Here is a 56936-nt window from a genome sequence, read left to right on the forward strand (position 1 = left end):
GAGGCCGTACCGGGCGGGGACGCGCCCGTCTCCGTCACCGTGGTGCCCGGGGACCCGGCCGAGTCCCTGGTGGTGCGCGCGGAGGGCGCCCGGCTGCTCGTCGTGGGCAGCCGTGGCCGGGGAGCGGTGGCGAGCGCGCTCCTCGGCTCCGTCGCCCTGCACGTCTCCGCGCACGCCCCGTGCCCGGTCGTCGTCGTGCACGCCGGCCTCCCGGCGTCCGTCTCCCGGGTGGTCGTGGGGATCGACGACTCGTCGGTGTCGCGCGCGGCGCTGGCCGAGGCCGTGGGGTACGCGCGCGGGCTCGGCGCCCGCGTCGAGGCGGTCCTCGTCTGCCAGCCCGTGACCTACTGGAGCGACGCCGTGCCGGCGCCGCCGGTCGGCGAGACGCTCGAGGCGGCCCGCGAGCGGGCCGACCGCATGGTGGCCGCCGTCCTCGGCCCGCGACCGCACGCCGACGTCGACGTGGCGGTCGTGACGGGGTCACCGGGGGACGTGCTCGTGCGGACGGCCGAGGGAGCCGGTCTGCTGGTCGTCGGCAGCCGCAGCCGGAGCCGGCTGGCCGGGCTGCTGCTCGGCTCGGTGGCCCTGCACTGCGTGGTGCACGCGTCGTGCCCCGTGATGGTCGTCCGGACCCGGCAGACCGACCGGGCCGCTCCGGGGACGGAGGTCGCGACCCCCGCGCAGGGCTGACCCGCGCTGCTCCTCCCGGGAGGCGGATCACGGCGCGCGCAGGGGGGTGGCGACCACCCGCGGATGTGCTTCGCTGGACGCGCACGGGGGTGAGGAGATCCAGGCCATGACCCTCGACAGCACCACCCCCATCGAGGTCCCCACCGCCGGGCGCTACCGCATCGACCCCCGCCGGTCGACGCTGGCCTACACCGGCAAGCACCTGTTCGGGCTCGGGACCGTGCACGCCACCTTCGAGATCCTCTCCGGCGAGGTCGTCGTCGCCGATCCGGTGGAGGAGACCACCGTCTCCGCGGTGGTCGACGCCGGCAGCTTCAGCTCCGGCAACGCACGCCGGGACCGCGACGTCACCGGGCCCGGGCTGCTCGACAGCGACGCCCACCCGGAGATCCGGTTCACCTGCAGCGGATGCCGGCAGGACGGTGACCGCTGGCTGCTCGGCGGCACGGTGACGGCGCACGGCGCGTCGGTACCGGTCGAGCTGGCGGTCGACCGGTGCGTCCGGGAGGGGAGCGGGATGCGCGTGCACGCCCGCGCCGAGCACCTGGACCGGCACGCCTTCGGGGTCACCGGCAGCCGGGGGATGGTCGGGCGCCACCTCGACCTGGACCTCGACGTGGTGGCCGACCCGGCCTGAACCCCGCCGGGTCAGAGGCCGAGGCGCTTGGCGATCACCTCGTTCATGATCTCGGTGGTGCCGCCGCCGATGCCGAGGATCCGGGCATCGCGGTAGTGGCGCTCGACCTCCGACTCGCGCATGTAGCCCATGCCGCCGAAGACCTGCACCGCCGCGTCGACGACGGAGTCGCAGGCGGCGACCGCGGTGTTCTTGGCCATCGACACCTCGGTCACCACGTCCTCGCCGGCCAGCCAGCGCTGCATCACGGCGCGGGTGTAGGTGCGGGCGACGTCGACCTGCCGGGCCATCTCGGCGAGCCGGTGCCGGATGACCTGGCGCGAGGACAGCGGCCGGCCGAACGTCTGCCGCTGCCGCACCCAGTCCAGGGCCAGGTCGAGGCAGCGGGCCGCCGTCGCGTAGGCCTGCACCGCCAGGCTCAGCCGCTCGGACTGGAACTGCTGCATGATCTGCACGAAGCCGCTGCCCTCGACGCCGACCAGGTTGCCGGCCGGGACGCGGACGTCGACGTAGGAGAGCTCGGCGGTGTCCGAGCAGCGCCAGCCCATCTTGTCCAGCCGACGGCCGACGGTGAACCCGGGCGTGCCCTTGTCGACCACCAGCAGCGAGATCCCGCCGTGGCCCTCGCCGCCGGTGCGGACGGCGGTGGTGACGAAGTCGGCCCGCACGCCGCTGGTGATGTAGGTCTTCGTGCCGTTGACGACGTACTCGTCGCCGTCGCGCACCGCCCGGGTGCGCAGGCCCGCGACGTCGGAGCCGGCGTCGGGCTCGGTGACGCCGAGGGAGCCGATGAGCTCCCCGGCCAGCGTCGGGCGGACGTAGCGGTCGACCAGGGCGGCCGACCCGTCCGCCACGACGTGCGGCAGCGCGATCCCGTGCGTGAACAGGCTCGCCGCCACCCCGGTCGACCCGCCGCCGCGCAGCAGCTCCTCGGTGACGATGGCCGAGTCCACGGCGTCCCCGCCACCGCCGCCGACCTCCTCCGGGAAGGCCACGCCGAGCAGGCCGGCCGCCGCGGCGCGGCGGTGCAGGTCCCGCGGCAGCTCACCGGCCGTCTCCCACGCCTCGACGTGCGGCGCGATCTCGCGGGCGACGAAGTCGCGGGCCAGCCGCCGCAGCGCGACCCGCTCGGGGGTGGTCCACGGGTCGGTGGCGACCTCCAGCGCGGTCACCGCTGCACGGACTCCGCCGAGCCGCCGTACTCCCTGCGCAGGGTCGTCTTCAGCACCTTGCCGGTCGCGTTGCGCGGCAGCTCGGTCACGAACTCGACCCGCGTCGGGCACTTGAAGTGCGCCAGCCGCTCGCGGGCGTACCCCAGCAGCTCGTCCGGGGTCGGCTCCGCGCCGTCCGCGAGCGCGACGACGGCCACCGGCGTCTCGCCCCAGCGCGGGTCGGGCACCCCCACGACGGCGACCTCGCGCACGGCGGGGTGCCGGTAGAGCACCTGCTCGACCTCGATCGGGTACACGTTCTCGCCGCCGCTGATGATCATGTCCTTCTTGCGGTCGACGAGGGTGACGAAGCCCTCGGTGTCCATCCGGCCCAGGTCGCCGGTGTGGAACCAGCCGTTGCGGAACGCCTCGGCCGTCGCCTCGGGCAGCCCCCAGTAGCCGGCGAACACGTTGGGTCCGCGCACCACCAGCTCGCCCACGACGTCGGTGGCCACGTCCCGGTCGTCCTCGTCGACGATCCGCGCCTCGACGTGCATCAGCGCGCGGCCGATCGAACCGGCCTTCTCCTTGACGTGGTCGGCGTCGAGGATCGAGACGGCCGGCGCGGTCTCGGTCATGCCGAAGCCCTCCTGGAAGGGCAGACCCTTGCCCTGGAAGAAGTCGATCACCGGCAGGGGGCACGGCGCCCCGCCGGTGACCGCGAGCTCCAGCGCGGACAGGTCGTGGCGGTCGAAGTCGGGGACCGTCGTCAGCGCGGCCCACATCGCCGGGACGAGGAACTGCACGGTCGCGTGCGCCTCCGCCATCGCCGCGAGGGTCTGCGCCGGGTCGAAGGAGGGGAGGACGACGTTGGTGCCGCCCAGGTAGAGCAGCGGCAGGGTGTGCACGCCCAGCCCGCCGATGTGGAACATCGGCGCGACGGTCACCGTCACGTCGCTCTCCCGGAGCCCGCGGCCGAAGGACAGGACGTTGACGACGTTCCACAGGTGGTTGTCGTGCGTGAGCATCGCGCCCTTGGGGCGGCCGGTGGTGCCCGAGGTGTACATCAGGCACGACAGGTCGCTGCCGGCGACGTCGGTGCCCAGCGCCCGTGGCTCGCCGGCGGACACCAGCGCCTCGAGGTCGGTCTCGCCGTCCTGTGGCTCGCCGCCGGCGACCACCCGGTGCCGCACGCGGATGCCCTCGCCGGACAGCGCCGCCCGGGCGACGGGCGCCAGGGGCGCGGACCAGACGAAGACGTCGGCGCCGGAGTCGGCGAGCAGGAAGGCGACCTCCGGCGGGGCCAGGCGCAGGTTCATCGGCACGAAGACCGCGCCGAGCTTCGCCGTGGCGAACATGGTCTCGAGGAACGCGGGGCTGTTGAGCAGCAGGCCGGCCACCCGGTCGCCCTGCCGCACGCCGAGGTCGCGCAGCGACCGCGCGAGCTGGTCGGTACGGCGGTCGAAGTCGGTGTAGGTGATCCGCCGGTCGCCGGCGACGAGGGCGGTGCGGTCCCCGGAGAGGAACGCCCGCTTGGCCGGCCAGCTGCCGATGCCCCTGTCCATGGATGCCCTCTCCCGTGCGCGACTGTGGTCTGGGTCACGCAGTCTGTCGAGCACCTGACGAGGGCGTCAACTACCCGCCCGGTGTGGCAGGCTGCCCGGGCCCGGAGCGAGCGGAGGTGGGAGATGACCGGCGTGCAGCAGGAGCAGGTCCCGGTCACCGACCGGGGACGGCGCACCCGTGCCGCCCTCCTGCAGGCCGGCCGGGAGCTGTTCGAGGAGCGCGGCTGGGCCGACGTCCGCATCGACGCCGTGGCCGAGCGGGCCGGCGTCTCGCACGGCACCTTCTACACCTGGTTCGACTCCAAGGAGTCGCTGCTGCGGGCGATCGTCGCCGTCGTGGTGGAGGACGTCTTCGCCGCGACCACGGTCGGCCCGCGGCTGCCGCCCGACGCGCCCTACGCCCGGATCGAGGCGGCCAACCGGCTCTACCTCACGGCGGTCACGCGGCACGCCCGCATCCTGCGGGTCCTCGACTCCCTGGCCGACACCCGCGAGGAGTTCCGGCGGCTGCGGCTCGACGTCCGGGAGGCCTTCGTGCGCCGCGGGATGGAGGGCCTGGTGCGGCTGCAGGAGCTGGGGCTGGCCGACGGCGCGCTGCCGCCCCGGGCCACCGCCAGTGCGCTCGGGGCGATGGTCGAGTCCTTCGCGCACCTGTGGCAGGACCCGGGGGAGGACCTCGACGAGGACGCCGCCGTCGACGTCCTCACCCGGCTGTGGGCCGGTGCCATCGGCCTGCCGCGCTCGGCCTGGCCCGACGGCGCGTCCCGGCGCCCGGCCTAGGCCCGTCCTGCGGATCTCGCTCGCCGGGCGGTGACGGGACGCCACGAGGTGGGGGTCGCTGTCGCCGCGATGAACGGGTCCCGCCGCGGTCTCCCGGGCGATGGTCAGCTGACGGGGTCAGCTGACGGGATGGCGGGCCAGGAAGGGCAGGAGGACCTCGAGCAGCGCATCGGGGTGGGTCAGCGCGACGTCGTGCCCGGCGCCTGCGATCACCACGTGGTCGGCCTGCGGCAGCCACGCGCGGATCAGGTCGCCGACCCCGTGGAAGAAGGGGCCGTGGTCGCTTCCGGCGACGTGCAACGCCGGACAGCGCACCCGGGTGGCCGTGGAGGCGTCGAACGGCCAGCCGAGCAGCGCCGGGATGTCGACGTCGAGGAAGGTCCGGCTGTCGCGCAGCACCTGCGCCGAGCTGCCCGGGACGACGCCGTCGAGCCGGCCGCGCCACTCGGGCCCCATCGTGCGCGTGAGGAAGCGGTCGACGGCGGCCTCCGCTCCCCGAGCCTGCCGGTCGCCCAGGAGGTCGGCGTTGGCGGCGCGGAACGCGGCATCCCCGGGGCCGTGCACCGGTGGCGGTTCGACCAGCGTGAGCGTGTGGACCAGGTCGGGGTGGTCGACGGCCATCTGGAGCGCCACCGCAGCGCTGTAGGAGACACCGAGGACGTGCACCCTCTCGACGCCGAGCGCCGCCAGCAGCCGTGCGCAGTCGGCCGCGTCCTGTGCGACGGAACCGGGCGGCGTGGCCGGGCTGCTGCCGGCATAGCCGCGGCGGTGGTAGTGGACGACCCGGAACCGGCCCCGCAGCCGCTCGGCCAGCGGCAGGAGCTCGTCCGCGGTCAGCGCGGTGGGCACGAGGGCCACCGGGTCACCGGAGCCGAGGACCGCCGTCTCCAGGTCCCCACCGTCGATCGCCACGCGCGCCATCGACTCGCTCATGGCGGCGATGGTGGAGGGCCCGCGGGGCTGCCGTCCAGGCATCGGGGACGCGGTGAGAGGCAGATCGGCGAGCCACTGCGTGCCTCCGACTGCGACGAGCGCGACCGGCCCGGGATCGGTTCCGGAGCGCGGATGACGTGTGACACCTCCGCCACGTGCTGCCGGACCGGCTGCCACGGGAGCGAGCCGCTGCGCACATGACCCGCAGGACGGGCCCTAGTCCGCGGCGGCGGCCCAGGAGGGGCGGCGTTTCTCCAGCAGCGCGGCGATGCCCTCGCGCGCCTCGGCCGAGGCGAACCGGTCCGCGGAGACCGCGGCCATGCGGCGGAAGTCCTCCTGCAGGTCGTCGCCGGGCAGCTCGCGCAGCAGCCGTTTGGTGACGGCGAGCGCCTCGGGCGCGCCGCGGCCCAGCGACTCGACGAGGCCGTCGACGGTGGCGTCGAGCTCGCCGTCGGCCACCGCCCGGTCGAGCAGGCCGGCCTGCTGCGCGCGGACGCCGTCGAAGGTCTCGCCGGTGAGGAACAGCTCGCGGGCGGCCCGCGGGTCCATCCGCCGCAGGCAGGCGACGGCGATGACGGCCGGCGCCACCCCGATGCGCACCTCGCTGAAGCCGAACGACGCCCCGGCGAGGCCGACGGTGAGATCGCAGGCGGCGATCAGCCCGAGACCACCGGCCCTCGCGGCGCCGTCGACCCGCGCCACCACCGGCTTCGGGCCCTCGATGAGCAGCGTCAGGACCTCCGGCAGTCCGACCGGGCCGGGTGCGCCGCCGGCGCGCTGCTCCGCGAGGTCGGCGCCGGAGCAGAACACCGGGCCGGTGCCGGTGAGCACCACCGCGCGGACGCCGTCGTCGGCCATCGCCCCGGCGAGTGCCGCGTGCAGCTGCTCGACCAGCGCCCGGGACAGCGCGTTGCGGTTGTGCGGGGAGTCCAGCGTCACCACCGCGGCCGGCCCGCGCCGGGCGACGGTGACGAGGGGATCAGCTCCGGATCTCATCGCGCAGCTCGTGCTTCTGGATCTTGCCGGTGGCGGTCTTCGGCAGACCGGTGCGGACCTCGATCCGCTTGGGCACCTGGAAGCCGGCCAGGTGCGCCCGGCAGTGGGCCAGCAGACGCTCGGTCAGTGCCGCCGGGTCGACCTCCGGATCGGCCGGGACGACGACGCCGGTGACCGCCTCGCCCCAGCGGTCGTCGGGGACGCCGATCACCGCGGCCTCGACGATCTCCGGCGAGGCGAGCAGCACCCGCTCCACCTCGACGGAGGAGACGTTCTCGCCGCCGGTCTTGACCATGTCCTTGACCCGGTCGGTGAACCAGACGACGCCCTCGTCGTCGAGGTGGCCGACGTCGCCGCTGTGGAACCAGCCGTGCGCGAAGGCGGCGGTGGTGGCGGCCGGGTCGTTCCAGTAGCCGCTCATCACGTGCGGGCCGCGGTAGACGATCTCGCCGGTCTCGCCCGGCGGCAGGAGGTTCCCGCCGGTGTCCATCACCCGGGTGTCCACGGTGACCGTGGACGGGCCCCAGGACGCGGCCTTGGTCTCCTGGTGCGAGGGCCACTGGAACACCGTCGCCGGGACGCACTCGGTCTGGCCCGAGCCGAGCAGCACCTGGGCGTGGGGGAACGCCTGGGCGATCGCGGTGATCCGCTCCTGCGGCATGGGCGCCATGGCGTAGATGCACAGCCGCACCGAGGACAGGTCCCGCGTCGCGATGCCCGGCGAGGCCAGCAGCGCCGCGTACATCATCGGCAGCAGCATCACGTGCGTCGCCCGGCGGCGTTCGACGACCTCCAGGAAGCCCTCGGGCTCGAAGCCGCGCGGCAGGACCGCCGTGCCGCCGGTGAGCAGGACCGGCAGCAGCAGGGTGTCCAGCGCCGTGGTGTGGAACAGCGGCAGCACGATGGGCATGACGGAGTGCTCGTCGCCGCGCCGGTGGCCCACCTGCAGCGCGTTGCTGAGGACGCCGACGTGCACGGCCAGGTGGCTGGTCAGCACGCCCTTGGGCCGCGCGGTGGTGCCCGAGGTGTAGAGGCAGTGCAGGGTGTCGCGGTCCTCGACGACCACCCGGACCGGCGTGGGGTCGGCCGCGACGTCGTCCCAGCGGAGCGTGTCCCGGCCGGCGACCTGCGCGGGGACGTCGTCGCCGGTGACGACCACCTGGGTGATCGCGGGCAGCCCCGGCAGGACGGCCTCCAGCAGCGGCAGGAAGGGCGGGTCGGTGACGACGACGCGGGTGCCGGAGTCGGCGAGGATCCACGCGACGTCCTCGGGCGCGAGCATCAGGTTGACCGGCAGCGCCACCAGCCCGGCCTTGGCGCAGCCGAAGAAGCTCGCGGCGAAGCGCCAGGAGTTGCCCAGCAGGAACGCCACCGGCTCCTGGTGGCGCACCCCGGCGTCGAGCAGGCCCCGGCCGAAGGCCTCGGCGGCGGCGTCGAGCCCGGTGTAGCTGACCTCCTCCTCGCCGTCGACGATCGCGGTGCGGCCGGCGAACAGCTGCGTGGAGCGGGTGAGCAGATCGCCCACGGAGAAGCGGGTGGCCAGGTTCAGCTCGAGCGGGTCGATCCCGGACAGGTCAGGACGCATCGCGGTCCCCTTCGCTCTCGGTCTCCTGACTGACGACCGCGAGGACCGCGCCCGTCTCCACCTGCAGGCCGACCTCGGCGTGCAGGGAGGTCACCACCCCGTCGGCCGGGGCCACCACGGGGTGCTCCATCTTCATGGCCTCCAGGACCAGCACCAGCTGCCCGGCGCGGACCTCGTCGCCCTCGGCGACGGCCACCCGCGTCACGGCCCCCGGCATGGTCGCGGTGAGCGACCCGGGCACGACCGAAGCGGTCGGCTCGGGGAAGCGCGGCTGCTCGACCAGCGTGGTGGCGCCGTCGGGACCGTCGACGTGCCAGCGGTCGCCGTCGGCGTGCACGTCGTAGGTGCCGCGCAGCCCCTCGACCTCGACGTCGAGCCGGACCCGCCCCGGCCCGGTGACGGTGGTGCCGAGCACGGTGAGCGGCACCGGGTCACCGTCGACGTCGGCGGTCGGCCCGGAGCGGCCGAGGCGGTAGTGCACCGTTCCGGCGTCGAACGCGGTGGTCTGCGGCACCGTGGGGTTGTTGCGCCAGCCCGAGGGGAGGCCGGCCAGGACCGGCGCGGCCGCCCGCCGCAGCGCGGCCCCGGCGAGCGCGGCGACGACGGCGTGCCGGCGGCGGCCGGCGTCGTCCACCAGCGGCGCGGCGAGGACGTCGAGGCCGTGCCGGTCGAGGAAGCCGGTGTCGGTCTCGCCGGCGAGGAACGCCGGGTGGCGCAGCACGCGCACCAGCAGGTCGCGGTTGGTGGTCAGGCCGTGGAGGCGGGCCCGCTGCAGCGCGCCGGCCAGGGCGAGGGCAGCCGACGCGCGGTCCGGCGCCCAGGCGACGACCTTGGCGAGCATCGGGTCGTAGTGCACGCCGACCTCCCCGCCCGCGGCGACACCGCTGTCGACGCGGATGCCGGGGCCGGACGTCGGCCGGAACTCGGTGTCGGCGGGGATCGCGAAGTCGGCCAGCCGGCCCGACTGCGGCAGCCAGCCGCGCGCCGGGTCCTCCGCGTAGAGGCGCACCTCGATGGCCGCGCCCGACAGCGGAGGCGCGACCGCCGCGGCGGGCAGCGGGCGCCCGGCGGCGACGTCGAACTGCAGCCGGACCAGGTCGAGACCGGTGACGGCCTCGGTGACCGGGTGCTCGACCTGCAGCCGGGTGTTCATCTCGAGGAACCAGAAGTCGCCGGACGGCTCCAGCAGGAACTCCACCGTGCCGGCGCCGACGTAGCCGATCGCCCGCGCGGCGGCCACGGCGGCGGCGTGCAGCCGCTCGCGCAGCTCGGGGCCGACGGCGGGGGAGGGCGCCTCCTCGACGACCTTCTGGTGCCGGCGCTGGATGGAGCACTCCCGCTCGAACAGCGCGACGGTGGTGCCGTGGTGGTCGCCGAAGACCTGCACCTCGACGTGCCGGGGACGCTCGACGAGGCGCTCGAGGAAGACGGTGCCGTCGCCGAACGCCGACGCCGCCTCGCGCGCCGCGCCCGCGACCGCCTCGGTCAGCTCCGACGGCTCGCGGACGGTCCGCATGCCGCGCCCGCCCCCGCCGAAGGACGCCTTCACCAGCAGCGGGTAGCCGACGTCGGTCGCGGCCTTCTCCAGCGTGTCGCCGGACAGTCCGGTGGCGTCCGTGCTCGGGAGGACCGGCACCCCCGCCGTCACCATGAGCTCCTTGGCGGCGAGCTTGCTGCCCATCGCCTCCACGGCCTCCGGGCTCGGCCCGACGAGGACCAGCCCGGCCTCCCCGACGGCGCGGGCGAACGCCGCGTTCTCCGACAGGAAGCCGTAGCCGGGGTGCACGCAGTCCGCGCCGGCCCGCAGCGCCGCGGCCACCACGAGGTCGGCGCGCAGGTAGGTCTCGGCGGGGGTGCTGCCCGGCAGCCGGACCGCCACGTCGGCGTCGGCCACGAAGGGGGCACCGGCGTCGGCGTCGGAGTACACCGCCACCGTGCGCAGGCCCATGGCCCGGGCGGTGGTGAACACCCGGCGGGCGATCTCGCCGCGGTTGGCCACCAGGACGGAAGCCAGCCTGCGCGTCACAGCCGGAACACCCCCCATCCGTCGTGCAGCCCTCGCACCGGGGCGTTGTGGACCGCGGAGAGGGCGAGGCCGAGGACGGTGCGGGTGTCGCGGGGGTCGATGATCCCGTCGTCGTACAGGCGCCCGGAGAGGAACAGCGCCAGCGACTCGGCCTCGATCTGCTGTTCCACCGCGGCCCGCATGGCCGCCGCGGCCTCCTCGTCGTAGTCGCGGCCGCGGGCCCGCGCGCTGGCCCGGCCGACGATGTCGAGCACGCCGGCGAGCTGCGCCGGCCCCATCACCGCGCTCTTGGCGTTGGGCCAGGTGAACAGGAACCGGGGCTCGTAGGCGCGGCCGCACATGCCGTAGTTGCCGGCGCCGTAGGAGGCCCCGATGTTCACGGTGAGGTGCGGGACGGTGCTGTTGGACACCGCGTTGATCATCTGCGAGCCGGCCTTGATGATCCCGTCCTGCTCGTACTCGGTGCCGACCATGTAGCCGGTCGTGTTCTGCAGGAACAGCAGCGGGGTGTCGGTCTGGTTGGCCAGCTGGATGAACTGCGCGGCCTTCTCGGCGTCCTGCCGGAACAGCACGCCGCGGGCGTTGGCCAGCACCCCGACCGGGTAGCCGTGGATGCTCGCCCAGCCGGTGACCAGCGAGGTCCCGTAGAGCGGCTTGTGCTCGTCGAAGCGGCTGCCGTCGACGACGCGGGCCAGCACGTCGCGCGGGTCCAGCGGCCGGCGCAGGTCGGCCGGGGCGAGGTCGAGCAGCTCCTCGGGGTCGTGCAGCGGCGGGTCGGCCGGCCGCGAGGGGCCCGGGCCGTGCTTGCGCCAGTTGAGGTTCCGCACGACCCGGCGGCCCAGCCGGATGGCGTCCACCTCGTCGACGGCGAGGTGGTCGGCGCTGCCGGACACCTTCGCGTGCATCGCGGCCCCGCCGAGGGACTCCTCGTCGGCGTCCTCGCCGGTGGCCATCCTCACCAGCGGCGGGCCGGCGAGGAACACCTTGCTCCGGTTCTCGATCATCACGACGTGGTCGCTCATCCCGGGGACGTAGGCGCCGCCGGCGGTGCTGTTGCCGAAGACCAGCGCGATCGTCGGGATGCCCGCCGCCGACAGCCGGGTCAGGTCGCGGAACCCGCGGCCGCCGGGGATGAAGATCTCCGACTGGGTGGGCAGGTCGGCGCCGCCGGACTCGACCAGGCTGACGAACGGCAGCCGGTTGACCCGCGCGATCTCGTGCGCCCGGGCGGACTTGCGCAGGGTGTAGGGGTTGGACGTGCCGCCCCGGACGGTGGGGTCGTTGGCCGAGACCACCACCTCGACGCCCTCGACGACGCCGATGCCGGTGACCGTGCTGGCGCCGACCGGGAAGTCGGTGCCCCACGCGGCGTAGGGGGAGAGCTCGAGGAACGGGCTGTCGCGGTCGAGCAGCAGCTCGATGCGCTCGCGCGCGGTGAGCTTGCCGCGCTCGCGGTGGCGGGCCAGCGCCCCGTCCCCGCCGCCGGCGTTGGCCACGGCGAGCTGGTCCTCCAGCTCGGCCAGCCGTTCGAGCAGGGCGGCGCGGTTGCCCGCGGCCCGCTCGTCCAGGACCGTCATGCGTCTCCCTCCGGGGGCAGCAGGCGGACCGGGACGTCGACCGCGCGGGAGCGCAGCCACTCGCCCACGGCCTTGGCCTGGGGGTCGAACCGGGTGCCCGCGGCGACGCCCTCGCCGAGCAGCCCGGGCAGCTGGAACAGCAGCGCCCGGAGCCCGGGCAGCAGGTCGCGGGTGACCGGCAGCGCGGCGGCCTCGGGGAGCAGGGCGCGCAGCCGGTCGGGGGTGAGGAAGGCGGCCAGCCAGGCGAAGCCGTCGTCGGTGCGGGCGTAGACGCCGAGGGTGGCCGCGCCGCCCTTGTCGCCGCTGCGCGCGCCGGCGACCCGGCCGAGCGGCACCCGCCGGGTCGGGCCGTCGTCGCTCCAGGCCGGCGGCGCGGCCGGACCGGGGGCGTCCGGGCCGGCCGGAGGGGGAGCGGGGGAGGGGAGCGTCTCGGTGGTGCCGTCGGGGAGGCCGACCACCTGCGGCACGTCCTCCGCCGGCACCCAGGCGGCCGAGTAGACGCCGTAGGCCGAGGGGCTGGGCGGGGCCGACGTGGCGTGGAACCCCGGGATGCTGGCCAGGCCGAGCTCGATGACCGGCACGGTGAACGCCTTGCCGACCCGGCGCCGGTCACGGTCCTTCACCGTGACGTGCAGCAGGGCCGCGGCCTCCTCCTGCACGTCGGCGTCGGGGGAGTCGGTGCGGGCCAGGGTGACGGTGGCCTCCTCGACGCCGGCCAGCGCGGGGGCGAGCTGGCGGCGGAGGAGCGCGGCCTTCCGCTCGACGTCGAGCCCGGTCAGCGGCAGCGTCATCGTGTTGCGGAAGCCGCCGAGCCGGTTGACCGCCACCTTGAGCTGCGCGCCGGGCGGCAGGCCCCGCGCGCCGGAGACCTCCACCCGGTCGGGGCCCGCCGCACGCAGCCGCAGGGTGTCGAACCGGGTGACGACGTCCGGCCCGCCGTAGCGGCTCCCGGTGAGCTCGTAGAGCAGCTGCTCGGTGACCGTCTCCACCGTCACCGCGCCGCCGGTGCCGGGGTGCTTGGTGACGACCGCCGTGCCGTCCGCGGCGATCTCGGCGAGCGGGAAGCCGACGTGGTCCAGTGCGGCCGGGTCGGCGTCGAGCAGCTCGGCGAAGAAGCTGAAGTTGCCGCCGGTGGCCTGTGCGCCGCACTCCAGCACGTGCCCGGCCACCGTGGCGCCGGCCAGCGCGTCGAGGTCGCCGGCGTCCCAGCCGTGGTGCCAGGCGGCGGGCCCGACGACGAGACCGGCGTCGGTCACCCGGCCGGTGACGACGACGTCCGCGCCGGCCTGCAGCGCCCGCACGATGCCCCGGCAGCCGAGGTAGGCGTTGGCGGTGATCGCGTCGTCGACGTCGCGGTCGCCGGGCGGGCGGTCGCCGCCGCGGAGCCGGCCGCGCAGCTCGCCGAGGCGGGGCAGCAGGTCGTCACCGCTCACCGTCGCCACCCGCACCGGCAGCCCGAGCCGCTGCCCGAGCGCGGTGACGGCGTCGGCGAGGCCCTGCGGGTTCAGCCCGCCGGCGTTGCCCACGATCCGGACGCCGCGCTCCAGCGCCGTGCCGAGGCACTCCTCCAGCTGGGACAGGAAGGTGCGCGCCCAGCCGGCCGAGGGGTCCTCCTGCCGCTGCCGGCCGAGGATGAGCATCGTCAGCTCGGCCAGGTAGTCGCCGGTGAGGACGTCGACGTCGCCGCCGTCGAGCATCTCGCGCATCGCGCCGTGCCGGTCGCCGTAGAACCCGGAGACGTTGGCGATCCGCAGCGGCGCGGTCACGGCCGCGCCCCGAGCGGCTGCCGCCCCTCGCCCGGAGGGCCGGCGAACGCCTGCGCGATGCCCGCCCACTCCGCGGCGGCCGGTCCGGTCACCTCGAGGTCCACGTCGTCGCGGTGCCGGCGCTGGGTGACCAGCAGGCAGAAGTCCAGCGCGGGACCGCGGACGACGTCGCCGGCGTCCTCCGGCCCCCACGTCCACCGCTCGCCGCCGGGGCCGGCCAGCTCCACGCGCACCGGGCGCTCGGGCGGGGGCAGGCCGCGGACGGCGTAGGAGAAGGGCCGGGCGCGGACGCCGATCTCGGCGACCGAGCGCAGGCGCGCCGTGGCCGGCCGGTCCTGCCCCAGCGCGTCGACGACGTCCTGTCCGTGCGCCCAGGTCTCCATCAGCCGGGCGGTGACGAACGACGCCGGGCTCATCGGCGGCCCGAACCACGGCACCCGCCTCCCGGGGGTGAGCCCGCGCAGGGCGCCGGCGAGGGCCTCCCGGCCGGCCCGCCAGTCGGCGAGCACCTCGGCCGGCGGCGTGGCCCGGCCCTCGCGGGTCAGCCGCTCCACGTACTCGCCGGCGCCGGCGCCGATGCCCCGCAGGTGCGCGGCGAACCCCGCGGGGTCGGTGACGGCGAGCAGCGCCTCGCGGTCGAAGAACCGCAGGTGGTCGACGGTGTCGCGGACGTCCCAGCCGGCCGCGGGGGTGGGGGTGCGCCAGCCGTCGTCGTCGAGGGGTGCCACGCGGGCGTCGAGGTCGGCGGACTCGGCCGCCAGGTCGTCGACGAGGGCGTCGAGCAGCGCGGGCGCCGGCCGGCTCACGCCTCGAACCCGTCCATCCGGGCGAGCACCTGGAGCATCACCTCGTCGGCGCCGCCGCCGATGGAGGCCAGCCGGCTGTCCCGGAAGAACCGGGAGGTCCAGGTCTCCTCCATGTAACCCATGCCGCCGTGGAACTGCAGGCAGGTGTCGGCCACCTCGCGCAGCAGCCGGCCTGCGGTCAGCTTGGCCACCGTGGCCGCGCGGGTGGTGTCCTCGCCGTCGACGTAGGACTGGGCGCAGACGTGGTTGTGCGACTGCAGCAGGTCGACCTGCGCCGAGAGCTCGGCCAGCCGGAACGCGACGTACTGGTTGGCCGCCAGCGGCCGGCCGAACGCCTGCCGCTGCCGGAGGTACTCGCGGGTGCGCTCCAGCGCGGCGCGGCAGCTGCCCACGGCGCCGTAGGCGGCGAACATCCGCTCGACCACGAACTGCGACATCTGCTGCTGGAAGCCGCGGCCGACCGTGCCGATCGTGTTCGCCAGCGGCACCCGCACGTCCTCGAAGTACAGCTCGGCGGTGTCGGAGGAGCGGTTGCCGAGCTTGTCGAGCTTCCGGGAGACGGCGAACCCGGGGGTGTCGGTGGGCACGATGATCTGGCTCATCCCGCGGTGGCCGCCCTCGTCGGAGGTGCGCGCCAGCAGGCACAGCCAGTCGGCCTGGGTGCCGTTGGTGATGTAGAGCTTGCTGCCGTTGATCACCCAGTCGTCGCCGTCCTGGACCGCCCGCGTGCGCAGCCCGGCGACGTCGGAGCCGGCGCCGGGCTCGGTCACCGCGATCGAGCAGACGGCGGTGCCGCGGATGGCGGGTTCCAGGTAGCGGCGCTTGAGGTCGTCGCTGCCGAAGTCGTGCAGCGACGGCGTCGCCATCATCGTCTGGACGCCGATCGCCATCGGGACGCCCGCGCACCCCGACCGGTGCAGCTCCTCGCACAGGACCACGCTGAACAGGTGGTCGGCGCCCTGGCCGCCGTACGCGGGGTCGTACTCGAGGCCCAGCAGCCCGAGCTCGCCGAGCTTGGGGAACAGCTCGTGCGCCGGGAAGGTGCCGGCCCGCTCCCACTCGTCGACGTGCGGCGCGATCTCCCGCTCGACGACGTCGCGCACGAGTTCCCGGAAGGCGTGGTGCTCGGCGGTGAACTGCATGCGGACTCCTGGCGGGGGTGGCGCGCGGCGGGTCCGCGGCGGGACTTGACGACGGCGTCAGGTCTAGCAGGCCGGTGTGACCTGCACAACGATCGGCCTCTCGGGCGGCTGGCTAGGTTGTGACGCACGGCACATCCCGTCGTCTGGCTGCGGCGGTGCCGTGCACCGGTCCACCACGTCGAAGGGGGAAGTCCGTGAGAGAAGCGAGAAGCCTGCGCTCCGTCGTGCGAGCCGTGCTCGTCGCCGCCGTGTCGTCGGTCCTGTTCGTCGGGCTCGTCGGCACGGCCAGCGCCGCTCCACCGAGTGGTGCTCACGACGGCTCAGACTGCGTCGGCCGCACGATCCCGACGAGCAAGATCTCGATCCAGCTGTGGACGTTCGCCGAGTACATCGGTTCCGGGACCGACGCGGACACCCAGGCCCGCCTCGAGGAGGTCCTCCGCCGCCTGGCCGCGATGGGCTACCGGAACGTCGAGCCGTTCAGCCTGAGCGGCCTGACCGCGGAGCAGTTCCGCGCGCTGCTCGACCAGTACGGCCTCGAGGCCCCGGCCCGGCACGTCGACGTCAGGACGCCCACCGACCCGGCGGACATCGGGCAGGTCCTCGAGGAGAACCGGGTCCTCGGCGTCGAGTACTTCGGCTCGGGGGCGACACCGAACCTCGCGACCGAGGCCGAGTGGATCGCCTACGCCCGGTACCTGGACGCGGTCGGAGAGCAGGCCCGCAAGGCCGGCCAGACGCTGATGGTCCACAACCACGACTGGGAGTTCACCGACGTCTTCGGCGACCGGACCGCCTACGACGTCCTCATGGCGTACACCGAACGGAGGAACGTCGTCTTCCAGCTCGACCTGTACTGGGCGACCTTCGCCGGGGCCGACCCCGTCGAGCTCATCGAGCGGTACGGCAACCGGATCCGGCTCTTCCACGTCAAGGACATGAGGGCGTCGGACCGGAGGATCGAGATCGTCGGGGAGGGGATCATCGACTTCCCGGCCATCTTCGCGGCGGCAGGCGGCGGCATCCGGTACTACGTCGTCGAGCACGACCCGCGGTTCGGCGACCCGACGTTCGACCCGTTCGAGGCCGCCGAGGTGGGCTTCGAGTACCTCACCTGCAGGCGCGACTGACGCCAGGACGGCACCACGCGCTCCACGGAGGGGCGGTCCCGGGCTCCCGGGGCCGCCCCCCCGCGTGACGAGGGCCGCCCGCCACCCGGCCGGCCTGCTCGCTCCCGGACCCGGGTGCCACGATGCGGCCATGAACGGGACGGGCGGCACGGCGTTCGTCCTGGGCGGCGGAGGAGTGCTCGGCGCGGCCGAGGTCGGGATGCTGCAGGCGCTGAGCGAGGCCGGCATCCGCCCCGACCTGGTCGTCGGCACGTCGGTCGGTGCGATCAACGGCGCGCTGGTCGCCGCCGACCCGACACCGGGCGCGGTGGACCGGCTGCGCGGCGTCTGGGAGGAGCTCGCCTCCCGGCGGGTGTTCGCCGGGTCGGTGCTGGGCCGGGTCGGCACCCTGGCGCGGACCCGCACCCACCTGCACCCGCGGGAGCCGCTGCGGGAGCTGCTCGAGGCCGCCCTACCGGTGCGCACCTTCGCCGAGCTGCCGGTGCCGTTCCAGTGCGTGGCGGCCAGCATCGAGCGCGCCGCGGAGCACTGGTTCGCCGACGGCCCGCTGGTCGACGCGGTGCTCGCCTCCTGCGCCGTCCCCGGGCTGCTGCCGCCGGTGGAGATCGGCGGGGAGCACTACCTGGACGGGGGCCTCGTGCACAGCATCCCGGTGGGCCGCGCGGTGGCGCTCGGTGCCGCGACCGTCTACGTCCTGCACGTCGGGCGGGTCGACCGCCCGCTGCGCCCGCCGACCCGGCCGTGGGAGGTGGCCGCGGTCGCCTTCGAGATCGCCCGCCGGCACCGCTTCGCCGCCGACCTGGCCGCGCTGCCGGAGGGGGTCGCGGTGCACGTGCTGCCCGCGGGGGACGCCGCGCCACCCGGGGCGGCCAACCTGCGCTACCGGGACTTCTCCGGGGTCTCCGCGCGCATCGACCGTGCGCACGCGGCGACCCGCGCGCACCTGGACCGGATCGCCGCGTCCCGGGACGGCGGTGCCTGAGGTGCTGCCGTCCCGCCGTGTCCGCCGGGTCACCGGCCCGCTCCTGATCGGCGCGCTGGTGCTCGCCGTCGTCCTGCTGCCCGTGCTGGTCGCCGTCGCGCTGGTCGCCTCGCTGTTCCTGCCCGGGCGGCTGCGCGCGCTGCGGCTGCTCGGTTTCGCCCTCGTCTACCTGGCGCTCGAGGTGGTCGGGCTCGCGGCGGCGGCGGTGCTGTGGGCGGCGAGCGGCCTCGGCCGCCGGCTGCGGTCCCCGGCGTTCCGGGCGGCGCACTACACCGTGCTGCGCCTGCTGCTCGACGTCCTCATGCGGGCGGCGCAGCGGCTGTTCGCGCTGCGGCTGGTCACCGACGGGGAGTCCTGGTCCCCCCTGGACGACGGCGTCCCCGGCTCGACCAACGCGATGGTGGTGCTGTCCCGGCACGCCGGGCCCGGCGACTCGTTCCTGCTGGTGAACACGCTGATGAACCGCGACCACCTGCGCCAGCCGCGGATCGTGCTCAAGGACCTGCTGCAGGTGGACCCGCTGATCGACGTCTACCTCAACCGGCTGCCCAACACCTTCGTCGCCTCCGGCCCCGGCAGCGGGCAGCGCTCCGAGGAGGCGATCGCCGACCTCGCCCGCGACCTCGGCGAGGAGGACGCGCTGCTGATCTTCCCGGAGGGCGCGAACGCGACGCCGCAACGCCGGGTCCGGGCCATCCAGCGGTTGCGCGAGCGGGGACTGGCGGCGGCGGTGCGGCGGGCCGAGGCGATGCGGCACCTGCTGCCACCGCGCCCGGGCGGGGTCGCCGCGGCGCTGCGCGCGGCGCCGCACGCCGACGTCGTCCTCGTCGCGCACACCGGGCTGGAGCACCTGAGCACGGTCCGCGACGTCTGGCGGGGCCTGCCCACGGACAAGACGCTGCACCTGCGCTGGTGGTTCGTGCCGGCCGCCGAGGTGCCGCGGGACGAGGCCGAGCTGACCGACTGGCTCTACCGGTGGTGGGAGACCATCGACGACTGGATCACCACCACGTCGGAGGCGGACGCGCGGCAGGCGGGCTGATCCACACCGTCAGGTCATGTCGACGGCGATCTTGAGCTGGCCGGGCCGGGGGGAGATGGCGGCGCCGAAGGCGGCCTCCACGTCGGCGACGGGGTGGACGTGCGTGACGTAGCAGTCGCGCAGCTCCGGGTGCTCGGCCAGGAAGGCGCCGGCGTCGGTGAGCACCCGGCGCCGCTCCAGGGCGACACCCGAGCGCAGGGTCAGGTTCTTGCGCAGGAACGTCATCATGTCGAACGGGTAGATCGGGTCGTCGGGGACACCGAAGTAGAAGACCTGGCCGCCGTGGGCGACGGCGTCCAGCGCCGGCTGCAGCGTGGAGACCTGGTGGCCCACCGCCTCCACGACCACCGACGGGCGGTCGGCGTCGGCCAGCGCGCCCGCCCACCGCTCGGCGCGGGCGGTGACCGCCTCGTCGACGCCGAAGACGGACGCGACGTCGCTGCGGTCCACCGGGTCCACGCCGGTGACCCGGGTGGCGCCGCGGGCCTTGAGGACGGAGCTGAACAGCAGGCCGATCGGACCCTGGCCGATCACCGCGACCGGCTGCCCCGACACGTCGCCGAGCTGCTCGACGGCGTAGAGCACGCAGGCCAGGGGCTGCAGCATCACCGCGGTGGTGGGCGGCAGGGACGTGTCGTAGGGGGCCAGGCCCTCGCCGTCGGTGACCACGAGCTCGGCGAGGGCGTCGAACATCGACGCCCAGCCCACCACGAGGTCACCGGGGGAGTGCCCGGGGTGCTCGCTGGCGACGACCTCGCCGACCACCTCGTGCATCGGGAAGCCCGGCGCCCGGGTGGCTCCCCAGCCGTCCTCGGCGGCCGGGTGCGGCCACACACCCCCGCGGAAGTTGGGCAGGTCGCTGCCGCAGATGGCGCCGGCGCGCGGAGCCAGCAGCACGTGCCCCGGCGGCAGCGCGGCGGGGTCCGGTGCCGCGACCTCGACCTGCTCGAAGCGGAAGGGGCCGCTGAGCGTCTGTGCCCACATGGGTGCTCTCCGTCCTGCGTGCCGACGGAGCCGATCCGACCACACGCGGGAGAGCCCGGCGACCCGCCCGTCAGGTCCGGACGGAGGTCTCCGACTCGGCCGCGGCCGGCGCGGAGCCGCCCGGCGGCACCTCCGGCTCGTCGGGACGGCGGGCCAGCCGGCCCGGCCACCACATCCACCGGCCGGCGTCCAGGGTGAGGGCGGTGACCAGCACCGAGCGCACGACGATCGTGTCGAGCAGGACGCCGAGGGCCACGGCGATCCCGAGCTGGGTCAGGAACGTCAGCGGCAGGGTGCCGAGCACCGCGAACGTCGCCGCCAGCACCAGGCCCGCCGAGGTGATCACCCCGCCGGTGGCGGCCAGCCCGACCAGGGCGGCTCGCCGGGTGCCGTGGTCGACGGTCTCCTCCCGCACCCGGGTCATCAGGAAGATGTTGTAGTCGATGCCCAGCGCCACGAGGAACACGAACACGAACAGCGGGAACGAGCTGTCGGTCGCGTCGACGCCCAGCGTCCAGCCGAAGACCAGGGCGCTGAGGCCGAGGGCGGCGCCGTAGGACAGCACCACCGTGGCGATGAGCAGCAGCGGCGCCACCAGCGCCCGCAGCAGCACGCCCAGCACGACGAGGACGACCAGCATGATCAGCGGGATGACCACGCGGTTGTCCCGCTGCGCGGCGTTCTGGACGTCGAGGTTGAGCGCGGTGGTGCCGCCCACCAGCGCCTGCCCGTCGCCGACGTCGTCGAGCGCGGTGCGCAGCTCCTCGACGGTGGCGTAGGCGGCCGCGCTGTCGAACGGGTCGGCCAGCGAGGCCTCGAGCAGCGCGGCGTCCCCGACCACCCGCGGCTCCCCGACGCCGGCGATGCCGTCGTCCGCGGCCACGGCGGCGGCGACCTCGCCGGCCGAGTCGGCCGTCGTCACCACCGTGACGGCGTTGCCCGCGATCGCCGGGAAGTGCCGGGCGGCCGCGGCGTCGCCCTGGATCGACTCGGGGGACCCCCGGAAGCTCTCCGCCTGGGTCAGCCCGCTCGGGTCGAGGCGGAACACGGCGGTGCAGGCGAGCAGCAGCAGGACGCTGGTGACCACCCAGGTGGTCCGGGGGCGCGGCCTGATCGCCGCGCCCACCCGCGCCCACAGCCCGGTCGCGCTCGGCTCGGCGCTGCCGAAGCTCGGCCGCACCGGCCAGAAGACCCAGCGCCCGCAGATCACCAGCAGCGCCGGCAGCAGCGTCATGAGCACCACGAGGGTCACGGCGACGCCGATCGCGGCGACCGGGCCGAGCCCCGCGGTCGAGTTCATCTCGGCGGCGACCAGGCACAGCATCCCGAGGACCACCGTGCCGCCGCTGGCCAGCACCGCCGGGCCGGCCCGGTGCACGGCCTCGGTCATGGCCTCGTGCCGGTCGGTGTGCAGCCTCAGCTCCTCCCGGTAGCGGGCGACGAGCAGCAGCGCGTAGTCGGTGCCGGCGCCGACGACCAGGACGGTGAGGATGCTGGCGCTCTGGGCGTTGACCGTGAGGTCGGCGTGGCGGGCCAGCAGGTACACGACGGCCTGCGAGCAGAACAGCGCGATGACCGCCGAGAAGATCGGCAGGATCCACAGCACCGGGCTGCGGTAGGTCAGCAGCAGGATGAGGACGACCACGCCCAGGGCGGCGAACAGCAGCGTGCCGTCGATCCCCGCGAAGGCCTCCGACGAGTCCGCCGCGCTGCCGGCGGGGCCGGTGACGTAGGCGGTCAGCCCGTCCGGGCCGTCGGAGGCCTCGGCGCGGATGTCGTCGACGAGCGGGGCGATCGCCTCCCAGCCGTCCGGCCCCACGTTGAGCGGGACGACGAGCTGCAGCGCCTGCCCGTCCTCGGACGGGATCGGGCCCACCACGGGACCGTCGAGCGCCTCGAGCTGCCCGAAGGCCCGGAGGTCCTCCTCGACCGCCGCGCCGTCCTCGGCGGTCAGCCCGTCGGCCCGCTCGTAGACGACGACCGCGGGGATGAGGTCGGGGTCGGAGCCGAGCTCGACCTGCCGCTCCAGGGCCCGGGTCGACTCGGCCGCGGACGGCAGCCACGCCGCGACGTCGTTCTCCTGCTCGTCGGTCAGCCCGCCGGCGAGGGGGGCCGAGACGCCGGCCAGGACCAGCCAGAGGACGAGGACCACCCACTTCAGGCGTGGATGGCTGACGCGGGAGGCGAACGACCTGGCCATGGGGAGGCCCTCTCCGGGAGCGCCGGGCCCCGCACCCCGGTCGGCGACAGTGCGGCCCGGACGCTAGCGAGGTGCGCGGCGGGGCGTCATCCGCCTTTCCGCGCCGGGACCACCCGGCCGGGCGTGCGCGTCGCTCCTGTCACCGGGCGTGCGCCCGCCGTGACCGGAACCGGGACCTCCGACCCGGGCCTACGGAGCCGCCGCGGCCGCGTCCGGGGTCGGGTCGTCGTCGAAGCGCAGCGGCCGGGTGCGCCGGGGCATGGCGGCCACCGCCACGGCGATGACGACGGCGGTGACGGCGGTGGCCAGGAAGACCCCGTGCGAGGCGGCGTGCAGGCTCTCGCGCGCGTACTCGGCGACCGCGCCGCCCTGCGACAGCGCGGTGGTGGTGGCGTCGACGTCGGTGGGGAGCTCGCCCTCCAGGCCCGGCGGCGGCGAGGCGAAGCGGGCGGCCAGCGTGGTGTTGGCGATGGCGCCGAACACCGCCGCGCCGACGGCCGAGCCGATCGAGCGGGAGAACATGTTGGTGCCGGTGACGACGCCGCGCCGGTCCCAGCCGACGACCGACTGCACCGCGACGATGAGCGGCGAGCTCGACAGCCCCAGTCCCAGCCCGGTGACGAACATGGTGGCGCCCACCTGCCAGAGGTGGGCGTCGGGTCCGAGCAGCGCCGTCGCCGCCGTGCCGGCCACCGCGAGGACGACGCCGATGAGCGCGGTGTCGCGGAACCCGATGCGCAGGTACACCCGGCCGGCCAGGCTCGCCGCGATCGGCCATCCCAGGGTCAGCGCCGCCAGGGCGAAGCCGGCCTCCAGCGCGCTGGCGCCCAGCACGCCCTGCGCCCAGGTGGGCAGGTAGGAGCTCAGCCCGATGAGCAGGGCGCCGAGGCCCAGCGCGGCGATGTTGCCGGTGACGAGGATGCGGCGGCGGAACACCCACGTCGGCAGCACCGGCTCGGCGGCCCGGCGTTCCACGAACCCGAACGCCACGAGCAGCACCACCCCGGCCCCCAGGACGGCGAACGAGGGGCCCGAGGCCCACGCCCAGGCGTTGCCGCCCTCCAGCAACCCGAGGATGAGCAGCGCGCAGCCGGCCGACAGCAGCACGGCGCCCGCGACGTCGAGGCGGTGCGGCCGGCGCTCCACCCGCTCGGTGAACCGGCGGTACAGCACCACCAGCGCCACCGCGCCGAGGGGCAGGTTCACCAGGAAGATCCAGCGCCAGGACAGGTAGTCGCTGAAGACGCCGCCCAGCGTCGGGCCGAGCACCGACGACGCCGCCCACACCGAGGCCAGGTAGCCCTGGACCCGCGCCCGCTCCTCGACGGTGTAGATGTCGCCGATCACGGTCATGCCGATCGGCTGCACGGCGCCGGCGCCGATGCCCTGCAGCGCGCGGCCCACGATCAGTGCCGGCATCGACCACGCCAGGCCGCAGAACAGCGACGCCGCGACGAACACCGCGATGCCGAACAGCAGCACCGGCTTGCGCCCGTAGACGTCGGAGAGCTTCCCGTAGACCGGGACGGTCACCGCCTGCGTGAGCAGGTAGACGCTGAACAGCCACGGGAACTGGCTGAAACCGCCCAGGTCGTCGACGACCGCCGGGACGGCCGTGGCGATGATCGTGCTGTCGAGCGCGATGAGTGCGGTGCTGAGCATCACCGCGCCGAGCACGGGCCCGCGCTCGGAGCGCAGCCCGACCGACGCGCGGGGAGGGGAGGTCACGACGGACGACGAACGCGCGCTCCCCGGAGCCGCATTCCCGGGGCCCGGGCGTGTCCTCCGGCCCTGGCACGGCCCGGCAGCCGGGCCCCACCATGGCGCGATGGCCTTCGACGTCGACCGGCTGCTGCGGCTGTGGACCGAGCCGCTGCCCGGGGGAACGGCCGCGGAGGCGGCGTTCCGCGCCGTCTACACCGACCCGGTCACGGTCAACGGGGCGGCGCTCACGGCCGCCGACCTCGTCGAGCGCGCCCGGGCGCTGCAGCGGACCTTCGAGGAGGTGGAGCGGCAGGTCGTCTCCGTCGTCGAGGACGGCGCCCGGGTCGCGGTGGCGTTCCGCATGGGCGGCCGGCACGTCGGCCCGCTGAGCACCGCGGCAGGGCTGCTGCCGCCCACGGGCCGGCACGTCGAGCTGCGCGTCGTCGACGTCCTGACGGTCACCGACGGGCGGATCAGCGACGTGTGGATGGTCGCCGACGAGCTGGGCGCCCTGGCCGTACTCGGCGCCGTCGCGCTGGTGCCGCACCCCTGACGTCCTGCTCCGACGCCATAGTGTGACCCGGGGCACGGCAGGTGCCCCGGAGGAGGTGGCCGTGTACCCCGGGACCCACGCGCGGACGACGCCGGAGAAGGCGGCGGTCGTGGTCGCCGAGACGGGCGACGTGCTCACCTACGCCGCGCTCGACGAGCGGTCGACCCGCCTCGCCCGGGTGCTGCGGGAGGCCGGCCTGCGCGCCGGGGACCACGTCGCCGTCGTCTCGGACAACCGGCCCGAGGTGTTCGAGGTCTACTGGGCGGCGCTGCGCTCGGGGCTCTACGTCACCGCCGTCAACGCGCACCTGAGCGCGGACGAGGCCGCCTACGTCGTCCAGGACTGCGGCGCCCGCGTGCTCGCCGCCTCCGCGGCGGTGGCCGACCTCGCCGTCGCCGTGGCCGGGCGCGTCCCCGGCCTGGAGCTGCGGCTGGGGTTCGGCGGCGACGTCCCCGGGTTCGACGCCTACGCCGACGCACTGGCCGCGACGTCGGCCGAGCCGCTGGGCGACCAGCCGTGCGGCGCGGACATGCTCTACAGCTCGGGCACCACCGGCCGGCCCAAGGGCGTGCAGCCCGCGCTGCCGCAGCGGCAGGTCGACGAGCCCGGCGACACGATCGCCGCCGTGTTCGGGCCGCTGTACGGCTTCGGGCCGGACACCGTCTACTACTCGCCGGCGCCGGTGTACCACGCGGCGCCGCTGCGTTTCGGCGGCATGGTGCACCGCTTCGGCGGCACGCTGGTGCTGGCGCAGCGCTTCGACGCCGAGGCCGCGCTGGCGCACCTCGAGCGGTACCGGGTCACGCACGCCCAGTTCGTGCCGACGATGTTCGTCCGCATGCTCAAGCTGCCGCCCGAGGTGCGCGCCGCCGCCGACGTCTCCTCGCTGCGGGTGGCGGTGCACGCCGCGGCGCCGTGCCCGGTCGAGGTCAAGCGGCAGATGATGGCCTGGTGGGGGCCGGTGCTCCACGAGTACTACTCCTCGACCGAGGCCAACGGCGTCACGCTCATCGGGCCCGAGGAGTGGCTGCGGCGGCCCGGGTCGGTCGGGCGGGCCGGCCTCGGCGTGATCCACGTCTGCGACGACGACGGGGAGGAGCTGCCTCCCGGCGAGGTCGGCACCGTCTGGTTCGAGCGCGACGAGATGCCCTTCGCCTACCACGGCGACCCGGACCGGACCGCCGAGGCGCAGCACCCGCGGCATCCGACCTGGTCCACGGTGGGCGACGTCGGCCGCGTCGACGACGAGGGCTACCTGTTCCTCACCGACCGCAAGGCGTTCATGGTCATCTCCGGGGGGACGAACGTCTACCCGCAGGAGGTGGAGGACGTCCTGACCCTGCACCCGGCGGTCCACGACGTCGCCGTCATCGGCGTGCCCGACCCGGACATGGGCGAGGTGGTGAAGGCGGTGGTGCAGCTGCCCGAGGGCGTCGAGGGCGGTCCGACGCTCGAGCGGGAGCTCATCGCGTTCGTGCGCTCCCGCATCGCCCACTACAAGGCGCCGCGCAGCGTGGACTTCGTCGACGAGCTGCCGCGCACGCCCACCGGCAAGCTGCAGAAGCACAGGCTGCGGGCGCGGTACGCGACCACGACCGGTCCAGCGACCGGCTGAGAGGACGAGGAACGCGATGCGACTGGGACTGTCCCTCGGCTACTGGGGCGCCGGGCCCGACCCGCTGGCCGCCGAGCGGGTGGCCGCGGCCGAGGACCTCGGCTTCGACTCGATCTGGACCGCCGAGGCCTACGGCTCCGACGCGCTGACGCCGCTGGCCTGGCTCGGCGCCCGCACCACGCGGGTCCGGCTGGGCACCTCGGTCGTGCAGCTGTCCGCGCGCACCCCGACGGCGACGGCGATGGCCGCGCTCACCCTCGACCACCTCTCCGGCGGGCGCATGGTGCTCGGCATCGGCGCCTCGGGGCCGCAGGTCGTCGAGGGCTGGTACGGCCAGCCCTATCCGCGGCCGCTGGCCCGCACGCGGGAGTACGTGCAGGTGCTGCGGCAGGTGTTCGCCCGGGAGAAGGTCGAGTTCGCCGGCGAGCACTACACGTTCCCCCACCCGGGCGGGACGGGCCTGGGCAAGCCGCTGCGCCCGACGGTGCACCCGCTGCGGACCGACCTGCCGGTGCTGCTCGCCGCCGAGGGGCCGAAGAACGTGGCGCTGGCCGCCGAGGTCGCCGACGGCTGGCAGCCGCTGTTCTACGCACCCCGGCAGGACGCGCACTACCGCGCGGCGCTGGCCGAGGGCTTCGCCCGGCCCGGCGCGCGGCGCACCGCCGAGGACTTCGAGGTCGTCGGCATGGTGCAGGTGGTGGTCGACGACGACGTCGAGGCCGCCGCCGACCGGCTGCGCCCGATGCTCGCGCTCTACATCGGCGGCATGGGCGCGAAGGGCGTCAACTTCCACCACGACGTCTTCGTGCGGATGGGCTACGCCGACGAGTGCGCCCGGATCCAGGAGGCCTACCTCGCCGGGCGCAAGGACGAGGCGGCCGCCGCCGTCCCGCTGCGGCTGGTCGAGGAGGTCGCGCTCGTCGGGCCGCGCGCCAAGGTCGCCGAGGAGGCGCAGGTCTGGCGGGACTCGCTGCTGACCACGATGGTCGTCGGCGGCGACCCGGCGACGCTGCGGGCGATCGCCGAGGTCCTCGGCTAGGCCTGCTCCCGGCCCATCCCGCTGCGGCCTGCGCCGGCGGCGGCCTCCGACCGCAGCAGCGGCAGGGTCCGCCACGGGACGAGCCGCGACAGCGCGACGACGCTGGTCGAGCGCACCACCGCCGGCGACCGGTTGAGGTCGACGAGCACCTGCTGCAGCGCCTCGTGCGAGCCGGCCGCCACCCGGCAGAGGACGTCGCCGCTGCCGGTGGTCGCGTGGGCCTCGAGGACCCCGGGGATGGCCTCGAGGTCGGCGCGGACGGCGTCGATCGCGCCCTGGGCGATCTCCAGGGTGACGAACGCCTGCACGCCGAACCCGGCCGCGGTGACGTCGACGTCGGGTCCGTAGCCGGTGACGACGCCGGACCGCTCGAGGCGGGCGATCCGGGCGGTCACGGTCGCGCGGGCGACGCCGAGCAGGCGGGACAGCTCCAGCGCGCCGGCCCGCGGGTGCTCGCGCAGCGCCGTCAGCACCGCGAGGTCGAGCGCGTCGAGGTCGGCCACGTCGTCGTCCTCCCAGCTGTACCGGTTGACCAGCCGGATCACCGTTCCGCTGTGCGGACGGTGCAGTCCGGCCAGTCCGGGAACCGATGGTTGCACAGGCGGGGGCACCGGGAGTGGGCTGGAGCCCCCTCCGGAGGAGACAGGAGCGTCGCCGTGTCGATCGAGCAGACCCTGACCGACGAGGAGCGCCTCGCCCAGCTCGACCTCGACCAGCTGCGCCAGCTGGTCGGCCTGGTGGAGTACGACGGGTCCGCCGACCCGTTCCCCGTCTCGGGCTGGGACGCCCTGGTGTGGGTCGTCGGCAACGCCGTGCAGGCGTCGCACTTCTTCCAGTCGGCGTTCGGCATGGAGCTGGTCGCCTACTCCGGCCCCGAGACCGGCAACCGCGACTCCCACGCCTACGTGCTGCGCTCGGGTGCCGCGCGGTTCGTCGTCACCGGCGCCTACGACCCGGCCAGCCGGCTGGCCGACCACCACCGGGCGCACGGCGACGGCATCGCCGACATCGCGCTCACCGTGCCCGACGTCGACCGCTGCATCGCCCACGCCCGCGCGCAGGGCGCCACGGTGGTCACCGAGCCGCACGACGTCTCCGACGCGCACGGCACCGTGCGGCTGGCCACCATCGCCGCCTACGGCGACACCGTGCACACGCTGGTCGACCGGTCGGCCTACACCGGCCCGTACCTGCCCGGCTACGTCGCCCGGAGCTCCACGCTGCAGCCCCGGCCCGGCGCGCCGCGGCGGCTGTTCCAGGCGGTCGACCACGTCGTCGGCAACGTCGAGCTCGGGGCCATGGACACCTGGGTCGACTTCTACAACCGGGTCATGGGCTTCACCAACATGGCGGAGTTCATCGGCGACGACATCGCCACCGACTACTCGGCGCTGATGAGCAAGGTCGTGGCCAACGGCAACCACCGGGTGAAGTTCCCGCTCAACGAGCCGGCGGTGGGCAGGAAGAAGTCGCAGATCGACGAGTACCTGGAGTTCTACGGCGGGCCCGGCGCCCAGCACGTGGCACTGGCGACCAACGACATCGTGGGGACGGTGGACGCCATGCGCGCCGAGGGCGTGGAGTTCCTCGCCACCCCGGACTCCTACTACTCCGATCCGCAGCTGCGGGCGCGGATCGGGGAGGTGCGGGTGCCGATCGAGGAGCTGCAGGCGCGCGGGATCCTGGTCGACCGCGACGAGGACGGCTACCTGCTGCAGATCTTCACCAAGCCCACCGGCGACCGGCCGACGGTGTTCTTCGAGCTCATCGAGCGGCACGGCTCCCTCGGGTTCGGCAAGGGCAACTTCAAGGCGCTGTTCGAGGCCATCGAGCGCGAGCAGGAGCGCCGCGGCAACTTCTAGGAGGACCCCGCTGCCCCCCCACCGCTCGCACGCTCGCGGCGGGACCCTGCAGCGGGGCTGACCAGGGAGGACGAGCATGGCGTTCTACCGGCGGGTGGGGAGCGTCCCGCCCAAGCGGCACACGCAGCACCGCCGTCCCGACGGCGGGCTGTACGCCGAGGAGCTCATGGGGGAGGAGGGCTTCAGCTCCGACTCCGCCCTGCTGTACCACTCCGGCATCCCCTCGGCGCTGGTCGACGCCCGGCCGTGGGAGCTGCCCGACCAGACGCTGACGCCGAACGCGCCGCTGCTGCCGCGGCACCTCAAGCTGCACGACCTGTTCGCCGGGGAGGAGCACGAGGCCACCGACCCGGTCACCGGGCGGCGGCTGGTGCTCGGCAACACCGACGTGCGGATCTCCTACGCGGTGAGCAGCCTGACCAGCCCGTACTACCGCAACGCCACCGGCGACGAGTGCGTGTTCGTGGAGCGCGGCGCCGCCACCGTGGAGACGGTCTTCGGAGCGCTGGAGGTCGGGCAGGGCGACTACGTCGTCGTCCCACGGGCGACGACGCACCGCTGGGTGCCCACCGGCTCCGAGCCGCTGCGCACCTACGCGATCGAGGCCAACAGCCACATCGCGCCGCCGAGGCGGTACCTGTCGCGCTACGGGCAGTTCCTGGAGCACGCGCCGTACTGTGAGCGGGACCTGCGCGCGCCGGCCGAGCCGCTGCTCGCCGAGGGCACCGACGTCGAGGTGTACGTGAAGCACCGCGGCCCCGGCGGCCCGGCCGGCACGGTGCACGTCGTGCCCGAGCACCCCTTCGACGTCGTCGGCTGGGACGGCTGCCTGTACCCGTACGCGTTCGCCGTGTCCGACTTCGAGCCGATCACCGGCCGGGTGCACCAGCCGCCGCCGGTGCACCAGGTGTTCGAGGGCGCCGGCTTCGTGATCTGCAACTTCGTGCCCCGGAAGGTCGACTACCACCCGCTGGCCGTCCCGGTGCCCTACTACCACTCCAACGTCGACAGCGACGAGGTCATGTTCTACGTCGACGGTGACTACGAGGCGCGCCGGGGCTCGGGCATCGGCAAGGGGTCGGTCTCCCTGCACCCCGGCGGGCACAGCCACGGCCCGCAGCCCGGCGCCGTCGAGCGCTCCCTCGGCGCGGAGTCCTTCGACGAGCTCGCCGTCATGGTCGACACCTTCCGCCCGCTCGACCTCGGCGAGGCCGGCACCGCCTCCGACGACGGGCGCTACGCGTGGAGCTGGTCCGGGCGCGGACCGTCAGGCGGCTGAGCCGGCGGCTGAGCCGGCGGCTGAGTCGGTGGCGTAGGAGGTGGCGAGGCGGGCGAACCCCTCCTCGAGCGGCACGTGCGGCGCCCAGCCGAGGGCCTCGCGGGTGCGCCGCTGGTCGAACCAGTGCGCGGTCGCCAGCTGCTCGGCGAGGAAGCGGGTGATCGGCGGCACCTCCCGGCGGCCGGTCACCGCCCAGACGCCCTCGACCGCGGCGCCGGCCGTCCAGGCCGCGCGGAAGGGCACCCGGCGGCGCGGAGCGGGGACCCCGGCGGCCCGGCAGAGCCGCGCGACGACCTCCGCGACCGGGCGCGGCTCGCCGTTGGAGACGACCAGCGCCTCGCCGTGCACCGGTCCGCAGGCGTCCACGGCGGCGACCAGGGCCGCGGCGGCGTTGTCGACGTAGGTGGTGTCGATGAGCGCCGCGCCCGAGCCGATCACCGGCAGCCGCCCGGTCCGCGCCCGCTGCACGATGCGCGCCACGAGCTGGGTGTCGCCCGGTCCCCACACCAGGTGCGGCCGGACCGCCAGCACGGCCAGCGCGGGACCGTCCGCGGACAGCGCCTCCCGCTCGGCGATCGCCTTGGACCGCGAGTAGCGGCCCCGCGCGCCGCGGGGGTCGGCGGGGCCGGCGCCGACCCCGGTCAGCGCCGTCCCGGCGTGCGCCACCGAGGGCGAGGAGACGTACACCAGCCGCCCGACGCCCGCGGTCCGGCACCCCTCGACGACGGCCCGGGTGCCCTCGACGTTCGCGGTGCGGTACTCCGCCCACGGGCCGGTCACGTCGACCTTCGCGGCCAGGTGCAGGACGGCGTCCTGGCCGCGGACGGCGCGGTCCACGGCGGCGGGGTCGGCGACGTCGCCCAGCACCTCCCGGCACGGCAGCCCGGCGGGACGGCGCTGCAGCACCGTGACGTCGTCGCCGCGGTCGAGCAGCGCGGTCGCCGTGGCCCGGCCGAGCATCCCGCTCGCGCCGGTGACCAGCACCCTCATGCGACCGGGACCCTCACGACCGGCGGGGGGCCCGGGCGCCGGCCAGTGCCCGCGACGCGCGCCGGGCGACCTCGCCGCGGTCGACCTTCGACTGGTGCCGGATGTCCACCGGCAGCGCCGGGACGGTCAGCACCGCGGCGACGTCGGCGCCCGCGACCGAGCGGACGGCGTCGGCGAGCTCCGGGCCGGCCAGCCGTGGCCGCGGCCGGCCGCGGCGCCGGCTCTCCGACGGCACGACGACGACCGCGACGACCTGCGTCCCGGCCGGTCCGACGCCGACGGCCGCCGCGGCCGACACGCCCTCGAGGCGCTCGACCCGCTGCTCGATCCCGACGGGGGTCACCGGGCCCGCGGCCGTGGTGACCACGTGCTGCAGGCGGCCCTCGATCCACAGCCGGCCCTCGGCGTCGAGGTGCCCGACGTCGCCGGTGCGGTGCCACCCGGCATCCCGGGACGTCGCGCGCTCCAGCGCCCACAGCGCGTCGTAGCGGTCCTTGACGTGCGCGGCCCGCACGCAGACCTCGCCGGTGGTGCCGGGGGAGTCGGTGAGCGGCCCGTCCGCGCGCCCGTCCGGGGACAGCGGGCTGACCCGCACGGAGACGCCCGGCAGCGGCGCCCCGACGCAGACGCCCTCGCCGTCGCCGGCGGCCTCGATGCCGGCGAGGGAGACGTCGGCGACGGGGAGCACCTCGGTCATGCCGTAGGGCGTGTGCGCGTCGGCGGCCGGGACCACCTCGCGCAGCGAGCGCAGCAGAGAGGCCGGGACGGGCGCCCCGGCCGACATGAGCAGCCGGACCCGCCCCAGTGCCTGCCGCTGTGCGTCCGAGAGGTCCTCCGCGGTGGCCGCCACCCGCCGCAGCGCGGCGGGGGAGGCGAACACGACGGTCGCCTCGACGGCGGCCGCGGCGTCGGCCAGGGCCGCCGCGGTCAGCGACCCGGGTGCGGTGACGTCGACGTCGGGGACCGCCGACCCGATGCCGAGGGCGGGCCCGAGGATGGCGAACGGCGCGAACGCCGCCACCAGCCGGTCGCCGGCGGTGAGGCCGTAGGCCGAGCGGACCAGGGCGGTCTGGGCGGCGGCCTGGCGGTGCGTGTAGACGACGCCCTTGGCCGGCCCGGTGGCGCCGGAGGTGAACAGCACGGCGCAGTCGTCGTCGGCCGGGACCTCCGCGGGGACCGGAGCCGAGCGGCCGAGGGCCTCGAGGTCGCCGAGGGTGTGCGCGGCGCCGCGGGCGCGCGGGCCGGCGGCGATGCGGATGCCGCGCAGGCCCATCAGGCGTGCGGCGGCCAGCCCCCTGCCGCTGCCGATCACGGCGTCGACCGCGGCGCTGCGCAGAGCCCGGCGCATGCCGGCGAACCCGAGGCCCTTGTCGGCCACGACGACGACCCCGCCGGCGCGCCACACGGCGTACACCGCCGCGGTCAGGTCGGCCGACGGCTCCACGAGCAGCGCCACGCGGGACCCGGGACGGACCCCGGCCGCGGCGAGCCCGGCGGCGAGGTGCCGCACCCGCGCGGCGAGGGCCGCCCAGGTCACGGTCGTGCCGCCCACCTCGACGACGGCGGCCGTGTCGTCGCCGGCCCTCTCCTCCAGGGCCGACCACAGGCGGCGCGCGGCGCCGTCCGCGGGGCCGGCCGGCCGGCCGGGGACCGCGGAGCCGGCGTCGAGGTCGGTGACCCACTGGGCCACCGCCTGGGCGTACTGCGGGGCGTCCTCGGGCAGCAGGTGGGAGGCGCCCTCGTAGCGGTGCAGCCGGGCCTGCGGCAGGCGGCCGCGCAGGTCGGTGAGGTACCGCTCGCCGAAGACGGGGTCGCGCGGGCCCCACAGCAGCAGCGCGGGGACGTCGAGGTCGCGGATGCCCTCGGCGATCGCCTCCTGCGCGGCGCGGGAGGGGTGCCCGGGCGAGAACGGGATGTCGGCGACGAAGTCGCCCACCGACCGGCGGCGGGCGCGCGAGCGGTAGGGGGCGGCGAAGGCGCGGCGGACCTCGGCGGGCAGGGCCGGGCGGGACAGCGCCGTCGTCGCGCGGACGAACACCGGCGTGCCGACGGTGACGGCCGCGCGGACGCCGGGGGCGTCGGCGGCGCGGATGAGCACCGGGCCCCAGTCGCCCTCGGGCATGGCGACGGCGGTGTTGCACAGGACGACCCCGCGCAGGTCGGCGCGGTGCTCCAGCGCCCACCCGAGGGAGATGACGCCGCCCCAGTCGTGCCCGACGGTCACCACCGGGCCGGTGATCCCGAGGGCCGCGGTCAGGTCGCCGAGGTCGGCGACGCGCTGCCGCAGCGGGCGGGGCGCGGCCAGCCGGTCGGACCACCCCATGCCGAGCTGGTCGGGGGCGACCACGCGCCAGCCGGGCGGGGCGGCGGCGAGCAGCCGGCGCCACAGGTAGGACCACGTGGGGTTGCCGTGGACGCACAGCAGCGTGCCGACCGGGTCGGTCACGCCGTTGTCGAGCACGTGCCAGGTGTGCTTGGTCCCCGCGGCGTCGGCGACGACGAGCGTGCGGGACCAGGCGGGGTCCAGGCCGGGCAGTGCCGGCGGGGAGCCCGCTGCGCGGTCGGCGGTCGTGGGGTCCGCCGTCACCAGGCGAGCTCGAGGCAGGAGACGTTGAGGCCCGAGCCGATGCCCATGAGGAGCACGCGGTCGCCGCCGGAGAGGGAGTCCTGCTGGCCGGCCAGCGTGTAGGGGACCGACGCCGGGCCGAGGTTGCCGCGCACCGGGAACGTCGTCGGCACCAGGGCGGGGTCGATGGAGAACCGGTCGCACATCGCCTGGGTGTGGACCTTGGAGACCTGGTGGACGATGTAGCGGTCCATCCCGCGGGCCCAGTCCACCTCGGCCGCGGCGTCGGCCCACATGTCCTCGGACAGCGCCAGGCCGGCGTCGAGGAGCCCCTTGAGGTCGGTCCGCATGAGGTCGTTGTCGCCGACGCACAGCTCGTGGTGCTCGGTCCCCGCCCGGCTCACGGACGCGACGAGGCGGTGGCCCTCGGGGTGCCGGTCGGCCCGGCCGAGGACCATCGCGACCGCGCCGGAGCCCAGCGTCAGGGTGGCGAACTGCGCGATGACGTCCTTGGACGTGGTGCCCGGCGCGTTGAGCCGCTCGAGGGTGCGCTCCTGCACCGGCTGCGAGTCCTCGCCGTTGACCACCAGCGCGTACTCGACCATGCCGGAGTCGATCATGGCGGCGGCGAGCTCCATGCCGTTGACGAAGCCGAGGCAGGCGTTGGTCACGTCGAAGTTCTGGCAGGAGCGCGGCAGGCCGAGCGCGTGGTGGACCGCCACCGCGGTCGAGGGCTCGAGGTACTTGCGGCTCACCGAGGTGTTGACCATGAGGCCGATCGCGGCGGGGTCGACGCCGCTCTCGCTGATCGCCTTGGCGCCGGCCTCGGCCGCGCCCTCGACGAAGGTGACGCCCTCGCCCCACCAGCGGCGCTCGCGGATGCCGGCCAGGCGCTCGAGCAGGCCGGGCCGCAGCCCCACGCGCCGGTAGGTGTCGGCCAGCGCGACGTCGAGCGCGTCGGAGGTGACGACCCGGCTCGCGTCGGCGGTCTGCAGTGCCAGGACGGCGGTGTTGCCGAACCTGTGTGTGGCGTTACCGCCCATGTGCTGGGTCCTGTCCTCGGGGCGGCGTCCTGCTGCGCCGCCGTCATCAGGGAGGCACTACCCGACCGGCTTTCACGCCATTCCGCCGGTCGGCGCCCTCCGTCCGGCGCGGTGGGTGAGTTCCCGCACGTCAGGGGGCCGGGGTGCTGCCGGGAGGTCTCTCAGGCCGGCTCGGGCACGCCGCCCGGGTCGCCGCCGGGGTCGTCCGGAGTGGCCTCGATCGGCGGCGGCGGGAGCGGCTCCGGTGCATCGGGGAGCAGCTCGGCCGGGTCGTCCGGCACCGGCTCGGTGGGGTCGATCTGCGGATCGGGTTCCGGCAGGGGTGCGACCATCCCCCGAGTCAACCAGCGCGCGGCCCGGCGCGGGAAGCCCACCCCTTCGCCGGACAGCGCCGGGACCCCTTGTCGCGGGACGCCGACCCCTCGACCATGCACTCCCGGACCGTCGACGAGGACGGGATGCCATGGACCTGCACCCCACGCCCGCACACGGCCGGCACCGCCGCAGGCGGACCCGCCGGCTGACGATCGCGATCGGCCTCGGACTCGTGCTCGTGGCCGGGGCCGTCGTCGGCGGCCTCCTGTGGCTCGGGAGGTCCCCGACCCCCGACGGCGGGGCGGCCGCGGTGGACGCCGCCGCGTCGACCGGCCCGGACGAGGCCGCGCACGCCGGCCACGCGGAGGCCGAGTCCTCGGCGCCGGCCCCGTCGTCCGGCCCGGCGGCGCCGGTGGCGAGTGGCGCGACCCCGGGCCTCGGGGCGGCGGTCCCCGTCGGCTCGGCGCCGCACCACGCGGCGATCGCGCCCGACGGCCGCTCCGCGTACGTCGCCGACTCCGCCCTCGGTGCCCTGCTCCGGGTCGACCCCGCCTCGGGCGCGGTCACCGCCACGATCCCGATCCCGGAGGCGCCGCCCCAGATGGTGACGCTCGCCCCGGACGGGGGGCGCGCCTACGTCTCGGCCTACGACGAGGAGTTCGGGACGAACTACGTCGTCGTCGTGGACACCGCCATCGACCGGGCGATCAGCGCCGTGCCGGTGGGCAGGGGGCCGTACGCGATGTCGACCGGTCCCGACGGGCGGCTGCTCTACGTGCCGTACTACGACGAGGACCACCTCGACGTCCTCGACACGTCCTCGTGGGCCCTGGTGCACCGGATCGACGTCGCCCCGTCGCCGCACTGGATCGCCTTCACGGCCGACCGGCGGTTCGCGTACGTCACGAACCACTTCTCCGACGTGGTGACCGTCCTGGAGCTCGCGGGGCACCGGGTCGTGACCACCATCCCCGTCGGCGACGGCCCGCACAGCATCGAGACCTCGCCCGACGGGACGCGCATGGCGGTCGTCAACTACATCGGCGACGACGTCACGCTCATCGACCCGGCGACGAACACCGTGGTCGGCACCGTCCCGGACGTGGGCGCCGGACCGCAGGACGTCACCTGGGCACCCGACGGCCGGCACCTCTACACCGCGAACGTCGACGACGGCACCGTGGCGGTGGTGGACGTGCAGACGGGCACCGTCACCGCACGCATCGCCACGGGGGACAGCCCGACGAGCGTCTCGGTGACCCCGGACGGGCGGGGCCTCCTGGTGACCAACTTCGGCGACGGCACCGTGCGGCTGCTCGACGCCGTCGCCGGTTAGACCGGGGAGCCCGCCGGCCCCGGCCAGTGCGCCGTGGCCACCGCGGCCTCGTGGGCCGAGGTGAGGAAGCGGAGCAGGTACCCGTCCGGGTCCGCCGCGGCCCGGACGTCGGCGTAGGGGAGGACGAACTCGCCGAGGGCGTCGTCGAACGTGGCCGCAGCGGGCTCGACGGCGGACTGCCGGTACTCGACGGGCTCGGGGTAGGCGTAGGCGTAGAAGACGCCCTCGGAGGCCCCACCGGGCCAGTACCCGCAGCTGGACACCTCCTCGCTGTACGCCTCGGTCATCACCCAGTCCGGGCAGTTGGGCACGCCACCGGGGTGCGGAGCGGCGGCGCGGCCGGAGAAGCGGGTGGTCGCGAGGTCGAAGGCGCCCCAGAAGAAGTGCACCGGGCTGGCCTTGCCGCGGAACCGGGACCGGAACTCGCTGAGCACCCGGTGGCTGCTCACCAGGGAGGTCCAGAACCGGTGGACGGCGTCGGCGTCGTAGCTGTCGTGCGTGTCGTCCTCGTCGAACGGGATCGCCTCGGCCACCTCGACCGGTGTCCTGCTGATGGGCACGTCCACCCCGAGGTCGCGGAGGGAGGACCGGAACTCGGCGTGGAAGTCGGCCACGCTGCGCGGCTCGAGCGCCATCCGCCGGGTGGCGCCGTCCGTGGTCTGCACGAGCAGGTGGTGGTCGGTGAGGTCGAGGACCACCTCCAGACCCAGCCCGCTCGGATGGGGCATGAGCGAGGTGGTGAGCCCCCGTGCGGTCACGTAGAGCGGCACCTGCCACCAGTGGTTGACCGGTGGCGCGAGGGCCAGCCGGACCTTGCCGACGACCTGTGTCCAGAGGTGCAGCGTGTCCCGCGTCTCCTGCCACCCGGCGACCGGCAGCGCGGGCCAGCCGTCGGGCCGCGGTCCGACGGCGGGGGAGGATGCGGGTCCAGGGGCGTCCACGTCCGCAGGTTCCCAGCCGCGACCGGGTCCCGCACCCGTCGACCGACCCGCTGCCGGGGACGGCCGCCGGGTGGGACACCCGGCGGCAGGACGAGTCGTTCGACCGTGGTGCCGCCGAGGACGCCGCCACCAGGGTGGGACCCGTCCCGGAGCGCCGTCCGCGCCGGGCCCGTGGGCACCGCTCACCCGTCCCGCGCCGACCGCCCTCCCCGGAACCCGACAGAGGGCAGGACACCATGACCGCAGTCCAGCAGCAGACCGGCAGTGCCATCCGCCCGTTCCGCGTGGACGTCCCGGAGGAGGCGCTCACCGACCTGCGCCGCCGCCTGGCCGCGACGCGCTGGCCGACCCGGGAGCTGGTGGGCGACCGCTCGCAGGGCGTGCAGCTGGCGGCGATGCAGGCCCTCGTCCGCTACTGGGCGACCGAGCACGACTGGCGCCGGTGCGAGGCGCGGCTCAACGCGCTGCCGCAGTTCAGGACGGAGATCGACGGGGTCGACGTCCACTTCGTCCACGTGCGCTCCCCGCACGCGGACGCGCTGCCGATGATCATGACCCACGGCTGGCCGGGCTCGGTGGTCGAGATGCTCGACTCCGTCGGCCCGCTGACCGACCCCACCGCGCACGGCGGGCGCGCCGAGGACGCCTTCGACCTCGTGCTGCCGTCCCTGCCCGGCTACGGCTTCTCCGGCGAGCCGACCGAGCCCGGCTGGGACCGCGCCCGCGTCGCGCGGGCGTGGGCGGAGCTGATGCGCCGTCTCGGCTACGACCGGTACGTCGCCCAGGGCGGTGACGTGGGCGCCGGTGTCACCGACGTGATGGGCCGGCAGGCACCCGAGGGGCTCGTCGGCATCCACACCAACCTGCTCGTGACCGCGCTGGGTGGCCTGCAGTTCCCGACGGACACCGAGGAGGAACGCGCCGCGGCCGCCGCGATCGCCACCTTCCGGGCCAGCGGCTTCTCCTACTTCCTGCAGATGGCCACCCGGCCGCAGACGATCGGCTACGCCCAGCTCGACTCGCCCGTCGCCCTGGCCGCCTGGCTGCTCGACCACGACACCGACAGCTACGAGAAGATCGCCCGCGCCTTCGTCGACGACCGGCCCTCGGGCAACCTCACCCGGGACCACGTCCTCGACAACGTCTCGCTCTACTGGCTCACCGGCACCGGGGCCTCGGCCGCCCGGTCGTACTGGGACAACTACGGGGTCGCCGCGTCCGCGGCCGCGGAGGCCGAGGCTCCGCCGGAGGTCGCGGTCCCGGTCGGGTTCACCACGTTCCCCGGCGAGATCTGGCGGACCCCGCGCAGCTGGGCCGAGCTGTCCTATCCGACCCTCGCGTACTTCAACCAGGTCGACCGGGGCGGCCACTTCGCCGCCTGGGAGGAGCCCGAGCTGTTCGCCACCGAGATCCGGGCGGCGTTCGCCCCGCTGCGCGGGCCGAGGATCCCGCAGCCGCGCAGCTGATCGTCCGTGCGGCGGCTCCGGGGACGCCGCCGGGCGTCCCCGGAGCCCGAGACGGGGCCCCGCCACGCCGGGCGGCGCCTACACGTAGTCCGACCTGCGGAGCCAGGTGAGGGCGACCCAGCCCGGCAGGGCCGGCAGCCAGAAGGTCGCGATCCGGAAGAGGAAGACACCCGGGACGGCGACCGTGTGGTCCATCCCGGCGCCGACCAGACCCGCGATGAGGGCGGCCTCGAGGGCGCCCAGCCCGCCGGGCGTCGGCGCGACCGCGGCGACGGTGGCGCCGACGAGGTAGACGGCGCCGACGACGGCGGGGCCCAGGTCGCCGCCGAAGGCACGCGTGGAGAGGTACAGGCAGAGGAGGTAGCCGAGGGTGGTGGCCGCCGAGCCGCCCAGCAGCAGCGCGAGCTTGCCGGGACTGCGCAGGGCGGCGGTGACGCCGTGGACCGACCGGCGCAGCGGCGGCAGCAGCCGCCGGACGGCGAGCCGCCGGAGGGCCGGGACGGCGGACGCGGCGACGGCGACGGCGAGCACCGCCAGGGCACCCCACAGCACGGCGGGCGACTCGACCGGCCCGAGGACCCCGGTCAGGGCCCGGCCGGCCACGATCCCGAACCCGACCAGCAGGAGCACGTGGACGACGGTCCCCGCCGCGTAGCTGAGAGCGACGCCGGACGTGGCCACCGCGAGGTCGACGCCGCTGCGTTGCAGGTACCGGACGTCCAGCGCCAGCCCGCCGAGCGCCGAGGGTGCCAGCTTCCCGGCGAACGCGGAGGCGAGCTGGACGACCAGGGTGGGCACCGGCCGCAGATGTGCGGGCACCGCTCCCGCGAGGCTGACCGCGGCTCCCACGTAGGTCAGCGCGGACGCCGCCAGGACCAGCGGCGCCCAGGCCCAGTCGGCGTCCCGCACGCGCGCGGCCATGCCGGCCACGTCCCCGAGCTGGGGGACGAGGACGTAGGTGACGAGGACCAGCATCGCCACGACGAGGAGCGTCCGGGGCCGGACGCGGTCCAGGTCCGCCAGCCGCGGCTCCGGGACACCGCACCGCGCGGAGACGGCGGTGCGGATCCGCGGGAGCAGGTCGCCGGAGTGCTTCGCGGCCGCCCGCGTGGCGCCGCTCAGGCTCTTCGGCTGCAGCCGGGGGAGCGAGGCGGCCACGGCCTCCGGCCCGAGCCGGGCGACCGCGCTGTCGACGGCGGGGTCGACACCGACCGCCAGCGCCAGGGCGACGAGGAGCTGGGCGACGTCGGCGTCGAGCAGCTCCGGTGCGGCGGCGACCTCGCTGAACCCCCAGTCGATGAGCCAGGGGGTGCCCGACCGGTCGAGGAGGAGGTTGGCCCGGCGCAGGTCCCGGTGCGCGACCCGGTGGCGGCGCAGGACGGCCACCTGGTCCCAGATCCCGTGCAGCACCGGCGGGGACAGCGCCGTGACCGGCAGCCGGTCGAGGGTGCTGCCGTCGACCAGGTCGTAGGACAGCAGCAGGGCGTCGCGGCCGACGGGGGCGATGCTCCGCAGCCGGGGCGTGCGCGCACCGGCGTCCCGGACCAGGAGCGACACCAGCGCCTCGTGCTCGACCGTGCGGCGCAGCGAGGAGAACGGGCGCTCGTCGCCCACGTTCCTCAGCCGGAGGAACCGGTAGAGCCGGAAGAGCAGGTCCGCCGCGCGGTTCTCGGCGCCCATGACCTTGGCGAACACCCGTTCCCCGTCCCGCAGGACGGCGGTCCAGGGGACCGAGCCGCGGGCGTCGACCGCGGCAGGCTCCACGTCGACCGGCTCGAGACCGCTGCCGGCCAGGGCGGCGGCCACGGCACCGCGGGTCGGCCGGGTGACGGGACGGCCGAACAGCAGCAGCGTCCCGGAGCCGACCGCGGCGCCGAGCACGAGCACGACGGCCAGCGTGGCCGGGAACGCCAGGGGCGCGAGCAGGTGGAGCAGCGTCGTCCCCGCGATCACCAGGACGCCGGCCCGCCGCCACCGACGGGACACGAAGGGCGCCAGGACCGCGAACGACGCCGCGGCGACGGCCAGGCCGTCGACGCCGAGGGCGGTGTCCCCGTCGAGGACCCAGCCGACCCCGCGCGCCAGCGCCGCGGCGGCGAGGCCGGCGACGAGCAGGTACCCGAACAGGCGCGGGCGGCGGGTCAGAGCAGCGGTGGTCCACGCCGCGACGACCGCCGCCGCCGCCAGCAGCGTGGCGGCCCCGATCAGCACCCGCTCGATGGTGGGTGCGGCCGAGGACATCCGCCGGACCAGGTCGTCGTCGAGCGCCGCGGTCTCCCCGCGTGCCCAGCGCGCCACCAGCAGCAGGAGGAGGGCGGCGACGGTGAGCACCCCGGCGCGCAGCACGTCGCTGGGGGACCGCTCGTAGCCCGTGACCTCCTCCCGCGAGTGGTCCCCTCCTGCGGGTGTCGGGGCGGACCGTGCGGCCGGCGCCCGAGGGAACCGGGTGCCCGGTGTGCCCGGTGGGCCCGGGGTGTCCGTCGTCGCCATGCGGTCCGCCCTCCGAGGGTCGTCGCTGCGCACACCGTGACGTACCGGGACCCCTCGGGGGAGGGGACGGCGCCCGACCGCCAGGTGAGGCGGCATCCGACCGGGAGCCTCCGACCCCTGCGGGCACGCCGGACACCGCTGGGCCGGTGCGCACCCGGCCCGGAACGCAGGACCCGGGACCTCGATCCCTGTCCATCCGGGCACGCGAGGGCCAGGCTCGGGGGTGGACGGCGCGGACGAGGACGTCCGGGTCGACGCTCTCCGGAGGGCAGCCGCCGTGACCGACCGACCCGTGCTCCACCGCAGTCCCCACCTCCACGGCGCGTACGCCCCGGTGACGGAGGAGGTCACCGCGTTCGACCTGCCGGTGACCGGGAGCCTGCCGCCCGAGCTGGACGGCCGCTACCTGCGGAACGGGCCCAACCCGATGGGACTGGACGACCCGGGCCACTGGTTCCTCGGCGCGGGCATGGTGCACGGGCTCCGGCTGCGGGACGGCCGGGCGGAGTGGTACCGCAACCGCTGGGTCCGCTCCCGGGAGGTGGCGGGCGCCCTGGGGGAGCCGTGGCCGGCCGGGCCGGTGCACGCCGGCATGGACTTCGCCGCCAACACCCACGTCGTCGCCCATGCCGGGCGCACGCTGGCCACCGTCGAGGCAGGGCCGCTGCCGTACGAGCTCACCGCCGAGCTCGAGACCGTGGGTCCGTGCGACTTCGGGGGCACGCTGCCGGGCGGTTTCGCGGCCCACACCAAGCCCGACCGGCTGACCGGTGACCTGCACGCCGTCGCCTACTTCTGGGGCTGGGACCACGTCCAGCACGTCGTCATCGGCCCCGACGGCACGGTCACCGGGACCACCGACGTGCCCGTCACCGACGGGCCGATGATGCACGACTTCGCCCTGACCGAGCGGTACGTGGTGCTGTTCGACCTGCCGGTCACGTTCAGCATGGACGCGGCCGCGGCCGGATCGCAGCTGCCCTACACCTGGAACCCGTCGCACCAGGCCCGCGTCGGGCTGCTGCCGCGCGAGGGCGCGGTCCGCGAGGCCCGCTGGTTCGAGGTGGACCCGTGCTGGGTGTTCCACACCCTCAACGCCCACGACGACGGGGACCGTGTCGTCGTCGACCTGTGCCGCTACGACGGCGCCTACGACATGACGGTCCTGACCGAACAGGGCACGCTCACGCTGGAGCGCTGGACCATCGACCCCGCCGCCGGGCGGGTGACCCGGCAGGTCCTCGACGACCGCCCGCAGGAGTTCCCGCGCGTGGACGAGCGGGTGGTCTCCCGGCCGCACCGCTACGGCTACAGCGCCGTGACCGCCGAGCTCGACCGGACCACCGTGCGCATGGACGGGAGCTTCCGCGACGACGCCTTCGCCGGGGCGCTGCTGAAGCACGACCTGTCCGCCGGCACGGTCGAGGCGCACCGCTTCCCGCGGGACGCCGTCGTCGGCGAGGGCGTGTTCGCCCCGTCGGCGCCCGACGCGGCGGAGGACGACGGGTACGTCATGGCCTTCGTCCACGACCCCGAGCGCGGAGCCGCCGACCTGGTGGTCCTCGCCGCCCAGGACTTCGCCGGCCCGCCGGTCGCAGTCGTCCACCTCCCGGCGCGGATCCCGCTCGGCTTCCACGGCAGCTGGATGCCCGACCCGTGAGGACCGGGGCTCCGGCCCCGGACGAGAGAGCGGTGGAGCAGATGACCAGCACGACGACCGGGCTGCCCGTCGAGGGCACCCTCCCGTCCTTCGCCGGCGCGACCGCGTGGCTCGGCACGCCGCCGCTGACGCCCGAGGACCTGCGCGGACACGTGGTGCTCGTGGACTTCTGGACCTACACGTGCATCAACTGGCTGCGCACGGCGCCCTGGATCCGCGCCTGGGCCGAGGCCTACGCGGACCGGGGACTGGTGGTCGTCGGCGTGCACACGCCGGAGTTCCGGGTCGAGGCGGACCTGGACAACGTCCGCCGGGCCGTCACCGACCTGCGGCTCGGGTACCCGGTCGCGGTCGACAGCGACTACGCGGTGTGGCGGGCCTTCGGCAACTCCTACTGGCCGGCGCTCTACGCCGTCGACGCGCAGGGCCGCATCCGCCACCACCACTTCGGGGAGGGCGCCTACGAGGAGACCGAGCGGGTCCTGCAGGCCCTCCTCGAGGAGGCCGGGGCCGGCGGTGCCGCCGGGGACCTGGTCCGGGTCGCCGGCGAGGGGGTGGAGGCACCGGCCGACTGGCGGCACCTGCGGTCGCCCGAGACCTACGTCGGCGCCCTGCGCGCGGAACGCTTCTCCTCCCCGGGCGGGCTCGTCCCGGACCGGCCGCACGAGTACGCGTTCCCGGCGCGGCTGCGTGCGCAGCACTGGGCGCTGTCGGGGCGCTGGACGGTGGAGGAGGAGTCGGCCGTGCTGGCCGGGGACGCGGGGCGGATCGCCTACCGCTTCTCCGCCCGGGACCTCCACCTGGCCATGGGACCGGTCGCCGGCCCCGTGCGGTTCCGCGTCCTGCTCGACGGGCGGCCGCCGGGCGAGGCCCACGGCACCGACGTCGACGGCGACGGGTACGGGACGGTCGACCGGTCGCGGCTGTACCAGCTGGTCCGGCAGCCGGGACCCGTCGGCGAGCGGGAGTTCGAGGTCGGGTTCCCCGACGGGGGAGTGGCGGCCCAGGTCTTCACCTTCGGCTGACCGGGGCCGCCGCGCCGCCGGTCAGCCGGCGACCGCGCCGAGCGCCTGCTGGATGACGTCGGCCACCAGGTCCGGCCGGGACACCATGATCACGTGCGAGCCCTCCGCCTCGACCGCGGTCGCTCCCGCGCGCTCGGCCATGCGGCGCACGACGTCGCTGCCGGCCGCCTTGTCCCCGGTGGCCACCACGGCCCACGACGGCAGGCTGCGCCAGGCCGGCGCCCCGCTCTTCTGGCTGAAGGCGAGCGCGGAGACGGGGCGCTGCGTCGCCGCCATGACGCGGGCCTGCTCCTCGGACACGTCGGCGGCGAAGGCGTCGTGGAACATCTCCGGGTCGATCGAGAACTCGAGCTCGGTGTCGGCGCCGTTGCCCGTCGGGTAGCGCCGCCCGACGAGGGCGGTGTCGAGGACGCTGTCCCTCGAGTCGGCCTCGACGTCCTGGATGACCTCGCCCTCGTCCGGTGCGAAGGCGGCCACGTAGACCAGCCCCACGACGTTGCCGGCCGGCAGCGCCGCGTTGGTGATGACGGCGCCGCCGTAGGAGTGGCCCACGGCGAGCACCGGCCCCGGGATCTGCGCGAGGGCACTGGCCACGTAGGCGGCGTCGAGGGCGATGCCGCGCAGCGGGTTGGAGACGGACTGGACGGCCACCCCGTCGGCGAGGAGGCGGGCGACGACGCCGTTCCAGCCGGAGCTGTCGGCGAACGCGCCGTGCACGAGGGCGACGGTCGGGGTCGAACCGGTGGACGGTGCACTGGTCATGGCGGGTCTCTCCTCCGGGAGCGGGGACCGGGTGGGCGCTGCCGGTGCCGGCGCCGTCCCGGGACGGGCGGGACGCTCGTCGCAGCGGAACGGGCGGGGCAACGGTCAAGTGACCCGGGAGGCGGGCGGCGCTACGCCGGGACGGCCCGCTCGGCGCCGTGGAAGGACCGGAGGGCGGCCAGGACCTCCCGCGGGCACTCCTCGACCAGGAAGTGGCCGCAGTCGAGGGCCCGGCCGGTGACGTCGTCGGCCCAGTCGCGCCAGACGGCGAGGGTGTCGTACCAGACGGCCAGCACGCCCCGGCCTCCCCAGAGGACCTGGGTCGGGCAGGTGATCCGCCGGCCTGCGGCGCGGTCCGCGTCGTCGTCCCGCCGGTCGCAGGTGGCCCCCGCGCGGTAGTCCTCGCACATCGCCTCGACCGTCGCCGGGTCGCGGGCGCACCGCGCGTAGTCGGCCACCGCCGCGGGCGGGAAGCCGCGGATCACACCGCCGAACTCCGCGTCGAAGAGGAACGACTCCGGGTCCCGCCCGACGATCCGCTCCGGGATCGGGTGGGGCTGGGCGAGCAGGCCCCAGTGCCAGTAGGCGAGGGCGAAGCGGTCGTCGGCGCGGGCCCAGACCTCGCCGGTGGGGACGACGTCCATCACGGTCAGGCGGCGGACCACCCCGGGGGAGTCCAGGGCCATCCGGTAGGCGACCCGCCCGCCGCGGTCGTGCCCCGCCACGTCGAAGCGGTCGAAACCGAGCCCGCCCATCAGGGCGGCGCAGTCCTGCGCCATGGCCCGCTTGCCGGCTCCCTCGTGGCCGGGCACCCGGGGCGGCGCGGTGCTGTCCCCGTAGCCGCGCAGGTCCGGCGCCACGACCGTGAACTCCTCGGCCAGGTCCCCGGCGACGAGGGCCCAGGCGAGGTGCGTCTCCGGATAGCCGTGCAGGAGGAGCAGCGGGGGACCGGAACCGCCCACCCGGACGCGCAGCGTGACCTCGCCGACGCGGACGCGCGACGGCCGGAGGTCGTCGAAGCCCGGGGGGAGCGCGGCAGCGTGCGGATCCGTCACGGGTCCTCCCGGGGTCTCCGGCCGACGGGTCGGCCCAGGGCCGGAGCGTGACCCGGTTCCGGTCCCCGGCGCATGAGTCAGCCGGCTCGTGCACGGGCCGGAGGGCACTGGTCGTCCGCGGGTCCGCGGTGGGAGTCTGGCGCCCGCCGCTCAGCCAGGGGGACACCGATGGACGACGTCCGCTCCCGGGCCCACGCTCCGGAGCTGGTCGGACGGACGGCGGACCTCGACCTCGTCCGGTCCTTCCTCGACCGGGCCGCCGACTCGGGTGCCGCGCTCCTGCTCGCCGGTGGCCCCGGGGTCGGGAAGAGCGTCCTGCTCGACGACGCCTGCCGGAGCGCGGCGGCGAGGGGCGCGCGCGTGTTGCGGGCCTCCGGGGTGGAGTTCGAGGCCGAGGTGAGCTTCGCGGGGCTCAACCAGCTGTTCCTGCCCCTGCACGACCGGCTGGCGGACCTGTCCGACCTGCACCGCGACGCGCTGACCGTGGCACTCGGGATGGGCTCCGGACCGGCCCCGGGCAGGCTGGTGGTGTCCGCGGCGGCCCTGGCGCTGCTGCGACTGGCCACGGCGGAGGGCCCACTCCTCGTCGCCGTCGACGACCTGCAGTGGCTCGACCGGTCCAGCGCCGCCGTCCTGGGGTTCGTCGCCCGCCGGCTCGAGGGCAGCTGCATCGGCTTCCTGGGCGCCGTCCGGAGCGAACCCGACTCGTTCCTCCTGCACGCCGGCCTGCCCCGGCACGACGTGCCACCCCTCGGCGACGCCGACGCGACCGACCTGCTGCGCAGCCGGTTCCCCGCGCTGGCCCCGGGGGTCCGGCGGCGCGTGGTGTCGGCCGCCCGGGGCAACCCGCTGGCGCTCCTCGAGCTGCCCGGGTCGATGACGGAAGCACAGCGGCTGGCGGCCGAGCCGCTCCCGCCGTCGCTGTCCCTGAGCGTCCGTCTGCAGGCCCTCTTCGCCGACCGGGTGCGCGGGCTGCCGCCGGACACCCGCCGGTTGCTCCTGCTGGCCGCCCTCGACGGGACGGGAGACCTCCGGCCCCTGCGCGCGGCCTCGTCCGGCGACGGCTGGCTGGACGAACTGGCCCCGGCCGAGCGGGCGGGGGTGGTGCACACGGACACGTCCGCCGACCGGGTCGCCTTCCGGCACCCCCTCCTCGGCGCCGCGGCCGTGGGACTGGCGACCAGCGGCGAGCGGCGGCGCGCGCACGCGGTGCTCGCCGACCTGCTGACCGACGATCCCGAGCGGCGCGCGTGGCACCTGGCCGAGGCGGTCGCCGGCCCGGACGAGCGGGCCGCCGCGCTGCTCGAGGTTGCCGCGCACCTGGCCCTCCACAAGGGGGACGCCGTGCGCGCCGTCCGCGCGCTCCTGCGCGCCGCGGACCTCAGCCCGCGCGGCGCCGACCGGGGCCGCAGGCTGGCCGAGGCCGCCTACGTCGGGGCCGACGTGGCCGGGCGCCTGAGCAGCGTCCCGGACCTGCTGGTCGAGGCGCGGCGGGCCGATCCCGGGACCGGGGGCTCCCTCCAGACGGCGGTGGCCGCCGCGCACCACCTGCTCAACGGGGAGGGCGACGTCGACACCGCGCACCTCGTGCTGGTCCGCGGGATCGAGGACGCGCTGGGGCGGGGGTCCGCGGGCGGTGTGGAGGAGGCCCTCCACACCCTCATGGTGGTGTGCCACTTCAGCGGGCGGGACGAGCCGTGGTCCGCCTTCGAGGCGGCGCTGGCCCGGCTCGGGCCCGGCGTCCCCCCGCTGCTGTCGGTGTCGGGCCGGGTGTACGGCGACCCGGCCGCCGCCTCGACGGCCGAGCTCGACCGGCTGGAGGCGCTCGTCGCGACCATCGACGAGGAGGTGGACCCGGTCCGGATCGTGCGGGTCGCCATCGCCGCCTTCTACGTCGACCGGCTCGCCGCCTGCCGCGGGGCGCTGTGGCGGGTGGTCCGGGACGGGCGCGACGGCGGAGCGGCGGCCAGCGCCGTCAGCGCGCTGATGATGCTGTGCCACGACGCCTTCCGGGACGGGCGGTGGGACGAGGCTGCGCGCACGGCGGAGGAGGGCGTCGCCTGGAGCGAGCGGCTCGGGTACCGGCTCGTCGCCCTCCCCGGCCTCTACTGCCTGGCCCTCGTCGCAGCCGCGCGGGGTGACGACGAGGCCACCCGGTCCCTGACCGACGAGATGGTGGCCTGGGCCGCGCCACGCGGGGTGATGATGCTGGGGCACTTCGCCGCCCGGGCGCGGGCGCTCGCCGCGCTCGGCCGGGGCGACTACGAGGAGGCCCTGCGGCTCGGCACGTCGATCAGCCCGGCGGGCGTGCTGGAACCGCACGTCCCCGTGGCGCTGTGGACGGCCCGGGACCTGGTGGAGGCGGCGGTGCGCACCGGGCGCTCCGCCGAGGCCGCGGCCCACGTGGCGGCCGTGCAGCGCGCCGCCGTCTTCCGGCACGGCCCCCGGCTGGCCCTCATCGCGGCGGGCTCCGCGGCCCTCGCCGCCCCGGCGGAGGAAGCCGGCGCCCTCTACCGGGAGGCGCTGACCTCCCGCGGTGCCGGGCAGTTCCCGTTCGAGCGGGCGAGGACCCAGCTCGCCTTCGGCGAGCACCTGCGCCGGACGCGGGCGACCTCGGAGGCGCGGGTCCAGCTCGCCGCGGCCCTGGAGACGTTCGAGCGCCTCGGCGCGCGGCCCTGGATCACCCGGGCCGCGGCCGAGCTGCACGCCAGCGGCCTGCCCGCCCGCGCGCCGTCCGGGGACCGCGACTGGGCCGCCCTCACCCCGCAGGAGCACGAGATCGCCTCGTTGGCGGCCTCCGGGTTGTCGAACAAGGAGATCGGCACCCGTCTCTACCTGTCCCCGCGCACGGTGTCCGGGCACCTGTACCGCGTCTTCCCGAAGCTCGGGATCACCACCCGCGCCGCGCTGAGGGACGCCCTGGGGCCCGCACCGCGCCCGGCTGCCGGGTCGGGCGAGGGGTCCGGATCGAGTCGGATGTCGGATGGAGCCGGCCGCCGCGCTCCCTAGCCTGGCCGCGTCGGAGCTGCCCCGGGAGGAGACGTCATGTCGGTGTTGTCCCGTGGTTTCGGGCGGGGGAGGGCCCGGCCCGCCGACGATCGCCTGCCCCCGGGTCAGTACGACGCGGGGCGCGACTTCCCGGTCCTGTCCGCGGGACCGACCCCGCACACGCCACTGGCGCAGTGGGACCTCGCCGTCGACGACGGCACCGACGCGCTGCAGCGGTGGAGCTGGGCGGAGTTCCGGGACCTGCCGCACGAGGCGGTCACCGTCGACATCCACTGCGTGACCAAGTGGTCGAAGTTCGGCACGCGGTGGGAGGGGGTGGCGGTCGACCGGCTGCTGCAGGACGTGCCCACCACCGCCACGCACGTGCTGGCCACGTCCGACGGCGGGTACACGACCAACGTGCCGCTGGCCGACCTCACCGGCGGACGGGCCTGGGTCGTGGACACCTACGAGGGGGAGCCGCTCGCTCCGGAGCACGGCGGTCCGGCCCGCCTCCTGGTGCCGCACCTGTACTTCTGGAAGAGCGCCAAGTGGCTGCGGCGGCTGACCCTGCTCCACCACGACCAGCCGGGCTTCTGGGAGACCTTCGGCTACCACCTCTACGGCGACCCGTGGCGCGAGCAGCGGTACAGCGGCGACTGACCTGGCTGCGCGCCAGGGTGCTGGACAACCGGGCGGAGACGCCCAGGGTGCACCGGCTGGTCCTCGACGTCCCCGGGTGGCCGGGTCACCTCCCCGGTCAGCACGTCGACGTCCGCCTCACCGGCGAGGACGGGTACACCGCCGAGCGGAGCTACTCCCTCGCCTCGCCGCCGGAGGTGCCCCTGCTGCACCTGCTGGTCGAGCGGCTGGACGACGGCGAGGTCTCGCCCTACCTGACCGACGAGGTCCGGCGCGACGACGCCTTCGAGCTGCGGGGCCCCATCGGAGGGTGGTTCGTCTGGTCGGTGTCGGCCGACCGGGCCGACCGGGAGGCGGCCCGGCGCCCGGTGCAGCTGGTCGCCGGGGGAGCCGGGGTCTCGCCGTTCGTCGCCATGCTCGACCACCACCGGCGGCTCGACAGCCCGACCCGGATGCAACTCCTCTACTCCGCCCGGACGCAGGAGGAGGTCCTGGGCAGGGACGTCCTCGGACCGGAGACGACGGTCACGCTGACCCGGCAGGCGCCGGAGGGCTGGCACGGCGAGACCGGCCGCATCGACGCCGGCATGCTCGAGCGCCGCACGTTCGCCCCGGCCGAACGTCCCCGGACCTACGTCTGCGGCCCCACCGTCTTCGCCGAGGCCGTGGCCACCGCCCTGGTCGGTCTCGGGCACGACCCGTCCGCCATCCGCATCGAACGCTTCGGCAGCGCAGGGGAGTCGTCATGACCGACACGACCGATCCCGTCTCGGCCCGCCGCCTCGACGGGAACGCTGCCGGGGGGCCGCTGGCCGCCCTGTTCGCCGTGGACGTCACCGCGGCGCGGTCCCGCTGCGCCGCCTGCGGCTCGACGTCGGCGCTCGGTGAGCACCTCGTCTACGCCGACGCGCCGGCGATGGTGGTGCGCTGCCCCACCTGCACGGAGGTGGTGCTGCGCGTCGCGTCCCGGGAGGGCCGCATGCTGCTGGACCTCAGCGGCGCCGCGCTGCTCACCGTGCCCATGCCGGTGGTCGCCGACGACACCTGACGACCGGGGCCCGGCGGCGGGACCGGACGACGGACCTCCTCGACGCCGTCAGGCCGGCCCGACCAGCACGCGGCAGAGGTCGGTCATGCTGACGATCCCCTCGGACCCGCCGTCCCCCACGACGACGAGGTGGTGGACGCGTGCGCCGATCATCAGCCGGAGCGCGGCGTCGACCGGCGTGTCCGGGTCCACCGTCACCGGCTCCCGCCCGGCGAGGACGTCACTGATCCGCCGGCGCTCGAGGTCCTCGCCGTCGGCGACCGCCTGGGTGATGTCGGCGTCGGTGACCACCCCGAGGGGACGGCGACGGGCGTCGTCGCTGACGACCACCAGCGCACCGTCCTGCGACCGCTTGATCAGGTAGGCGGCCGCGGCCAGGTGCGCCCGCGTCTCGACCGTCGTCGTCGCGGGGCGCACCACCTCGGCCACCGTCGGCTGCCGGACGGTGGTCTGCGTCGTCCCTGGGTTCGGGCCTGCGGACACGTGCGTTCCTCTCCGGCCGGGTGCACCTCGCCCCGGACGGCCCCCGGGTCGCGGCGGTGCGGCAGCTCCGAGTCTCGCGGGGCCCGTACGGGGCGGCATGCGTCAGATGACCCGCCGGAGGACCGCCGCTCAGCCGACGGCGAGGGAGTCCCAGGGCCGCCCGGTCCAGGGCTCCCGGCTGGAGCTGAGCCGGAGCCGGCCGGGCTCGGCCTCGACCAGCTCGCCGAAGACGGTCGCGAAGACCCGGCCGTCCTCCTCGTGGCGCACGACGAGGGCGCCGGGGTCGTCGGCCGGCGGCGCGTCCTGGACCAGCCGGCGCCACCCCTCGGCACCGTCGGCCGCGGCGAAGGCCGGCAGGTACCGCTCGGTCTTGCGGTCCTCCGGCCCACCGGAGGTGACCATGACGGTGCCTTCCGCGTGCCGGGTCTCCGACAGCCGCTCGCCGTCGAAGTCCCAGGTGAGGAGCGCTCCGGGCGCCGCCAGGACGAGCAGGAAGGAGGCCATGCCGGCGAGCTCGACGTGCGTGCGCCAGCCGGTGCCGTGGGCGACGGCGAGCAGCGGCAGGACCCCCCGGCTGGCCGCCCCGGGATCGGCGTCGCGCTTCTGCGGGCGGTTGAGGACCAGCGCGGTGGCCCCCGTCCCGACCCGGCTGGCACACCACGTCCCGCCGGCGAGGCGGTCCCGGCCGCCGACGACGTCGGGGTGCTGGGGCCACCAGCGACCCGGGTCGTCGAAGGGGCGGCTGGTCAGCTCGTCGCGCAGGGCGAGGACCCGGACCGGCTGACCCTCGGACCAGCGGACGACCACCGTGCACATGAGCGCATCCTGCACCGCCGCTCTCGGTGGGGAGTGCAGCTCACCCACGGCACAGGCGCGGCGACGGAGAGGAGCGACGTCAGGAGGGTCGCGAGGAGCGCGGACGGAGCACCGCCGTGCGCGCCGGGGGAGCGGGATCGTGCTCCCGTACCGATGGCCCGAGTGCATCCGGCACCCGGCCCACCCGACTCCACGGGCCCAGCCGGAGCGAGGAGGCGGATCGCCATGTCCCGTTCGACCGACGTCGCCCCGGGAGCACACCGCGCGGACCGCGACGACACGGCTCCGGTCGACGTCGTCCCCGGCCCCGGACGTCGTCCCAACCTCTCCGGTGACCTGGACGGCCTCCTCGTGGGCCCGCCGGAGTTCCGCAGGCGCTCGATGGGTTACGACCGCCTCCAGGTCGACAACTACGTGGCCTGGGTGGAGGCGGAGCTGGAGAGCAGCCGCCGGGAGACCGAGGACGTCCTGGAGCGGTACGGCCGGTGCTCCGCCGAGCTGGCGCTGGCCCGGGAGCTGCTCGCCCACTCACCCGCCGGGCAGGAGATGGTGCACCTGTCCGAGCGGATCGGCACCATGCTCCAGCTGGCCGCCGACGAGGCCGCCGAGATCACGAGCACCGCCCGGGCCGAGGTCGAGCGGTTGCGGGCCGAGGCCGAGGCCGACCGCACCCGGGCGGCCGAGGCCCTCGAGCGGATCGGGGCGGACCACGCGCGCCTGGCCGCCGAGGCCGCGCAGGAGCGCGCCCGCTGCGACGCCGAGGCCGCGGAGCGCCGCGACCGGCTCGACCGCGAGGCCGCGGCGCGCCGTGACCGCGAGGCGCGCGAGGCCGCCGAGCTCGTCGCGCGGCAGGACGAGGCGGCCCGCGTGGAGCGGGAGGCGGCGTCGGCCGCGGCCGACGCGCACCTCGCCCGGGTCCGCGCCGCCGTCGCCGAGCTGGAGCGCCGCGAGGAGGCCGTCCGGTCCTCACTCGCGCGGATGGCCGACCGGCTCGACGAGGCCCTCGCGGAGCTGGCCGACACCCTGCCCGCGGCCGGCCTGCGGCTGGAGGTGCCGCAGCAGGCCGCCTCCTGACCACGGCGCGGGTGTCCCACCGCCCCCTCCGGCAACGCCGGGATCCCGCCGGGGACGCCCCGAGCCCGCGGCCACCGGGACCCTGACGACGGGCCGCAGGTCCGGTCGTCTGACCGGTGCGTCCCTGCACGTCCCCGCCGGATGGTGGGGTCCTCGTCCGTGCGCCCCGGGGCGTACGTCCCGCTCGGAACAGGAGGGCCCGGCCGTGGTGTCCGAACCCGCAGTCCGTCCCGCGTCCCCGCCGGACGCCTTCGCCGGCAGGCTCGAGCGGACGGAGGTCCAGCGCGGTCCCTCCTCGATCCCCGGCCGGGAGATCGTCCAGGTCCTCACCCGGATCCCGGTCGGCGTCGCCTCCGGCTGGCACACCCATCCCGGCGAGGAGGTCGGCTACATCCTCGCCGGGACGGTGACGATGGCGATCCGCGGCCGGGACACCCTGACGCTGCACGCGGGGGACGGGTTCCTCATCCCGCCCGGTGTCCCGCACGACGCCCGCGACGTCGGTCCCGGGACCGGGCAGATGCTCTCGACCTACGTCGTGGCGACCGGGCAGCCGCTGGTCACGCTGCTCGGCTGACCTCGGCACCGGTCCCCGGGCCGTCGCGGAAGGCCTCCGGGTGCGCCCGGGCCCGCGCCATCAGGGCGACGTAGCCGGCGTCGACCACGAAGCACAGGGCCCCGATCGTGAGGACGAACGGGGAGCCCTCGTGGACGCCGAAGACGATCGTGGGGGCGGCGGTCCCGATCCACTTCGCGACGGCGATGGTCATCGACTGCCCCCGCGGGCCGCCGCGCCCGATGAACATGGCGACGAACAACCCGGACATGAGCAGGTTCTGCAGGAACGCGCTGTAGCGCGCCGCCTGCGGGAAGCCGAACTCCGCGACGAACGCCCACTGGACGACGAACGCCGTGGCGAACAGGCCGGTTGCGCCCCACCCGAAGACGGTCCGGCTCACCCAGGACGGGAACTCGGCGCGGCCGTACCGGAGGAAGGTGGCCACGATCACGAGGTCGGCGAGCGCCCAGACCACGTTGACCCAGGCCTGCAGGCCCGGCTCGTTCGCCAGGCCCCACACCGAGTAGATCGACTCCCAGGCGATGTTCAGCGCGAGGGCGGCCACCGGCAGCGCGTAGGTCCGCTGCGCGAACCCGATCCGGACGGCCTCGACGTAGACCACGGTCCAGGCGATCCCGCTGAGCGCGGTGAGGAAGGCGATCATCGGTCCTCCCGGCCCGCGGCCGGGTCACTGCCGCGGGCGCCGTCCGATCTTCGACCCGAGCCAGGTGAGCGGGTCGAACCTGCGGTCCACCACCCGCTCCTTGAGCGGGATGATCCCGTTGTCGGTGAGGTGGATGCCCTCGGGGCAGACCTCCGAGCAGCACTTGGTGATGTTGCAGTAGCCGAGGCCGAACTCGTCCTGGGCGGCGTCCCGGCGGTCGCGCACGTCTAGCGGGTGCATGTCCAGCTCGGCCAGCCGGATGAGGAAGCGCGGCCCGGAGAAGGCGGACTTGTTCTCCTCGTGGTCGCGGATGACGTGGCAGGTGTCCTGGCAGAGCCAGCACTCGATGCACTTGCGGAACTCCTGCGGCCGCTCGACGTCGACCTGCTGCATCCGGTGGTTCCCGTCGGGGTCCCGCGGCCGCGGGGTGAACGCGGGGACCTGCGCGGCCTTCTCGTAGTTGAAGGAGACGTCGGTGACCAGGTCGCGGACGACCGGGAAGGTCCGCAGCGGGGTGATCGTCACCGGCTCGTCCTCGGCGAAGGTGTTCATGCGCGTCAGGCACATCAGCCGCGGCCGCCCGTTGACCTCCGCGCTGCACGAGCCGCACTTGCCGGCCTTGCAGTTCCACCGGACGGCGAGGTCACCGGCCTGGGTGGCCTGCAGCCGGTGGACGACGTCGAGGACGACCTCGCCCTCGTTCACCGCGACGGTGTAGGTCTGCAGCTCCCCGCCGGTGGCGTCACCTCGCCACACCCGCAAGGTGGCGTCGTACCCACCGCCGTCCCCGCGCCGGCCCTCGTCGACCGACCCCAGGCTGGGCTCCCCGGCCTCCGTCACGGCGCCTCCTCGAACACCTCGGCGAGCTCCGGCGGCATCTGCGGCAGCGGCTGCCGGGCCACGTGCACCCGGCCGTCCGCCGACCGCGTGCAGACCAGGTTGGTGCGGCCCCACTCCGGGTCGGGGGCGGGGAAGTCGTCGCGGGTGTGCCCGCCGCGGCTCTCCTCGCGCTCGAGCGCCGCGCGGGCGACGCACTCGCTGACCAGCAGCAGGTGCGGCAGGTCCAGGGCCAGGTGCCAGCCGGGGTTGTACTGCCGGTGCCCCTCGACCGACAGCGCCGCGACCCGGTCCCGGAGGGCGGCGATCCGCGCCAGTGCCTGCTCGACCTCCGGCGCGGTGCGGATGATCCCGACCAGGTCGTGCATCGTCTGCTGCAGCTCCGACTGCACCGTGTACGGGTTCTCGCCGCCCTCCCGGTCGAACGGCGCCAGGGCCGCCCGCGCCGCGTCGGCCAGCGTCTCCTCGACGAGCGCGACCAGCCCGGCCCGCTTCCGGGCGTGCTCGGCGGCGGCGGCCCCGGCGCGGCGGCCGAACACCAGCAGGTCCGACAGCGAGTTGCCGCCCAGCCGGTTGGACCCGTGCATCCCGCCGGCGACCTCGCCCGCCGCGAACAGCCCGGGCACGCGGGCGGCCGCGGTGTCCGGGTCGACCTCCACGCCGCCCATCACGTAGTGGCAGGTCGGGCCGACCTCCATGGCCTCGGCGGTGATGTCGACGTCGGCCAGCTCCTTGAACTGGTGGTACATCGACGGCAGCCGCTTGCGGACGTACTCGGCCGGGCGGCGGCTGGCGATGTCGAGGAACACCCCGCCGTGGGGCGTGCCGCGGCCGGCCTTGACCTCGCTGTTGATGGCGCGGGCGACCTCGTCGCGCGGCAGCAGCTCGGGCGGGCGCCGGTTGTTCTTCTTGTCCTCGTACCAGCGGTCGGCCTCGTCCTCGGTCTCCGCCGTCTCCTTGCGGAAGTAGTCCGGGATGTAGTCGAACATGAACCGGTTGCCGGCCGAGTTGCGCAGCACACCGCCGTCACCGCGCACGCTCTCGGTCACGAGGATGCCGCGCACCGACGGCGGCCAGACCATCCCGGTGGGGTGGAACTGGACGAACTCCATGTTCACCAGCCCGGCGCCGGCCTGCAGCGCCAGCGAGTGCCCGTCGCCGGTGTACTCCCACGAGTTCGAGGTGACCTTGTAGGCCTTGCCGATGCCGCCGGTGGCCAGCACGACCGACGGGGCCTCCCAGGCGACGAAGCGCCCCGACTCCCGCCAGTAGCCGAACGCCCCGGTGACGCCCTCGTCGTCGGTGAGCACCCGGGTGACCGTGCACTCCATGAAGACGTCGACGCCGAGGGCGACGGTGCGCTGCTGCAGGGTGCGGATGAGCTCCAGGCCGGTGCGGTCGCCGACGTGGGCGAGGCGGGCGAAGCGGTGCCCGCCGAAGTCGCGCTGGCTGATCAGCCCGTCCGGGGTGCGGTCGAACAGCGCGCCCCAGTCCTCGAGCTCGCGGACCCGGTCGGGCGCCTCCTGCGCGTGCAGCTGGGCCATGCGCCAGTGGTTGAGCATCTTCCCGCCGCGCATGGTGTCCCGGAAGTGCACCCGCCAGTCGTCCTCCGGATAGGCGTTGCCCATCGCCGCGGCGATGCCGCCCTCGGCCATGACGGTGTGTGCCTTGCCGAGCAGGGACTTGCAGACGACGGCGGTGCGCGCCCCGTCCTCGTGCGCGGCGATCGCGGCCCGCAGGCCCGCACCGCCGGCCCCGACCACCACGACGTCGTAGGCGTGCCGCTCGAGCTCCATCAGAAGAACCTCGGATCGGAGATGGTGCCGGTGGCGAGGAGCAGGACGTAGAAGTCGGCGAACGCGACGGTGAACAGCGAGGCCCACGCGTACTGCATGTGCCGGGCGTTCAGCCTCGACACCGCCGTCCACGCCCGGTAGCGCAGGGGGTGCTTCGAGAAGCTGTTCAACCGGCCGCCGACGATGTGCCGGCAGGAGTGGCAGGAGACCGAGTACAGGAACAGCAGCACCGCGTTGACCAGCAGGATCACCGTGCCCAGACCCATGTGGCCCCACTCGCCGGTCTCGTCCCGGAACCCGCGGACGGCCTCGTAGAAGAGGATCACGTTGAAGAGC

49 protein-coding genes (1 of these 49 running past the window's edge) are annotated in these 56936 nt (G+C 75.5%); 21 read left to right on the forward strand and 28 right to left on the reverse strand.

Annotated features, from left to right (window positions below):
- Together HLV61_RS10280 and HLV61_RS10285 are read left to right on the forward strand one after the other, a co-directional pair.
- A partial coding sequence (locus HLV61_RS10280; protein ID WP_369254971.1) for a universal stress protein occupies positions 1–690 on the forward strand: 690 nt, incomplete at its 5' end.
- A 106-nt stretch (positions 691–796) separates the two neighbouring features.
- Positions 797–1327 (forward strand): YceI family protein, encoded by a 531-nt coding sequence (locus HLV61_RS10285; RefSeq protein ID WP_369254973.1) that lies wholly within the window; start codon positions 797–799, stop codon positions 1325–1327.
- A gap of 11 nt (positions 1328–1338) precedes the next feature.
- Here HLV61_RS10285 and HLV61_RS10290 read toward each other — a convergent pair whose 3' ends face one another.
- Positions 1339–2499 carry an acyl-CoA dehydrogenase family protein gene (locus HLV61_RS10290; protein ID WP_369254975.1) on the reverse strand — a complete coding sequence of 387 codons (1161 nt, stop codon included), beginning with the start codon at positions 2497–2499 and terminating at the stop codon, positions 1339–1341.
- Positions 2496–4043, reverse strand: coding sequence for an acyl-CoA synthetase (locus HLV61_RS10295; RefSeq protein WP_369254977.1), 1548 nt, complete (start codon positions 4041–4043; stop codon positions 2496–2498). The genes HLV61_RS10290 and HLV61_RS10295 overlap by 4 nt, the downstream gene beginning before the upstream one ends.
- A 123-nt stretch (positions 4044–4166) precedes the next feature.
- On the opposite strand from HLV61_RS10295, the gene HLV61_RS10300 reads away from it, so the two are divergent.
- Positions 4167–4823, forward strand: coding sequence for a TetR/AcrR family transcriptional regulator (locus HLV61_RS10300; protein ID WP_369254979.1), 657 nt, complete (start codon positions 4167–4169; stop codon positions 4821–4823).
- Positions 4824–4940: 117 nt separating this feature from the next.
- On the opposite strand, the gene HLV61_RS10305 is transcribed toward HLV61_RS10300, so the two are convergent.
- From HLV61_RS10305 to HLV61_RS10340, 8 genes are all read right to left on the reverse strand, one after another.
- Entirely contained in the window at positions 4941–5756 is an 816-nt protein-coding gene (locus tag HLV61_RS10305; protein WP_369254981.1) for an alpha/beta fold hydrolase, read from the reverse strand.
- 216 nt (positions 5757–5972) lie between these two features.
- Entirely contained in the window at positions 5973–6752 is a 780-nt protein-coding gene (locus HLV61_RS10310) for an enoyl-CoA hydratase-related protein (protein WP_369254983.1), read from the reverse strand.
- Positions 6736–8337, reverse strand: a complete 1602-nt coding sequence (locus tag HLV61_RS10315) for a class I adenylate-forming enzyme family protein (protein ID WP_369254985.1) — start codon at positions 8335–8337, stop codon at positions 6736–6738. Before HLV61_RS10315 ends, HLV61_RS10310 begins: the two co-directional genes overlap by 17 nt.
- Positions 8327–10363, reverse strand: a complete 2037-nt coding sequence (locus HLV61_RS10320; protein WP_369254987.1) for an ATP-binding protein — start codon at positions 10361–10363, stop codon at positions 8327–8329. The genes HLV61_RS10315 and HLV61_RS10320 overlap by 11 nt, the downstream gene beginning before the upstream one ends.
- Complete coding sequence (locus HLV61_RS10325) at positions 10360–11940, reverse strand: acyl-CoA carboxylase subunit beta (protein ID WP_369254989.1); 1581 nt, start codon at positions 11938–11940, stop codon at positions 10360–10362. Before HLV61_RS10325 ends, HLV61_RS10320 begins: the two co-directional genes overlap by 4 nt.
- Positions 11937–13706 carry an acyclic terpene utilization AtuA family protein gene (locus HLV61_RS10330; RefSeq protein WP_369254991.1) on the reverse strand — a complete coding sequence of 590 codons (1770 nt, stop codon included), beginning with the start codon at positions 13704–13706 and terminating at the stop codon, positions 11937–11939. Before HLV61_RS10330 ends, HLV61_RS10325 begins: the two co-directional genes overlap by 4 nt.
- On the reverse strand, positions 13703–14512 hold the full coding sequence (locus HLV61_RS10335) for a TIGR03084 family metal-binding protein (RefSeq protein ID WP_369254993.1): 810 nt from the start codon (positions 14510–14512) through the stop codon (positions 13703–13705). Before HLV61_RS10335 ends, HLV61_RS10330 begins: the two co-directional genes overlap by 4 nt.
- Positions 14509–15654 (reverse strand): acyl-CoA dehydrogenase family protein, encoded by a 1146-nt coding sequence (locus tag HLV61_RS10340; RefSeq protein WP_369254995.1) that lies wholly within the window; start codon positions 15652–15654, stop codon positions 14509–14511. Before HLV61_RS10340 ends, HLV61_RS10335 begins: the two co-directional genes overlap by 4 nt.
- A gap of 233 nt (positions 15655–15887) precedes the next feature.
- Between HLV61_RS10340 and HLV61_RS10345 the strand changes: the two genes are divergently transcribed.
- From HLV61_RS10345 to HLV61_RS10355, 3 genes are all read left to right on the forward strand, one after another.
- A complete protein-coding gene (locus HLV61_RS10345; RefSeq protein ID WP_369254997.1) occupies positions 15888–16784 on the forward strand; it encodes a sugar phosphate isomerase/epimerase family protein in 897 nt (298 codons plus the stop codon).
- Positions 16785–16914: 130 nt separating this feature from the next.
- Positions 16915–17766, forward strand: a complete 852-nt coding sequence (locus HLV61_RS10350; RefSeq protein WP_369254999.1) for a patatin-like phospholipase family protein — start codon at positions 16915–16917, stop codon at positions 17764–17766.
- Positions 17759–18808 (forward strand): lysophospholipid acyltransferase family protein, encoded by a 1050-nt coding sequence (locus HLV61_RS10355; protein WP_369255001.1) that lies wholly within the window; start codon positions 17759–17761, stop codon positions 18806–18808. Before HLV61_RS10350 ends, HLV61_RS10355 begins: the two co-directional genes overlap by 8 nt.
- Positions 18809–18817: 9 nt before the next feature.
- Here the strand turns inward: HLV61_RS10355 and HLV61_RS10360 are convergent, their stop codons facing one another.
- The 3 genes from HLV61_RS10360 to HLV61_RS10370 all read right to left on the reverse strand — a co-directional run bounded on the left by HLV61_RS10360 (position 18818) and on the right by HLV61_RS10370 (position 23720).
- Complete coding sequence (locus HLV61_RS10360) at positions 18818–19792, reverse strand: zinc-binding dehydrogenase (RefSeq protein WP_369255003.1); 975 nt, start codon at positions 19790–19792, stop codon at positions 18818–18820.
- Between the two features lie 70 nt (positions 19793–19862).
- Positions 19863–21992 (reverse strand): MMPL family transporter, encoded by a 2130-nt coding sequence (locus HLV61_RS10365; protein WP_369255005.1) that lies wholly within the window; start codon positions 21990–21992, stop codon positions 19863–19865.
- A 189-nt stretch (positions 21993–22181) separates the two neighbouring features.
- Entirely contained in the window at positions 22182–23720 is a 1539-nt protein-coding gene (locus HLV61_RS10370; RefSeq protein WP_369255007.1) for an MDR family MFS transporter, read from the reverse strand.
- 100 nt (positions 23721–23820) lie between these two features.
- Here HLV61_RS10370 and HLV61_RS10375 point away from each other — a divergent pair, with 100 nt between their 5' ends.
- The 3 genes from HLV61_RS10375 (at position 23821) to HLV61_RS10385 (ending at position 26903) form a co-directional block, all read left to right on the forward strand.
- On the forward strand, positions 23821–24249 hold the full coding sequence (locus HLV61_RS10375) for an ester cyclase (RefSeq protein WP_369255009.1): 429 nt from the start codon (positions 23821–23823) through the stop codon (positions 24247–24249).
- 61 nt (positions 24250–24310) lie between these two features.
- Positions 24311–25864, forward strand: coding sequence for an acyl-CoA synthetase (locus tag HLV61_RS10380; protein WP_369255012.1), 1554 nt, complete (start codon positions 24311–24313; stop codon positions 25862–25864).
- 16 nt (positions 25865–25880) lie between these two features.
- Positions 25881–26903: an LLM class F420-dependent oxidoreductase gene (locus HLV61_RS10385; RefSeq protein ID WP_369255014.1), complete on the forward strand. Its 1023-nt coding sequence runs from the start codon at positions 25881–25883 to the stop codon at positions 26901–26903.
- Here HLV61_RS10385 and HLV61_RS10390 read toward each other — a convergent pair.
- Positions 26900–27448, reverse strand: a complete 549-nt coding sequence (locus HLV61_RS10390; protein ID WP_369255016.1) for an Lrp/AsnC family transcriptional regulator — start codon at positions 27446–27448, stop codon at positions 26900–26902. The genes HLV61_RS10385 and HLV61_RS10390 overlap by 4 nt on opposite strands.
- 111 nt (positions 27449–27559) lie before the next feature.
- On the opposite strand from HLV61_RS10390, the gene hppD reads away from it, so the two are divergent.
- Positions 27560–28765, forward strand: a complete 1206-nt coding sequence (hppD, locus tag HLV61_RS10395) for a 4-hydroxyphenylpyruvate dioxygenase (protein ID WP_369255018.1) — start codon at positions 27560–27562, stop codon at positions 28763–28765.
- Between the two features lie 76 nt (positions 28766–28841).
- Positions 28842–30044: a homogentisate 1,2-dioxygenase gene (locus tag HLV61_RS10400; protein ID WP_369255020.1), complete on the forward strand. Its 1203-nt coding sequence runs from the start codon at positions 28842–28844 to the stop codon at positions 30042–30044.
- Here the strand turns inward: HLV61_RS10400 and HLV61_RS10405 are convergent.
- The 4 genes from HLV61_RS10405 to HLV61_RS10420 all read right to left on the reverse strand — a co-directional run bounded on the left by HLV61_RS10405 (position 30033) and on the right by HLV61_RS10420 (position 34975).
- Entirely contained in the window at positions 30033–31034 is a 1002-nt protein-coding gene (locus tag HLV61_RS10405) for an NAD-dependent epimerase/dehydratase family protein (protein ID WP_369255022.1), read from the reverse strand. The two genes, HLV61_RS10400 and HLV61_RS10405, sit on opposite strands and share 12 nt — an antisense overlap.
- Before the next feature lie 13 nt (positions 31035–31047).
- Complete coding sequence (locus HLV61_RS10410; RefSeq protein ID WP_369255024.1) at positions 31048–33621, reverse strand: alpha/beta fold hydrolase; 2574 nt, start codon at positions 33619–33621, stop codon at positions 31048–31050.
- Positions 33618–34643 (reverse strand): 3-oxoacyl-ACP synthase III, encoded by a 1026-nt coding sequence (locus HLV61_RS10415; protein ID WP_369255026.1) that lies wholly within the window; start codon positions 34641–34643, stop codon positions 33618–33620. Before HLV61_RS10415 ends, HLV61_RS10410 begins: the two co-directional genes overlap by 4 nt.
- 161 nt (positions 34644–34804) lie before the next feature.
- Positions 34805–34975, reverse strand: a complete 171-nt coding sequence (locus HLV61_RS10420; protein WP_369255028.1) for a hypothetical protein — start codon at positions 34973–34975, stop codon at positions 34805–34807.
- 131 nt (positions 34976–35106) lie between these two features.
- On the opposite strand from HLV61_RS10420, the gene HLV61_RS10425 reads away from it, so the two are divergent.
- On the forward strand, positions 35107–36294 hold the full coding sequence (locus tag HLV61_RS10425) for a beta-propeller fold lactonase family protein (protein ID WP_369255030.1): 1188 nt from the start codon (positions 35107–35109) through the stop codon (positions 36292–36294).
- Here the strand turns inward: HLV61_RS10425 and HLV61_RS10430 are convergent.
- The gene (locus HLV61_RS10430) at positions 36291–37235 is read right to left on the reverse strand and encodes a DUF5996 family protein (RefSeq protein ID WP_369255032.1); all 945 of its coding nucleotides are present in this window, start codon (positions 37233–37235) and stop codon (positions 36291–36293) included. The two genes, HLV61_RS10425 and HLV61_RS10430, sit on opposite strands and share 4 nt — an antisense overlap.
- Before the next feature lie 236 nt (positions 37236–37471).
- Between HLV61_RS10430 and HLV61_RS10435 the strand changes: the two genes are divergently transcribed.
- A complete protein-coding gene (locus HLV61_RS10435) occupies positions 37472–38701 on the forward strand; it encodes an epoxide hydrolase family protein (RefSeq protein WP_369255034.1) in 1230 nt (409 codons plus the stop codon).
- Positions 38702–38779: 78 nt separating this feature from the next.
- Here HLV61_RS10435 and HLV61_RS10440 read toward each other — a convergent pair whose 3' ends face one another.
- Entirely contained in the window at positions 38780–41047 is a 2268-nt protein-coding gene (locus tag HLV61_RS10440; protein WP_369255036.1) for a lysylphosphatidylglycerol synthase domain-containing protein, read from the reverse strand.
- Between the two features lie 421 nt (positions 41048–41468).
- On the opposite strand from HLV61_RS10440, the gene HLV61_RS10445 reads away from it, so the two are divergent.
- Together HLV61_RS10445 and HLV61_RS10450 are read left to right on the forward strand one after the other, a co-directional pair.
- Positions 41469–42851: a carotenoid oxygenase family protein gene (locus HLV61_RS10445; protein ID WP_369255038.1), complete on the forward strand. Its 1383-nt coding sequence runs from the start codon at positions 41469–41471 to the stop codon at positions 42849–42851.
- A 41-nt stretch (positions 42852–42892) separates the two neighbouring features.
- Positions 42893–43876: a redoxin domain-containing protein gene (locus HLV61_RS10450; RefSeq protein ID WP_369255040.1), complete on the forward strand. Its 984-nt coding sequence runs from the start codon at positions 42893–42895 to the stop codon at positions 43874–43876.
- Positions 43877–43897: 21 nt separating this feature from the next.
- On the opposite strand, the gene HLV61_RS10455 is transcribed toward HLV61_RS10450, so the two are convergent.
- Together HLV61_RS10455 and HLV61_RS10460 are read right to left on the reverse strand one after the other, a co-directional pair.
- Positions 43898–44638 carry an alpha/beta fold hydrolase gene (locus HLV61_RS10455; protein WP_369255042.1) on the reverse strand — a complete coding sequence of 247 codons (741 nt, stop codon included), beginning with the start codon at positions 44636–44638 and terminating at the stop codon, positions 43898–43900.
- A 131-nt stretch (positions 44639–44769) separates the two neighbouring features.
- Positions 44770–45693 (reverse strand): alpha/beta fold hydrolase, encoded by a 924-nt coding sequence (locus HLV61_RS10460; protein ID WP_369255044.1) that lies wholly within the window; start codon positions 45691–45693, stop codon positions 44770–44772.
- 168 nt (positions 45694–45861) lie between these two features.
- Between HLV61_RS10460 and HLV61_RS10465 the strand changes: the two genes are divergently transcribed.
- Genes HLV61_RS10465 through HLV61_RS10480 form a run of 4 tightly spaced genes read left to right on the forward strand, consistent with a single transcriptional unit; the run spans position 45862 to position 50371 of the window.
- Positions 45862–48702, forward strand: a complete 2841-nt coding sequence (locus HLV61_RS10465) for a helix-turn-helix transcriptional regulator (protein ID WP_369255046.1) — start codon at positions 45862–45864, stop codon at positions 48700–48702.
- Positions 48703–48738: 36 nt separating this feature from the next.
- Entirely contained in the window at positions 48739–49344 is a 606-nt protein-coding gene (locus HLV61_RS10470) for a molybdopterin-dependent oxidoreductase (RefSeq protein WP_369255048.1), read from the forward strand.
- Entirely contained in the window at positions 49314–50072 is a 759-nt protein-coding gene (locus HLV61_RS10475; protein ID WP_369255050.1) for an FAD-binding oxidoreductase, read from the forward strand. The genes HLV61_RS10470 and HLV61_RS10475 overlap by 31 nt, the downstream gene beginning before the upstream one ends.
- Positions 50069–50371 carry a DUF6510 family protein gene (locus HLV61_RS10480; RefSeq protein ID WP_369255052.1) on the forward strand — a complete coding sequence of 101 codons (303 nt, stop codon included), beginning with the start codon at positions 50069–50071 and terminating at the stop codon, positions 50369–50371. The genes HLV61_RS10475 and HLV61_RS10480 overlap by 4 nt, the downstream gene beginning before the upstream one ends.
- 48 nt (positions 50372–50419) lie before the next feature.
- Here HLV61_RS10480 and HLV61_RS10485 read toward each other — a convergent pair whose 3' ends face one another.
- Positions 50420–50854 carry a CBS domain-containing protein gene (locus tag HLV61_RS10485; protein ID WP_369255054.1) on the reverse strand — a complete coding sequence of 145 codons (435 nt, stop codon included), beginning with the start codon at positions 50852–50854 and terminating at the stop codon, positions 50420–50422.
- 129 nt (positions 50855–50983) lie between these two features.
- Positions 50984–51670 (reverse strand): NRDE family protein, encoded by a 687-nt coding sequence (locus HLV61_RS10490; RefSeq protein ID WP_369255057.1) that lies wholly within the window; start codon positions 51668–51670, stop codon positions 50984–50986.
- A gap of 225 nt (positions 51671–51895) precedes the next feature.
- On the opposite strand from HLV61_RS10490, the gene HLV61_RS10495 reads away from it, so the two are divergent.
- Both HLV61_RS10495 and HLV61_RS10500 read left to right on the forward strand, forming a co-directional pair.
- Positions 51896–52744 (forward strand): DivIVA domain-containing protein, encoded by an 849-nt coding sequence (locus HLV61_RS10495; protein WP_369255059.1) that lies wholly within the window; start codon positions 51896–51898, stop codon positions 52742–52744.
- 208 nt (positions 52745–52952) lie between these two features.
- A complete protein-coding gene (locus tag HLV61_RS10500) occupies positions 52953–53321 on the forward strand; it encodes a cupin domain-containing protein (RefSeq protein WP_369255061.1) in 369 nt (122 codons plus the stop codon).
- Here the strand turns inward: HLV61_RS10500 and HLV61_RS10505 are convergent.
- The 4 genes in view from HLV61_RS10505 to HLV61_RS10520 are tightly spaced (at most 24 nt apart) and all read right to left on the reverse strand, a layout consistent with a single transcriptional unit that may run on beyond the window.
- Positions 53305–53967, reverse strand: coding sequence for a transmembrane-type terpene cyclase (locus HLV61_RS10505; protein WP_369255063.1), 663 nt, complete (start codon positions 53965–53967; stop codon positions 53305–53307). The genes HLV61_RS10500 and HLV61_RS10505 overlap by 17 nt on opposite strands.
- A gap of 24 nt (positions 53968–53991) precedes the next feature.
- Positions 53992–54807 carry a succinate dehydrogenase/fumarate reductase iron-sulfur subunit gene (locus tag HLV61_RS10510; protein ID WP_369255065.1) on the reverse strand — a complete coding sequence of 272 codons (816 nt, stop codon included), beginning with the start codon at positions 54805–54807 and terminating at the stop codon, positions 53992–53994.
- Positions 54804–56600, reverse strand: coding sequence for a fumarate reductase/succinate dehydrogenase flavoprotein subunit (locus tag HLV61_RS10515; protein WP_369255067.1), 1797 nt, complete (start codon positions 56598–56600; stop codon positions 54804–54806). The genes HLV61_RS10510 and HLV61_RS10515 overlap by 4 nt, the downstream gene beginning before the upstream one ends.
- Positions 56600–56936, reverse strand: partial view of a hypothetical protein gene (locus tag HLV61_RS10520; RefSeq protein ID WP_369255069.1) — the 3' end only. It continues 494 nt past the right edge of the window; 337 of the gene's 831 nt are visible here — the last part of the coding sequence; the start codon falls outside the window, past its right edge — the gene reads right to left on this strand; the stop codon is at positions 56600–56602. Before HLV61_RS10520 ends, HLV61_RS10515 begins: the two co-directional genes overlap by 1 nt.

The sequence above is a fragment of the Geodermatophilus amargosae genome (genome assembly GCF_041028265.1).
Classification (GTDB): Bacteria; Actinomycetota; Actinomycetes; order Mycobacteriales; family Geodermatophilaceae; genus Geodermatophilus; species Geodermatophilus amargosae_A.

Excerpts from the sequence above, each read along its gene's own strand:
- HLV61_RS10385 (WP_369255014.1), top strand. The coding sequence starts at position 25,881 with ATGCGACTGGGACTGTCCCTCGGCTACTGGGGCGCCGGGCCCGACCCG.
- HLV61_RS10400 (WP_369255020.1), top strand. The coding sequence starts at position 28,842 with ATGGCGTTCTACCGGCGGGTGGGGAGCGTCCCGCCCAAGCGGCACACG.
- HLV61_RS10295 (WP_369254977.1), bottom strand. The coding sequence starts at position 4,043 with ATGGACAGGGGCATCGGCAGCTGGCCGGCCAAGCGGGCGTTCCTCTCC.
- HLV61_RS10325 (WP_369254989.1), bottom strand. The coding sequence starts at position 11,940 with ATGACGGTCCTGGACGAGCGGGCCGCGGGCAACCGCGCCGCCCTGCTC.
- HLV61_RS10365 (WP_369255005.1), bottom strand. The coding sequence starts at position 21,992 with ATGGCCAGGTCGTTCGCCTCCCGCGTCAGCCATCCACGCCTGAAGTGG.
- HLV61_RS10465 (WP_369255046.1), top strand. The coding sequence starts at position 45,862 with ATGGACGACGTCCGCTCCCGGGCCCACGCTCCGGAGCTGGTCGGACGG.
- HLV61_RS10360 (WP_369255003.1), bottom strand. The coding sequence starts at position 19,792 with ATGTGGGCACAGACGCTCAGCGGCCCCTTCCGCTTCGAGCAGGTCGAG.
- HLV61_RS10455 (WP_369255042.1), bottom strand. The coding sequence starts at position 44,638 with ATGACCAGTGCACCGTCCACCGGTTCGACCCCGACCGTCGCCCTCGTG.
- HLV61_RS10375 (WP_369255009.1), top strand. The coding sequence starts at position 23,821 with ATGGCCTTCGACGTCGACCGGCTGCTGCGGCTGTGGACCGAGCCGCTG.
- HLV61_RS10415 (WP_369255026.1), bottom strand. The coding sequence starts at position 34,643 with ATGGGCGGTAACGCCACACACAGGTTCGGCAACACCGCCGTCCTGGCA.
- HLV61_RS10310 (WP_369254983.1), bottom strand. The coding sequence starts at position 6,752 with ATGAGATCCGGAGCTGATCCCCTCGTCACCGTCGCCCGGCGCGGGCCG.
- HLV61_RS10420 (WP_369255028.1), bottom strand. The coding sequence starts at position 34,975 with ATGGTCGCACCCCTGCCGGAACCCGATCCGCAGATCGACCCCACCGAG.
- HLV61_RS10350 (WP_369254999.1), top strand. The coding sequence starts at position 16,915 with ATGAACGGGACGGGCGGCACGGCGTTCGTCCTGGGCGGCGGAGGAGTG.
- HLV61_RS10450 (WP_369255040.1), top strand. The coding sequence starts at position 42,893 with ATGACCAGCACGACGACCGGGCTGCCCGTCGAGGGCACCCTCCCGTCC.
- HLV61_RS10435 (WP_369255034.1), top strand. The coding sequence starts at position 37,472 with ATGACCGCAGTCCAGCAGCAGACCGGCAGTGCCATCCGCCCGTTCCGC.
- HLV61_RS10300 (WP_369254979.1), top strand. The coding sequence starts at position 4,167 with ATGACCGGCGTGCAGCAGGAGCAGGTCCCGGTCACCGACCGGGGACGG.
- HLV61_RS10315 (WP_369254985.1), bottom strand. The coding sequence starts at position 8,337 with ATGCGTCCTGACCTGTCCGGGATCGACCCGCTCGAGCTGAACCTGGCC.
- HLV61_RS10480 (WP_369255052.1), top strand. The coding sequence starts at position 50,069 with ATGACCGACACGACCGATCCCGTCTCGGCCCGCCGCCTCGACGGGAAC.
- HLV61_RS10305 (WP_369254981.1), bottom strand. The coding sequence starts at position 5,756 with ATGAGCGAGTCGATGGCGCGCGTGGCGATCGACGGTGGGGACCTGGAG.
- HLV61_RS10340 (WP_369254995.1), bottom strand. The coding sequence starts at position 15,654 with ATGCAGTTCACCGCCGAGCACCACGCCTTCCGGGAACTCGTGCGCGAC.
- HLV61_RS10405 (WP_369255022.1), bottom strand. The coding sequence starts at position 31,034 with ATGAGGGTGCTGGTCACCGGCGCGAGCGGGATGCTCGGCCGGGCCACG.
- HLV61_RS10470 (WP_369255048.1), top strand. The coding sequence starts at position 48,739 with ATGTCGGTGTTGTCCCGTGGTTTCGGGCGGGGGAGGGCCCGGCCCGCC.
- HLV61_RS10490 (WP_369255057.1), bottom strand. The coding sequence starts at position 51,670 with ATGTGCACGGTGGTCGTCCGCTGGTCCGAGGGTCAGCCGGTCCGGGTC.
- HLV61_RS10285 (WP_369254973.1), top strand. The coding sequence starts at position 797 with ATGACCCTCGACAGCACCACCCCCATCGAGGTCCCCACCGCCGGGCGC.
- HLV61_RS10515 (WP_369255067.1), bottom strand. The coding sequence starts at position 56,600 with ATGGAGCTCGAGCGGCACGCCTACGACGTCGTGGTGGTCGGGGCCGGC.
- HLV61_RS10505 (WP_369255063.1), bottom strand. The coding sequence starts at position 53,967 with ATGATCGCCTTCCTCACCGCGCTCAGCGGGATCGCCTGGACCGTGGTC.
- HLV61_RS10495 (WP_369255059.1), top strand. The coding sequence starts at position 51,896 with ATGTCCCGTTCGACCGACGTCGCCCCGGGAGCACACCGCGCGGACCGC.
- HLV61_RS10425 (WP_369255030.1), top strand. The coding sequence starts at position 35,107 with ATGGACCTGCACCCCACGCCCGCACACGGCCGGCACCGCCGCAGGCGG.